We start from the raw sequence: 57,671 nt of genomic DNA, 5'->3' as shown, positions 1-57,671 counted from the left end.
GTAGCCGTGTCGAACCCGACCCAGCCGCCCGAGCCCTTGCCGGCCCGGTCCGTGCCGGTCAGATATCCCTCGCCGCCGGAGGCCGTCGTCGCCCCCGGATTTCGGCTCGAGTCCCGCCAGGTGCCCGTCGTGGCGAAGTCCCGGTCGAAGACGGCGCTGAAATAGAGCTTGTAATAGGAGCGGCGGTTGGGGTTCGTCGCGCCCCCGCCGTTGCCCCGGCGACCGCAGAATCCGCCCGTCAAGACCCAGCCTTCCACCGTACGGGTGGCGGGGTTGATGTCGATGCCCGCGTCCTCGCTGCCATTGAGCGAGTTCGACGTGCGGAACAGCAGGCTGGCGGCCGAGCCGGCGGGGAAGCTGAAGTCGCCGACGCCGGCCCGGGTGTTGACGGCGAGGTCCGCGCGGGCCCCCGAGTCCAGGGTCACTGCATACCGCCCGGGGGTAGCGGTCTCATTCGCGTGGCTGAATGTCGCGGCGTACTTCGCGTCCTTGGTGTCGGCAGTCGGGGAGGAGTCGACCGGGCCCACGTGGGGCAGGATCGGGACGTCCCCGGCGGCCCCCGGCGAGCAGCCGGCGCCATTGACGTGCGTCAGGCTGAAACCGCGCAGCCTGGTGACGTTGTAGTCGTAGCCGTTGGAGGCCGGCGCCGACGTCTGGTCCCCGGTCGTGGCGGTCGGGCTCCAGGCCATCATGCCGAACGGGCGGGTCGCTCCCGGCCACGTGTTGCCCCCGCGGGTGGTCCCGATGAACGGGTCCACGTAAGCCGCCGGATCCGCCACGAGGCTTACCGGCGCGGCCTCGGCGGGGGCCGCGACGGCCACCGTGGCCGCGACCAGCAGGGCCGTGGCGGCGGTTAATGTCCGACGAATTTCCGGTATCGACATGCGTCATCCTCTCTAGAGCCGCCGAAAACGTACTCCAGAAGGCCGTTTTTCGCGTGTCCGGAGGGGTGAACTGCGCATGGACACTGTGCATCGTTAGTGATCGATCGATTACGGGCCGGAACCGGAAACCGTTGCGGCGTAAGGCGTGGAGGCGTTTTTCGCGATGTCCGCGGTGTGCCCGCGCGAACTGCGCGGCCTGGTCGCGCGTTCCACTGAGGACGCGGCGGCCCGATCGGCCGGCGGGCCCTTCCGGCCGTCACGGAAGTGGTTTCTGATAATGGTGTGAAAGGTGGGGCGAACATTTCCGCCGAGAATGCATCGGACGAATTGCGAAGACGTCGAGGAAACGGGGGACATTTGCACCGGGGCGCGATGAAAATCGACTCGTGATCTGCCTTCGGTCTATTCCGGTCAAGCGTTTCGCCGCGGTGATCGTGCTCGCGCTGGTGCTGACCATGCTCTGGAATCCCTCCTCCGCGCGGGCGGCGGCGGGGCCGATCAACACCTCGGCGCAGGGCGCCCGGGTGAACATCGGGCTCCTCTCCCTGGCCTCGATCAACCTCGGGCTACCGACCCAGCAGAGCTGGACCACCGGAGGCAGCACCGCCACCAAGCAGGATGTCGGCGCCAACGTGCCCGGCGTCATCAACGTCGGCGCGATCACCGCCACGGCCCAGCCTGCTACCGGCGGCGGGCGGGCCCAGGCCGACGTGGCCGGCCTGGGCGTGCTGGGCTCGAACACCCTCAGCGCCGGAGCGATCTCCACTTTCTGCCAGATGACCTCGAGCGGGATCACCGGACGGACCGACATCGCCAACCTCAAGATCCTCGGGGCCACGGTCAACCCGGACGTCAACGTCGACCTGGGCAACCTGCTCCCGGGCATCGCCACCGGCTATATCGACCACCGCACCGCGGACTGGAACACCACCACCGGCCGGCTCGACTACACCCTGCGGGCGATCGATCTCAGTCTGCTCAAGGGCACCGTGGTGGCCAATGGGACCGTGGTCGTCGCCGAGTCGGTCTGCTCCGGCATCGTCAAACTGGGCTCGGTCGCGACCAGCCCGGTCAACCTTGTTCCGGGCAACACCGCGACGCCGTCGGTGTCCGTCCAGAACACCGGCGACATCGCCGCCCCGAACACCACGATCACCGTTCCGGCCCCGCCGGCCGGCTACACCGTGGGAACGCCCACCGTCACGGGCAGTAATGGAACCGGAACCTGCGCGGTCGCCTCGTCGGGTGCCGTGACATGCACGGGCGTGACTGTTCCCGGCGGTGGCTCGGTGACGGTCAACCTGCCCGTCACCCTCAGCGCGACAGCGACGAACGCCGCTGACTGGTCGCCCGCCGCCCGCACCATCACCGCGGTCAGCACGCCGGTCACCGGATCGTCGACCGTCATTCCCGCCTCCGGCTCGGGCTCCCTGGTCGCCGCTCAGCCCGCGGCCAGCACCGGTGGCTCGATCACCGTCGGCACCCCGTCCGTGCTGACGGCGGGCAAGACCGCCACGACCGCGATCACCGTGGCCAACCAGGGCCCGTCCAACGCCACCACGACGGTGACCGTCCCGATCGGCAACGCGCCCGCCGGTGTCACGGTCACCTCGGCCAAGGTCGGCTCGACCCCCTGCAGCGTCACCACCGCGGCGATCACCTGTTCCGGGGTCAGCGTCCCGGCCGGCAACTCGGCGACGATCACCGTCGCCACCGCCGCCACGCTGGCCGCGGTGCCGGGCACGGTCTGGACCCTGCAGGGCATGACGGCCAACCTCAACGGCACCCCGATCGGCGGCCAGGGCAAATTCCTCACGGTCGGCGACCCGGACGTCAACCTGACCGGCGGCGTCAGCATCACCCCGGCCAACGGCACCCCCGGCGGCGGCCCGGCCACGGCGACCGTACGGGTCGTCAACAGCGGCGGCACCGCGGCCAACCCGACCACCGTCACCCTCCCCGCCCCGCCCGCCGGCTACACGGTCGGCACCGTGACCACCAGCAACGGCACCGGCACCTGCACGACGACCAACGGCATCCGGTGCACCGGCGTGACCATCCCGTCCGGCAGCGCCAACGCGGTGACCCTCTCGATCCCCGTCACCCTGGCCGCCAACGTGACCGCCAACTGGGCCGCCGCGGCCGGCTCCGAGGTCAGCGCGGCCTTCACCGACGCGTCCGGCACGTCGACCGGCCTCGCGACCGGCACGATCATCAACGCCGTGCCCCGGTCGACCCTGGGCATCACGGCCACCGGCCCGGCCGACAACACGGTCAACCCCGGCCAGACCACCTCGATGGCGGTCAACGTCTACAACCAGGGCCCGTCCGACGCGCGGAACAAGGACTTCGTCGTGGTCGCCCCGGCGAACACCACGTTCGGCGCGCTGACCGCCCCGACCTCGAACCTGTGCACCAACCTGACCTCGACCACGCTGCAGTGCCGGATCAGCATGGGCGCCGGCGACCCGGCCGTGAGCCTCAGCCTGCCGCTGGTCGTCTCGGCCGCGGCCGCCCCGGCCACCCCGATCACCGGCGGCTGCGTCAGCCTCGACAACGACAGCGCCTGCGACGGCCCGACCGACAAGGCCCTGCCGGTGATCAACCTGCGGACGCCGCTGTCGTCCCGGCTGACGACCAGCACCGACGCCGCCACCATCACGCCCGGCACCAGCGGCACCGGCAAGCTGACCCTGACCTCGACCCAGGCCGAGACCGGGGTGACCGTCACCATCCCGACCACCGGCCTGCCCACCGGCTTCACCGTCGGCACGGCCACCGTCGCGGGTGGCACCGGCACCTGCGCCACCGCGAACGGAGCCATCACCTGCACCGGCGTCACCCTGACGGCCGGCCAGGCCAAGGACATCTCGATGCCGATCACCGTGGCCTCGAGCGTGACCCCGCCGCAGGCCTGGACCCCGTCCGGCATCGTCATCGCCACCGCCGACGAGCAGGTCACCCGCTCCGGCTCGCTGGCCGGCACCGGCACCGGCAACTACACCCTGACCGCGCCGACGCTGACCGTGCCCACCGACGGCTCGGTCGAGCCCGGCGGCGCCACCTCGATGCAGGTGGCGGTCAAGAACAACGGCCCGTCCGACGCCACCAACGCGACCTTCAGCGTGCGGGCCCCGGCCGGCACCACGTTCGGCGCCCTGAGCGCCCCGGCCACCCCCATGTGCACCCTGACCAGCAGCACCGTCGTCACCTGTACGACCACGCTGGCCGCGAGCGCCGTCACGCCCACGCTGACCCTGCCGCTGCAGGTGGGGGCCAACACCGACCCGGACAAGCCGGTCACCGGCGGCTGCGTCGACCTCGACGGCACTCCCGGGTGCGGGACGTCCGACACCGCGATCCCGTCGTTCCAGCTCAAGGTGCCGTTCTCGGTGCAGGCCACCGTCACGGCCGACCGCGCCGACGTCACCCCCGGCGCCACCGCGACCGCCACCGTGCACGTCGCCGCCCCGCACAACGACCTCTCCGGGGTCAAGGTCACGATCCCGCTGGCCGCGCTGCCGGCCGGCCTCACCGTGACCGGCCAGACGCCCGCCGGGTGCACCCGCAACGCCACCGCGGTGACCTGCGCCGGTCTCGCCATCACCAAGGGCACCACGGCGGACATCGGGCTCACCGTGGCCGCGACGTCGTCGTCGACGGCCGGCACCGGCTGGACCGCGAGCGGCATCAAGGTCGAGTCGGGCCCGGACTCGATCACCTCGAACCAGGAGCTGGCCCGGGTCGGCGCGGCCCGGCCGGTGCTCGACGCGGCGATCACGCTGCCGTCCGGCACCCTGCTGCCCGGCGGCACCGGCAACCTGGACGTCGCGGTGACCAACACCGGCCCCTCGGACGCCAAGGGGGCCCCGGTCGTGGTGACCGCCCCGCTCGGCGCCACGTTCAGCCCGCTCAACGGGGCCACCGCCGCGGCCTGCACCCTGAGCCCGGACTCGCGCACCGCCACCTGCTCGGTCGACCTGGCCGCGGGCGCCCCGGCGGTGGGTCTCAGCTTCCCGCTGCGCGTCGACGCCACGGCCGCCCCGGGCTCGTCGCTGACCGGCGGCTGCGTCGACCTCGACGGCCAGCCCGGCTGCTCGGCCACCGCCGACAAGGCGATCGCGAGCATCACCGTCGGCACGCCGCTGCAGCGCCGCCTCACCGTCACCACCACCCCGGCCGCCCTGACGCCCGGCCTGAACGACACCGCGCTGCTCACCATCAAGTCGACGGCGACGGAGAACGGGCTGACCGTCACCATCCCGACCACCAACCTGCCCGCCGGCGTCACCGCGAGCTCGGCGACTGTGCCCGGCGGCACGTGCACGGTCAACACCTCCGCGATCGTCTGCTCGCCGGTGAACCTGCCGACCGCGGGGCAGACCGTGAGCGTCACCCTGAACACCGCGTCGCTGCCCTCGACGGTGCCCGCCACCTGGACCGCGGCCGGCATCACGGTGGCCAAGGGCTCGGACACGGCGACCGCCAGCGGCGACCTGGCCGTGGTCAGCCAGCCACAGACGAACGTCACCGCCGCCGTCACCGTCCCGCCCGACGGCACGGTCAGCGCCGGCGGCAACGCCGACATCACGGTCAAGGTGTCCAACGGCGGCCCGTCGAATGCCACGCCCGCCACGTTCACCGTCAAGGCGCCCACCGGCACGACGTTCGCCGCGCTGCCGCCGAACACGGCCAGCCTCTGCACCGTCGGCCCGGCCACCGTGGCCACCTGCACGGTCAACCTGGCCGCCAACGCCGACACCGGCAACCTGATCTTCCCGGTCGCCGTGCCGGCCACCGCCGACCCGTTCGCCACGCTGAGCGGCGGCTGCGTCGACCTCGACGGCGCGGCGGCGTGCAGCCCGAGCGACCAGGTGATCCCGGCGATCACGCTGAAGGTGCCGTTCGACCGCCGGGCCGCCCTCAGCGCCACGCCGGCCACCGTCACCCCGGGCGACAACGGGACCGTGAAGGTGCGGGCGGCCGCGCTCAACACGGGCGACGATCTGACCAACGTGACCCTGACCGTGCCGCTGGCCGGTCTGCCCGCCGGCATGACCGTGGGCACGCCGTCCCCGGGCAGCTGCGCCAAGAGCGGCGCCAACCCCGACACCGTGGTGTGCTCCAACGTGACCATCACCGGCGGGAGCACCTTCGAGGTCAGCCTGCCCGTCAGCGCGGCCGCCTCGATGCCCGCGGCGACGACCTGGACCGCCACCGGCATCCGGCTGGCCTCGGGCGCCGACAGCATCACCGCGAACCGGGCGCTCGCCACCACCGGCGCCGGCTCGTTCGCCCTGAACCCGACCGTGACGATGCCGAGCGGGTCGATCGAGCCCGGCGGCACGGCGTCGATCGGCATCTCGCTGGCCAACCCCGGCCCGTCCAACGCGACCGGCGCCAAGATCGCCTACATCGCGCCCGACGGCACCACCTTCGGCACGCCGACCGGCCCCCTCGCCGCGGGCTGCACCCTGGTCAGCCCGACCCGGATCAGCTGTGACACCAGCCTGGCCGGCGGTGCCACCGACACCCTGACGCTGCCGATCGTCGTCGACCCCGGCGCCGACCCGACGAAGCCGATCAGCGGCGGGTGCGTGGACGGCAACGCCGACGGCTACTGCACCTCCGACCCGGCGGACAAGGCGTTCGGCACGTTCGCGCTGACCGTCCCGTTCACCCAGCGGGTCACGGTGACGACGACGCCGGCCACCGTCTCGCCCGGCGCGGCCAGCGGCACCGCCAACGTCGTGGTCGGCAACCTGGGCAACACCGCGCTGAACGGTCTCACCGTGACCGTGCCGCTGCCCGCGGCCGGCACCGGCGTGACCCTGACCCCGACCGGCGGTTGCGCGGTCGTCAGCACGAACATCGTCTGCTCGAACGTGTCGGTGGGGGCCAACGGCACCACCACGCTGCCGATCACCGTCGACGTGGCGCCCGGCACGCCGGCGACCACGACCTACGCGGCCACCCTGTCGGTCACCGACGGCACCGCCCCCAACACCGTCTCCGCACGCCGCGTGCTGGCCAGCGCCGGCACCCCGGCCTACAACCTGTCGGCCCAGCTGACCGGCCCGGCCGCCGACACGGTGCTGCCCGGAACCACGGCGCAGTTCACCGCGGTGATCAGCAACAGTGGCAGCCCCGCGTCGCTGACCGCGCCGGTGACGATCACCGCGCCGACCGGCACCACGTTCGGCCCGCTGACCGGCGCGGCCGCCACCGCCTGCACAGTCGTCAACCCGACGACCCTCTCGTGCGGCGTCGACGTCTCGGTCACCCCGGCCTCGTCGCTGGCCGTCGCCTGGACGCTGCCGGTCAACGTCCCGGCCGGCACGACGGCCGCGAGCATCACGGGCGGGTGCATCGACCTCAACGACGACGGCACCTGCGCCACCGCGGAGCGGCTGCCCGCGATCGCGATGCGCAAGGCGCTGTCGGCGGTGCTGACCCTGGGCGGCACCCCGCCGACGATCACGCCCGGCGCCACCGGCACCGCGACGATGACGCTGGCCGCGGCCGAGACCCGTACGGGCCTGGTGGTGGGTCTTGACCCGGTCGGCCTGCCCGCCGGCACCACCGTGACCAGCGCCGTCCTCGGCACCACCGACTGCCAGGTCACCGCGAGCGCGGTCACCTGCCCGGCCACCACGCTCGCCGCGGGCGCGACGACCCAGCTCAAGGTCGGCCTGTCGACCGGACCGTCGTCGCCCAGCTCGACGGGTGCCGGCTGGTCGCAGGCGCTCACCGTGACGCAGGGCGCCGAGACCCTGACGCTGCACCCGGTCGTCGCCAAGATCGGCGCCGCGGTCAGCTCGCTCACCGTCGCCCTGGTCGTGCCCGACGCGGGCACCCTCAAGCCCGGCACCACCGGCGAGCTCGACGTGACCTTGACCAACCCGGGCCCGTCGGCCAACCCGAGCGCCCGGGCCGACTTCACGGCGCCGACCGGCACCACGTTCGCCCCGTTGACCGGCGTGGCGGCCACACTGTGCACGGTGGACTCGCCGACAGTAGTCTCCTGCGGCGCCAGCCTGGGCGTGGAGTCCAAGAGCTTCACTCTCGGCATCAATGTGCCGGCCAACGCGGACACCGACAACCCGCTGACCGGCGGCTGCGTCGACGTCAACCGGGACGGCAACTGCACGAGCCCCGGCGATCGCACCATCCCGGACATCACGCTGGCCAAGCCGTTCGCCAAGCAGGCGCAGCTCGGCATCGACCCGCTGACCGTCGTGCCGGGCACCCCGGGCACGGCCCACCTGACCGTCGCCCCCGACCGGTCGCTGACCGGGATGAGCGCGACCGTTCCGCTCACCACCCTGCCGCAGGGCCTCTCGATCGTCTCGGTGACCGGGCCGGCCGGGTCGGCGGCCACCTGCACCTGGGTCGGCGCGATCACCTGCACCGGCGTCGACGCGACGACCGGCACGACCAACCTGATCAACATCACGGTCCGGGCCGCCGCCTCGATGGCCGCCGGCACGGTCTGGTCGCCCAACCCGGTCACGCTGACCAGCGCGGGCGGGGAGACCGCCCAGGTGACCGGCACCCTCGTCCGGACGGGGGCGCCGGCCACCGGCCTGACGTTCGGCCTGACCGCGCCGACCGAGCCGGTCGCCCCGGGCTCCACGGCCACCATCACCGCCACCGCCGCCAACAGCGGCCCGTCCGACGCCACCGGCCTGGTCGCGCGGCTCCTGGCGCCGACCGGCACCATCTTCGGGCCGCTGACCGGCCGGGCCGCGACCGACTGCACGCCGGTCGGCACCACCCAGCTCGACTGCCGCACCGACCTGCCAGTGGGCGCGGCCGCGGCACAGTGGACGGTGCCGGTGCGCATCCCGGCCAACGCCAGCCCGAACGTCACGATCAGCGGCGGCTGCATCGACCTCAACCGGGACGGCGCCTGCGCCGCCGCGCCGGCCGACTACCCGCTGCCCGCCATCGCGGTGCGGGCGACCCTGGCCCAGGCGGTCAGCGTCGCGGCGACCAGCCCGGCGATCGTGCCCGGCCGGCACGGCACGGTGGGCATCACCCTGACCGCGACCCGCGCCGCGTCCGACGTGACAGTGACGATCCCGACCAGCGGGCTGCCGGCCGGCGTGACGGTCGCGCAGGCGCAGTCGACCAGCGGCACGTGCTCGGGCGTGGTCGCGGGCGCGATCACCTGCACCGGTGTCGCCGTGACGTCCGGCGGCAGCACCACGATCACGCTCGGGGCCGACGTCGCGGCGGCCGCCACGCCCAGCCAGCCGGCCTGGACGCCCACGCTGACCCTGGTCGAGGCGGGCGTGACCGCGACCAAGGCGGTCAGCTCGGCGCTGGTCGGGGCGGCCGACGCCAAGCCGGTCGTGTCGTTCACCGTGCCGGCCGCGCAGTCGCTCAAGCCCGGTGACTCCGGCGCGATCCAGGTGACCGTGGCCAACCAGGGCACCTCGGTGGCCAAGGACGTGCACTACATGTTCCGCGCGCCGACCGGCACGACCTTCCAGCCGCCGACCGGCACCACCGCGAGCCTGTGCTCGCGCAACGTGGCCGGCACGGTCGTCGACTGCACGGTCACCGTCGGTGGCAGCGCGAAGGTGCTGTTCCCGCTGGCGGTGCAGGTGTCGGCGACCGCGGACCCGGCCAGCCCGGTCTCGGGTGGCTGCGCCGACGTCAACCTCGACAACAGCTGCGGCGGGTCGGACGTCGTGATCCCGGCGATCCAGCTCGGCCAGCCGGCCGGTCAGCTCGTCATCTCCGGCACGCCGGGCACGGTCACGCCGGGCAGCACGGCGACGGGCCAGGTGCGGGTCACCTCGGCCGGCGCCATCACCGGGGCCACGGTCGTGGTGCCGCTGAGCACCCTGCCGACCGGCTTCACGGTCACCGGGGCGACCGGGCCGGGCAACGCGTTCTGCACGGTCGGCACGACCGAGATCCGGTGCACGGGCGTCGCCCTCGGCGCGGGCACCACGACCGCCGTCACGATCACCACCCGCGTCGCGGCGACCGTCGCGCCGGGCGTGGCCTGGCAGGCGACCGGCATCACGGTGACGGCCGGGTCGGACACGGCCACCGGGGCCGCCGCCATCGCCACCAGCGGCGCCCGCGTCGCGGCGGTGACCTTCAAGACGACCAACGGCAGCGCCACGGTCAAGCCGGGCGACTCGACCTCGATGACGGTCGTGGCCACCAACGCCGGGCCGTCGAACGCGGTCCGCAAGACGGTCACCGTGACGGCGCCCGCCAACACTACGTTCGGCCCGCTCACCGGCACCGCGGCCCAGGACTGCGTGATCTCCGGCACCACCGCGACCTGCACGTACGACCTGGACGCCAACCAGTCCAAAACGTACACGGTGCCGCTGGTCGTCTCGAGCTCGGTCAAGAACGGCGACACGCTCACCGGCGCCTGCACGACCGCCGACGGCGCCAAGGCCTGCGGGCCCGACCTGACCGTCTCGGTCGACAACACGCCGGCCAACCCGTCGATCAGCAAGACGGGCACGCTCTCGCTCGACAGCTCGGTCGTCGCGGCCGGCGCCTCCGGCAACGCGATCGTCCGGTTCTCGGCGACCTCCGCGCACACCGGCCTGACGCTCACCGTGCCGCTGGGCGGGTTGCCCGACGGGTTCAGCGTCAAGTCGGCCGCGGTCGACGGGGCCACCTGTACGGTCGGCGAGTCCGCGATCACCTGCACCGGGGTCGACCTGGCAGCCGGGCAGCCCAAGACGCTGGCGATCGGCGTCGACGTGGCGGCGAACGCGGCGGCCACCGCGGCCTGGACGGCCACCGGCATCACGCTGGCCGACCCCAAGGACGCCGACGACAAGCTGACCGCGAGCGGGTTGCTGGTCAGCGCCTCCCGCAAGTCGTATTCGGTCTCGGTGACGTTCGGCAGCCCGTCCAACACCGCGCCGCTGCCGGGCCAGACCACCACCCTGCCGATCACGTTCACCAACGCCGGGCCGGACGATGCGGCCGAATACTCGACGACGATCGTGCTGCCCCCCAACGCCACCGCGGGCACCCTGCCGGCGGGCTGTGTGGCCGGGCCGGCCGCCCGGACGATCGTCTGCACGGTCACGCTGAAGGCCGGCGAGTCCCGGCTGATCCAGGTGCCGGTGGTCATCGGCAGCGACCTCAAGGGCGGCGAGACGCTCACCGGTGGCTGCATCGACGGGGTGCTCGGCACCGACCCGACGCCCGACGGCCAGTGCGGCGGCGACGCCGACGTGGCGATCCCCGAAGTCACCCTGGGCCGCTATAAGGTCAACCTGGCCGTCACGTACAACGAGCCGGCCGTGACCGTGGGCCCGAACGCCACCGGCGTCGTGGTGAAGATCCCGTACACCAACGAGGGCACCGACACCGCCGACAACGTCTCGTTCACGGTGGTGCCGCCGGCCGGGGTCGTCGTGCGCGCGGCGTCGATCCTGCTCGACAACTCCGTGGTCAGCGAGGGCGTCGTGCTGGCGGCGGCGGCCGAGGCCCAGACGGTCGCGGCCACCTGTGAGCCGGTCGGCGGCTCGGCGGCGTCGAACGCGGTGACCTGCAGCGCCCCGGACGCGGCGGGCCTCTACGGCAGCCAGCTGTGGCTGACCATCGACGGGTCGAACACCAAGAAGTCCGGCACCCAGGCGATGAAGGTGACGATCAGCACCACCAGCGCCGACGGCAACTCCACCGACAACACCGTCTCGGTCATGCTCAAGCTGACCGCCAAGGCGGCGAGCGGCGGCACCGGCGACGACAACGGCACCGACGACGACAACGGCACCGGCGACGGCAACGGCGGCAAGAAGCCGGGCGGGAAGCTGCCCACCACGGGCGCCCAGATCGCCGGGACGGCCCTGGTCTCGCTCATGCTGATCGTCGCCGGCGCCACCCTGATGCTCGCGATGCGGGAGAACCGGCCCGCGGGCGCCGGGACGGTCCGGATCCCCGTACGGGTCCCGGCGCACACGCCGCGGCACGAGCGGCCCAGCCTGATCCGCCGGTGGCGGCGCCGCGACCCGCTCGAATAGCGAGGGCCAGGCGAATGGCCGTACCCGTCAGCTCGGGTACGGCCATTCGTGCGCGGGCAGGTTCTCGTGCATCAGGGGCAGGTAGCGCCGCAGCATCTCGTGCAGGGAAGCCTGCCGGTCCAGCCCCTCGGCCTCCAGCGCGTGCAGGGTCTGCACCTGCCAGGCGGCGCCGTTGCGGTGGGTCAGGCAACGCTGCTCGATGATGCCGAGCAGCCGGTCGCGCTCACCCTGCGAGACACCCCACCGCTCGAGCCCCTGATGAGCCATCGGCAGCAGCCGCCGCAGCACGAGCTCGGTGACCTGGATGAAGCCCAGGCCGGGCCAGAACACCGTGGCGTCGATGCCGTGCCGGGCGCCGGCGTGGAAATTCTCCTCGGCCGCGCTGAAGCTCATCTGCGTCCACAGCGGACGTTCCGCCTCGGCCAGCGTACGGATCAGGCCGTAGTAGAACGCCGCGTTGGCCATGGTGTCCACAACGGTCGGCCCGGCCGGCAGCACCCTGTTCTCGACGCGCAGATGCGGGCGGCCTTTGACGACGTCGTAGATGGGCCGGTTCCAGCGATACACCGTGCCGTTGTGCAGGCGCAGCTCGCTCAGCTGGGGGATCTCGCCCCGCTCGAGCATCTCGGCCGGGTCGGCCTCGTCGCAGATCGGCAGCAGGGCCGGGAAATAGCGGACGTTCTCCTCGAACAGGTCGAAGACGCTCGTGATCCAGCGTTCCCCGAACCATACCCGAGGCCGTACGCCCTGGGCCCGGATCTCCTCCGAGCGGGTGTCGGTGGCCTGCTCGAACAGCGGGATCCGGGTCTCGCGCCACAGCTCCCGGCCGAACAGCAGCGGCGAGTTCGCGCCGAGGGCGACCTGGATGCCCGCGATCACCTGGGCCGCGTTCCAGTAGGCGGCGAACTGGGCCGGGCTGACCTGCAGGTGGAACTGGGTGCTGGTGCAGGCCGACTCGGGCGCGATCGTGTCGGTCGTGACGGCCAGCCGGTCCACGCCGTCGATCCGGATGTCGAGATCCTCGCCCCGGGCCGCGAAGATCTGCTCGTTGAGCAGCTTGTAGCGCGGGTTGGCCGAGAGCGCCTCGTCGGTCATGTGCTCGCGCCGCAGCGTGGGCAGGATGCCGATCATGACCGTGTGCGCGCCGACCGTACGGGAATGCTTCTCGGCGTTGTTGAGACTGGCTCGCAGGGAGCGCTCGAGGTCGGCGTTCTCGTCACCGGCGAGCCGGCGCGGGGGCACGTTGATCTCGATGTTGAACTGGCCCAGCTCGGTCTGGAAGTCGGGGTCGGCGATCGCGCCCAGCACCTCCGCGTTGCGCATCGCCGGGTCGCAGTTCTCGTCGACCAGGTTGAGCTCGATCTCCATGCCGGTCAGCGGCCGCTCGAAATCGAACCGCGACTCGCGCAGCATCGCCGCGAACACGTCCAGGCTCCGGCGGATCTTGTGCCGATACCTGGCGCGGTCCTCCCGGGTGAAGTTGGCCTGCTCGACGTCCTCGCCCACGGCACACCACCTCTCAGACTTCTCTCAAACTTCCACAGCTGCGGCGTGTCGCGCCAGACGGCACCAAAGCATGAGATCGCACGTGGTGTGTCTCTCAAGTCTGTCGATATAGGCCAGGGTGATGCCGGCGAACACGCTTGCAGCGGTACCCTGCCGTACCGGATTTCATCCGGATCGGCACCCTGGGGAGGGCAAGATCTTGAAGATGCGGCGCTTGCTGATCGGCGTCGTGGTGACTTCGGTCCTGTCCACGATCCTGACCGTCACGTGGATGGCGCTCGGTCCGCTGCGCTCGTCGACGCCGTCTCCGCAGGCCTCGGCCCAGGCCGCGCCGGCCATCGCCAGCGCGGCCCCCGGCGGCACCCGGCCGGAGTGGTCGACCGCGTGGGCCGCCGCGCCCTCGGCGGCGAACTTCCAGCGCCCGCTCGGTCACACGGTCCGCAACGTCGTGCACACCACGATCGGCGGCCCCCACGTGCGCATCCGGCTGAGCAACCGCTTCGGCGTCGCGCCGGTCCGCTTCGGCCACGTCACCATCGCGCTCTCGGCCCACTCGGGTGGCCGCCGCGACGGCACCAACAACCCCAGCGACGGTACGGCGGTGCAGGGCACGCTGCGGGACGTGACCTTCGGTGGCCGGGGTGAGGCGACCGTGCCGCCCGGCGGCGACATCCTGAGCGACTCGCTGGCCCTCGACATCCCGGCCGACACCGACCTGCTGGTCTCGGTCTGGACCCCGGTCAAACCGGTCGCCTCGACCTATCACGCCGACGCCAAGCAGCTCTCCTTCGTCAGCCCCGACCCCCTCGACCGCGCCGGCGACCTGGCCGCCACGGCGTTCGCGCGGGGCGCCACGGCCTGGTTCTACGTCACCGCGGTCGAGGTGACCGGCGCGCCCGGCACGATCGTGGCCCTGGGCGACTCGATCACCGACGGCGCCAAGTCCACGGCCGGGCTCAACCATCGCTGGCCCGACCTGCTGGCCGCCCGGCTCGCCGCGAACGGTGGCCCCGGCTACGGCGTGGCCAACGCGGGTCTCGCCGGCAACCGGATCCTGCTCGACGCGCAATACCCGAAATACCGGATCAACTCGGTGGCCGGCCGGTCGGCGCAGGCCCGGTTCGCCGAGGACGTGCTCGAACGCTCCGGGGCCCGCACCCTGGTCGTCTTCGCGGGCATCAACGACATCATGCAGGCGCCCCGGCAGACCGACGCCGCCCAGCTCACCGGCGGGCTGACCCACCTGGCGACCCGGGCCCGGGCCCAGGGCCTGCGCGTGGTCGTCTGCACGATCACCCCGTGGAAGGGCTACCCGTCCTACACCCCGGCGCTCGATCAGGTGCGGCTGCGGGTCAACACGTGGATCCGCAACGGCGGCGACGGCACCTTCGACGCGGTGGCCGACTTCGACCAGGCGCTGCGCGACCAGGCCGACCCGCTGCGGCTCAACCCGCAGTTCGACGGTGGCGACCACCTGCACCCGAACGACGCCGGCATGCTGGCCCTGGCCAACGCGGTGCCGCTCGACAAGCTCTAGCGCATCGCCAATCCCGCCAGCGCCACCACGATGGCCAGGCCGAGAGTGGCCTGGAGGAGCAGCGCCGGGCCGAGGTGCGACCACATCGTCGGGATGCGCGGGGTGAGCGGCTGCATGGTCGTCAGGTTGACCAGGCTGACCAGCCGCACCGGCAGCGTCACATCCTTCTGCGCGACCGTCCTGAGCTGCACGAGGTCGCCGCGGTGCAGGGCCGACTGGGGTAACTGCCCGTGCATCTCGACCTCGTAGGTCTGGCCCAGGTCGTCGCGCACCCGCACCGGCGTCACGAGGAACTCGGGGCCCTTCTTGAGCTCCTTGAAGCTGCGGCGGCCCGGCTTCATCCGCAGCATCGCGGCAATCAGCTGAAGCACGCCGGCGGCCAGGAAAACGGCCATGACCAGCGGTTGCCCGATGCGGACCTCGCGCGTGTACGAGGTCTGGAAGCCGGCGAACCGCCCGGTGATGACGGGTCCGACGTGCCGGAGGATCTGCTCGCGGTGCAGGTCGACGTCATCCATGCGAATCACCTCCATGAGGGGTTCTCACATCGTACGGAGAGTCATCGCCTACGCACCGTGAGTGAATATGTGAGAACGGTAAGCGGGCGGCCGGCCTGCGGAGACACGATTGCCGTTTCTTCGCCCCCTGCACACGCTCCCCGGTCCGAGGGCCTCTGTTAACCCCAGATTCACCCGTACGCACGGGGCAGGGGTCGCCGCATGGTGCTCGTCAGCCACCCCTGTCGCCGAAATGCTGAAAAGCGCGCGAATTGGTACCAATCGGCGGTGAACTTGATCCGTGGTCCGTGAGGCGCTGGTCTCGCGGCGGAATGAGGGGGCGGCTGACGTGGCACCGAGCAAGGCGTTCGTGGACCCGGACAGTGTGCTGGCGCGAACCGCCCGGGAGATGCTCTTGGCGCACGCGGGGGGCCGGGGGCCCAAGGAGGGCATGACCACGTGCCCGGCGTGCGGGGAACCCCTGCCCTGTGCCGCCGGCATCGCCGCCGCCGAGGTCGTCGAGGCGGCCGGGCTGGCCGAGGAGTCCGGGCTGATCGCCGCGACCCGCCGGGGACTGGGGGAGCCGTACGGGGAACCGGGGTCGGGCTTCGACTTCAACGGCTCGGGGCTGGCCGCCGCCGCGGGCCTGAACCGCTCCCCGTCCGCTCCCGAGGTGCCGGTGTCGCCCACGGCCTTCGGTTCCGCCGACGCTCTTGGGCCCGCCGCCACGGCTTTTGGATCCGCCGATGCTCCCGCCACTGCTTTCGGGTCCGCCGACGCCACCGCTTTCGGGTCGGCCGACGGCGCTGCGACGGCTTTCGGGTCGGCCGACAGTGCCGCGACCGCTTTCGGGTCCGCTGATGGTGCCGGTACGGCTTTTGGGTCCGGCCTGGACGAGCCGGGCGCGACCTCTTCGCCGCGGCCGACCGAGTTCGGATCGCCCCTGGCTTTCGGGTCGCCGATGGAGATGCCGGAGCGTCGCCCCGGCCGCGAGGACGCGAGCCCGGCCGCCGGGCCCGGCTACCGGGACGCCCTGTCCGACGGTCCGGTGGGGCTGTCGTTCGGAACGCCGGGGCAGCAGCCCAGCGGCCTGGGGGAGGAGCCGGGCGGCCCGCGCCTGAACTTCAGCTTCAACGGCAGCGACCTGCCGGCCGACGAGCCCCACCTTTCCCGCGGTGCAGCCGCGCCGGGCCAGACCGCGGACGGACCGTCGGGGTTGAGCCCAGCCGGCCCTTCTGGGTTGAACCCAGCCGGACCTTCGGGGCCGAACGCAGCCGGACCTTCGGGGCTGAGCGCGTCCGGCCTGGACTCGAGCGGTGCGGACGGCTCGCGTCCCGGAATGAGCCTCGGCGGTGCTGACCTCTCCGGCTCCCGCCCCGAGCCGAACCTGGGTGCGGCCTCAGGCCAGCGCCCGGACCCGAACGGCAGCAGCTTCTCGAGCCAGCGTCCGGAGCCGAATCCGAGCGCCGCCGGGTTTCTAAGTCAGCGTCCGGAGCCGAATCCAGGCGATGCCGGGTTTTTGAGTCAGCGCCCGGATTCCGGCTCGGGCAGCACCGGGTTCTCGAGCCAACGACCGGACCCGAATTCGGGTGGTGCCGGGCTTTCGGGCCAACAACCGGATTCCGGCTCGGGCAGCACCGGGTTCTCGAGCCAGCGTCCAGACCCGAACTCGGGCGGTGCCGGGCTTTCGGAGCAACGGCCGGATCTCGGCTCGGGCAGCACCGGGTTTTCCGTCCAGCGCCCGGACCCGAACTCGGGCAGCACCGGGTTTTCGGGCCAGCGGCCGGATTCCGGCTCGGGCAGCACCGGGTTTTCCAGCCAGCGGCCGGAGCCGAACTCGGGTAGTGCCGGGGCTTCGGGCCAGCGCCCGGACCCGGCCCTGGGCGGGCCGGCCGCCGAGCCGTCGGGCCCGCGCGGAGAACTGAACGGTGCCGGGGGCCCTTCGAGCAAGCCCGTCAAGCCGCCCGCCCCGCCCCTGCCGCCGGACTGGCACCAGAACCGGCCCCTGGACGCGCCCAAGTTCACCCCCGCCCGCCCCGTGCCCCGCCCGAACGGGGCCAACGGCGTCAACGGGTTCAGCAGCGTCAACGGCGTCAACGGCCTGCCGGGAACGCCCGCCGCGACCCGCCCGTCCGACGGACCCGTGGCCGCGAGCCCCGCCCCGCAGCAGCCGACCGCGCTGAACCAGCCGCCCCAGGCTCCGGCCGCCGTCAATCAGCCCCCGCAGCCGCCGGCCGCGCTCAACCCTCTGCAGCCCCCGGCGCCGTTGGGCCAGACGCCCCCGGCCGGGTCGCAGCAGTCGGGCATCGGCCGCAATCCCGGTCTTACGCCGTCGGGCCCGTCGGGCCCCGGCGTCCAACCGCCCGGAAACCCGCCGCACACAGGGCCACAAGCCGGGGGACCGAAAGCTGGAGGACCACAGTCCGGGGGGCCGCAAGCCGGGAGACCACAGTCCGGGGGACCGCAAGCTGGGGGGCCGCAGTTCGGAGGGCCGCAAGCTGCGGGGTCGCAATCCGGGGGACCGCAGTCCGGCGGGCTGCAAGCGGGAAGTGCCGGATATGCGCCGCAGTCCGGTAACGCCGCGCAGCCGCCGCAGGCCGGAAACGCCTGGAATGCCCCGACGCCCGGAAGCATGGCGCCGTCGGCCGGGAACGAGCCGTCCGGCCTCCCCGGCCTCAAGCCCCCGGCCATGACCCCGCCCACGATGCCGCCCGCGAATGAGGGCCCGGCCACCGGCGAGGAGCCGTCCGGCCTCGGCCAGGCCCCCAGCTATTCGGGTCGCCCGCCCGCCGGCCCTGCGACCCCCGCCGTCCCGACCGGTCAGGAACCGTCCGGCCTCCCGGGCCGCCCCGCCCCGAGCCAGCCCGGCGCCGCAGCGAACCCGCAAGCCCAGGGCCTGGGCAACAGTTCGCCCCGCTTCGGCGCGTCCGGCCCCGAGCAGAACGGCGCCCCGCGGGCCGCCATGAACCGTTCGCCCCTCGAGGCGCCGAACATGGGCCAGGTCAACCGGCCGCCCTCATCGGGCATGCCGCCCGGCCCCACCCCGGCCGGACCTTCCGCTCCGGCGCCCGAGGCCGGCCCGCGTCCGGCGCGGCCCAAGCTCGAGTCGCCGAACATGGGTCAGCTCAACAAGCCCCTGGCCGATCGGGATCAGCCGGAGCGGTGAATACCGGCGCGTTTGTTTGAGCGCGGGTCGGCTCGGGCAGTACGGTCGTGATGGGCGACGCGGGCTACCGTCCGGTCGTCCCCCATGACCTTGACGTCGGCGACTTCGGCCCAGGGTTGCCGAGGGGAGCACCGATGTCCGACGAGAGTTCGGCTCTGTCCCCAGTGGAGGAGCTCGACCGGGCGGCCACCCCGGTCACGGACGGCGGTCTCGAGGATCTCGACGCCGCCGCCGTCGCGTTCGCCGAGCGCGGCCTGTCCGCCTCGGCCGCCGAGCGTGCCGCCCTGCGTGAGGCGTTGACCCGGTTGTGCCTGCCGTTCGCGGGCCGGCTGGCCCGGCGCTATCGCGGCCGCGGCGAGTCCTTCGAGGATATCGAGCAGGTCGCGCGGCTCGGCCTGGTCAAGGCGATCGACCGCTACGACCCCGTCCGCGGCTCCTTCACGGCGTACGCGGTCATCACCATCTCGGGCGAGATCAAGCGCCATTTCCGCGACAAGACGTGGGGTGTGCACGTGCCCCGCCGGGTGCAGGATCTCAGCCTCGAGGTCGGGCACGCGACCATGGTCCTGACCAGCATGCTTTCCCGTACGCCGACCGCCGCCGAGATCGCCGAGCGGCTCGGCCTGTCGCTGGAGGCCGTGCGGGAGGCGCAGGAGTCGGCGGCGGGCTATTCGCCGTCCTCGCTGAACGCCCCGATCGGTGGGCCCGGCGACGAGGGTGCGGAGTTCGGCGACATGCTGGGCGCCGTCGACGCCGACCTCGACCTGGTCGACGACCGGGTCACCGTGGCCGACCTGCTGATGCGGCTGCCGGCCCGGGAGCGGCGGATGCTGGCCCTGCGGTTCTACGGCAACCGCACCCAGGCCGACATCGCCACCGAGCTGGGCATCTCCCAGATGCACGTGTCGCGGCTGCTCACCCGCGCGCTGTCCTGGCTGCGGGAGGCGATGCTGAGCGACGTCCCGCCGCGCTGGGAGGGCGCCGAGACCCGGCCCGAGCATCACCCGGTGCAGGTCGAGGCGGTGCGCGAGGGCGGCATGGTCGTCGCCCGGGTGCGCGGCGAGGTCGACCGGGACAGCGCCGAGCGGCTGCGGATCGCTCTGCGGCACGCGATCGCCCTGGGCGGCAAGGACCGGGTCGTGATCGACCTCGCCGGGGTGCCGCTGCTCGACGCGGCCGGCATCGCCGTGCTGGTCGACGCGGCGTCGGCGGCCGCGGTGGCCGAGGTTCCGCTAGCCCTCACCGGCGCCCAGCCCTACGTGGCGAGCATCCTCAAGGTGACGGGCCTGTCCCGGCTGATGGCTTAGGGACGCCCAGACCACTTTGCCGTCGGCCGAGGGCACGCAGCCCCAGGAGTGTGCCGTCGCGTCGACCATGATCAGTCCCCGGCCGCGGCCGGTCTCGGGCGCCGGCCCGACCGGCGGCCCCACCTGGTCGGGCGAGCCGTCCCGGACGGCGATGTGCAGGTAACGCGGCCGCAGCGACAGCCGCAGCGTCATCATCGTGTGCGCGTGGTCGATGACGTTGCTGACCAGTTCGGTGGCGATCAGCCCGGCCGGGCCGACCAGGTGCGGCAGGTCCCAGCGCAGGCACGCGTCGGTGGCCAGGTCGCGCGCGTGCCGGGCGGCGCCGCTGATCGGCAGCAGCTCGTCGCTGAGGACGGGCACCGCCGCCGCGGGGTCGCCGGCCAGCCGGGCGCGGGCCGCGTCGAGGCTGTCGACGACGTCGAGCCGCCGGAAGGCGTGCCCGTCGAGAAGTTCGCGGGTGGCCGGCGGGGGACCGCACAGCAGGATCGGGACGCCGGGCCAGCGGCCGGCCTGCCGGTTGGCCGCGGTGAAGACGGCCAGCGCGAGCGGCTCGGTCACGGTCAGCCCGGAGAGGTCGAGCAGCAAGGCGTCGGGCTGCTCGGCGAGCGACTTCAGCAAGTGCGTGTGCAGGGCGGACACCTCGGCCAGGCGGAGCGCGCCGGACACGGTGGCGATCAGGTGCAGGCCGTCGAAGCCGCTCTCGTACTCGATCGCCATCCTGCGCCCTCCCAGCGGCCCGTTGATGTGGCCTACCCACCGCGACCGGCCGTAAACCGGTCGTTCAGCTGGGTTCGACCGCCCCCGTCTCCATCACGATGATCGCGCCCTCGGGCTGAATGCCGCCCTCGCGCCGCCGCAGCGGGGTGCAGGCCACCCGTACGGAGATGGCCCGCCCGCGCCGGTTGACCGCGTCGACCTGCAGTTCGGCGCCGGTCGCCTCGGCCCCCAGGGCGGAGCGCAGGATCGGCCGCAGATGCTCGATGGGCAGCCCGATGTCGAGGTTGAGGAAGTGCTGCCCGATCACCTCGCCGGAGCGCAGGCCCCACAGATCCTCGGCGCGGCGGTTCCACATGCGGATCCGCAGGTCGGGGTCGACCACCGCGACGCCGGCCTCCATGCTGGTCAGCACGGTCTCGAGGAAGTCGTTGGCCTCGTCGAGCTGGGTGCTCGAGATGCGCAGCTGGTCGTTGATGCTCTGCAGCTCGTCGTTGGTGGACTGGAGCTCCTCGTTCATCGTCTCCAGCTCCTCGTTGGTCGACTGGAGCTCCTCGTTGGTGGTCTCCAGCTCCTCGACCGTGGACTGCAGCTCCTCGTTGGTGGTCTCGAGCTCCTCGTTCGTCGACTGCAGTTCCTCGTACGCCGCCTCGAGCTGCTGGTTGGCGTGCTCCAGCTCGTCCTTGAGGCGCCGGGAGGCCGTCACGTCGTGGAAGATCAGGTTGACGCCGAGCAGGCTGCCGTCCACCCCGGCCAGCGGGCTGATCTGCACCTCGAGGTTGACCTGCTCGCCGCCGCGCTGGTAGTCGACGTCGGGGATGCGCAGCGTGCGCCGTTCGAGCTGGGCCTGCTCGATGTAGCGCCGCAGCTCGACCGGGCGGTAGGACAGGTCGAGGTCGCGGAAGGGCCGGCCGATGTCGCGCGACGACACCCCGAACAGGTTTTCCAGCTGCCGGTTGGAGAGCGCGACGTGCCCGTCGGCGGTCAGCGTGAGCTGGGCCAGCGGGCTCGCCGAGAAGGCCTCGTTGCGCAGTTCGTCGAGCCCGGTGACGGGGGTGCCGGCGCCGGCCGGCGGGTCGGCGAAGGCGACGCCGGGCCGGGCGTAGAGCCGCGGCACTCGGCGGAACACCCGGCGCTTGAGGTCGATCGGGGTGAACAGGCTGGCGTGGCTGAGCAGCATCTCGGCCTTGCCGAGGAAGAGCACGCCCTCGTCGCGCAGCGCGAAGTGGAACCGGCCGAGGATCTTGGCCTGCGTCTCGGCGTTGAAGTACATCAGCGTGTTGCGGCAGGTCAGCAGGTCTATGCGGGAGATCGGGGCGTCCTGCACGAGGTCGTTGCGGCCGAAGATCACCGAGCGCCGCATGTCTTTGCGGAACGCGTGCCGGCCGTTGACCGCCTCGAAGTAGCGCTCGGTCAGCTCCGGCGGCACGGCCTCCATCTCGCGTTCCCCGTACGTCGCCTGACGCGCGTCGTTGAGCTGCTCCTCGTCGACGTCGGTGGCGTAGATCTTGACCCGGTCCTTGAAGGCCTCGAGCCCGATCAGCTCGGCCAGCACCATCGCCAGCGTGTACGCCTCCTCACCCGAGGCGCAGCCGGCGCACCAGATCCGGATCGGCGACTCGGCCGGCTTGGCCGCGATGATCGGGCCGAGCACGTCCTTGGCCAGGTAGTCCCAGGCGTCGGCGTCGCGGAAGAAGCCGGTGACATTGATCAGGATCGTGTTGAAGAGCGCGGTGAACTCGTCCGGATGGACCTGCAGATGGTCCACGTACTCCTGGTAGTCGGTCGCGCCGACCTGGCTCATCCGCCGGTTCACGCGCCGGACCAGGCTGGATCTCTTGTAGCCGGTGAAGTCGAAGCCGCGGGACTCTTTCAGATAGACCAGCAGGGCTTCGAAATGAGGGTCGGCGGGCTGCACACGAAGACGCTACCGCACGTCATCACGCGCGCACGCGCCCAGGCGCGCGTCGTCAGAGGGTGCCCGCGCGCATCCGGGTCCAGACGACCTTCCCGTCGGTCACCGGCAGCACACCCCAGGCATCGGTCAGATCCCGTACGAGCCGCAGGCCGCGCCCGCCCGGGTCGGAGAGCCCGGCGTCGGTCGGCTTGGGCATCCGGCGGCTGCGGTCGCGCACGGTCATGCCGAGCCGGCCCCCGCTCAGCGGCCGCAGGGTGAACTCCATGCTGGTGCGCGCGTGCCGCACGACGTTGGCCACGAGCTCGGTCGCGATCAGGGTGGCGGCCGGAATCACCTCGGCCCGCTGCCACGTCGCGCAAGCGTGGGCGACCAGGTGGCGTACCTGCCGGCAGGCGTCGGGCACGGGCCGCAGGCGCACCCGGATCCGGGGCGGCACGGTCTGGGCGCGGGCGTGGGCCAGCGCGCCCTTGAAGTCGCCGGCGAACCCGAGGCCGGAGCACTCCGGCGCGTCCGCGATCATCGCCATCGTCCGGGGCCCGGCGCCGCACAGCACCACCGGCACGTCGGGCCACTCGCCGGCCTCGCAGACGATCGCGCTCAGCGCCGTCAGCCCGAGGGAGTCGCCGATCCGCAGCCCGGTCACGTCGAGCAGCAGCACCGTCGGCTGATCGGCCAGCCGCAGCCGGACCGCCTGCTGGAGCGCGTCGCCGGTGACCTGATCGAGGGTGCCGCTGACGCGCAGCGCGGCGACCGGAAACCCCCGTTCCGGCCGGCACACGAGCTGACTCGGCACCCTGCCTCCCCATGAACGTCAGACCTACCGCGACAAGATGCCCGGCGCGGGGTGTTTACAAACGGAAGGTCGTCACCAAGCTTTCAGGGAAATGAAGTACCGTTGCCCGCCATGGGTGTGTCGCAGCGGCTCAAGGGCCGGTTTCGCAAGTTCTTGCAGCGTCCGGGCACAACGGTCGACCTCGCGCCGTTCTCGAAGCGGCTGCCGGCCATCGACGCTCGTGAAGAGGCGTTGCGCGAGCTGGACGACGAGGCACTGACCGCCGCCGCCCAGAAGGCGAGCGATTTCACCGAGATCTGCGCGATCGGGCGCGAGGCCGCGTTCCGGGCGATCGAGCAGCGGCCGTACGACGTGCAGCTGCTCGGCGTGATGGCGCTGCTCTCGGCCAAGGTCGCCGAGATGGCCACCGGTGAGGGCAAGACGCTGACGGCCACCATCGCGGCGTACGGGCATGTCCGCCTGGGCCACGGCCCGGTGCACGTGCTCACCGTCAACGATTATCTGGCCCGCCGCGACGCCGAGTGGATGGCGCCGATCTACAAGCTGCTCGGCCTGACCGTCGGCTGGGTCACCGAGGCGTCGACCCACGAGGAGCGCCGCGAGGCCTACCTGGCCGACGTGACCTACGTGTCGGTCAGCGAGGCCGGCTTCGACTACCTGCGCGACCAGCTCGTCACCGACGTGGAAGACAGGGTGCAGCGCGAGCTGGCCACGGCGATCGTCGACGAGGCCGACTCGATCCTGATCGACGAGGCCCGGGTGCCGATGGTGCTGGCCGGCAGCATCGCCACCGAGAGCGACCCGGTGCACGACGCCGCGGGCCTGGTGCGCGAGCTCAAGGCGGGCAAGGACTACGAGGTGGCCGAGGACGGCCGCAGTGTGGCCTTCACCGACGCCGGCCTCAAGAAGATCGAGGAGGAGCTCGGCGGCATCGACCTGTACGCCGACGACCAGGTCCAGCAGCTCTCCGCGGTCAACGTGGCGCTGCACGCGCACGCCCTGCTGCGCCGCGACGTCGACTACATCGTGCGCAACGGCTCGGTCGAGCTGATCGACGAGATGCGCGGCCGGGTCGCCCAGCGCCGCCGCTGGCCCGACGGGCTGCAGGCCGCGGTCGAGGCCAAGGAGGGCCTGAGCGCCACCGCCGAGGGCGAGGTGCTCGACACGATCACCGTGCAGGCCTACATCGCGCTCTACAAGACGGTCTGCGGCATGACCGCCACCGCGGTGCACGTCGGCGAGCAGCTCCGGGAGTATTTCAAGCTCGAGGTCGCGGTCATCCCGTCGAACGCCGAGAACATCCGCGACGACGAGCCCGACCGCATCTACTCCGCGCACGAGACGCGCGACGAGGCCCTGGTCGAAGAGATCAAGATCGCCCACGAGAAGGGCCGCCCGGTGCTGGTCGGCACGCTCGACGTGAAGGCCTCCGAGCTGCTGGCCAAGCAGCTGGCCGCGGTCGGCGTGCCGTCGAACGTGCTGAACGCCAAGAACGACGCCGAGGAGGCCCGGATCATCGCCGAGGCGGGCGCCAAGGGCGCGGTCACCGTCTCGACCCAGATGGCCGGTCGCGGCGTCGACATCCGCCTCGGCGGCAGCGCCGAGACCGACCGCGACGAGGTCGTCGAGCTCGGCGGCCTCTACGTCATCGGCGCCGGCCGGCACGACAGCCGCCGCGTCGACGACCAGCTGCGCGGCCGCGCCGGCCGGCAGGGCGACCCGGGCGGCTCGGTCTTCTTCGTCAGCCTCGAGGACGAGCTGGTCACCCGGCACGCGGGCGACATCCTGCCCGCCTCGCCGCGGATGGACATGGACGGCGTGGTCCACGACGACCAGGTCGATTACGCGGTCGAGCACGCCCAGCGGGTCGCCGAGGGCGTCAACCACGAGATCCACCGCAACACCTGGCGCTACAGCGTCGTCATCGAGCAGCAGCGGGTGGCCCTGGCCGAGCGCCGCGAGCGCCTGCTCACCTCCGAGGTCGCCGCGATCATGCTGCTCGAGCGCTCGCCCGAGAAGGCCAAGGAGACCGACGAGGACGTCCTGTCCGACGCCGCCCGGGCCATCGCGCTCTATCACCTCGACCGGCTCTGGGTCGACCACCTGGCCGAGCTGAGCGAGGTGCGCGAGGGCGTGCACCTGCGCGCGCTGGGCAAGCTCGACCCGCTCGACGAGTTCCACCGGGCGGCCGTCCCGGCCTTCCAGAAGCTGTTGCTCGACGTCGAGGCCCGCACCATCGAGGCGTTCGAGGAAGTCGACCTCAGCGACGGCTTCGAGCCCGACCGGGCCAAGATCGTGCGGCCGAGCGCCACCTGGACGTACCTGGTGCACGACAACCCGTTCGGCTCGGAGCTCGACCGGCTCATTGCGGCCGTGGGGCGGCGGCTCATCTCGGGCGGCAACAACTAATTACGAGAAGAAGAACCCGGGCGTTCCCCATCGTGGGAGGCCCGGGTTTCTTATTGCACTCGCCACGAAGAATGCATCGTGCGTGGTGTGTCTTCCGTCTCAGAAATGTGCCCGAACGGGCCGCCCGGGGTGGCCCTACGCGCATGCTTTGGCCAGCGCAAACGCTTGCGGTGGGGGGAGTGCGGCAAGTAACTGCAGCCAGATGCGCGTTCGGCAATGCTTAATCAGTCTGACAGAATCCGTTGGGAAATGCATTTTCCGCAGTCAAGGCGGACGTGGAACGATTTTCCCACAGTGTGGTTGGCGGGTTGACCCGACAACGACGCTGGCGGAAATATCGTCCGCGGCTTTACGGAGGGTGATCGGTCGTATTCGGTTGCCAAGACGTATTTCAGGGGGATCAACTAAATGCCGGCCAGTGCGCTTTCACCACGGCTTGCCCGACATGCCACCGGACCGGGCCGCGGTTCCACCGCCGTCCGCCGCCCGTCGGAACCCGCCCTGACCGTCACGGTCGCCATCCCGCTGACCGGTGACAGCATCTCCCCGCAGGCCCACAAGCTCATCGAGGCCGTCCGCGAGCTCGTCGAGGTCAGCCAGGGCACCGTGCAGCTCGAGCCGGCCGTGGCGCCCGTCGCGGAGCCCGAGCCCGACGTCGCCGCAGGCCCCGAGGTGCGCCTGCTCACCGGCACCCGGCAGGTCATCGTCGACGGCGAGCCGCTGCCGCTGACCCGCCTCGAGTTCGACCTGCTGCTGTTCCTGGCCGAGCGGCCGCGCCGGGTCTTCACCCGGGCCCAGCTGCTGACCGGCGTCTGGGGTTACGACCACACCGGCGAGCGCACGGTCGACGTGCACGTGCGCCGGCTGCGGCTCAAGCTCGGCGGGGCCGTCCCGCTGATCACCACGGTCTACGGGGTGGGCTACCGGCTCAGCGACGACGCCCACGTGCTGATCAAGCCGAACGAGTAGCCTTTCGCCGCGTGCGCGTCCGTCCCATCTCGGCCGAGGTTCTGGTCGAAGAACTTGCCGATCAGCTGATATGTCGGGAACCCGACAGTTACCTCCGGGTCGCCCTCGACGGCGCCCCGGCGGCCCGTCCCGAGGCGCTGGCCGACGCCCTGGTCGGCCCGTTGCGGGCCCGCGGCCGTCCCACAGTACGGATCGACACCGCCGACTTCCTGCGACCCGCGTCACTGCGCCTGGAGTTCGGCCGGGACAACCCCGACTCGTTCTATCTGGGCTGGTTCGACGAGGCCGGGCTGGCCCGCGAGGTGCTCGATCCGGCCGGCCCCGGGGGCTCCGGGCGAGTGCTCACCCGGCTCTGGGACGCGACCGCCGACCGGGCCGTCCGCGCGCCCTATCAGGACCTCCCGCCCCGCGCGATTCTGCTGGTCAGTGGCCCCCTGCTGCTCGGCGGCGGGCTCGCCTTCGACGTCACCGTGCACCTCGAGATGTCGGCCGCGGCACTGGCCCGGCGCACCCCCGCCGAGACCGCCTGGACCCTGCCCGCCTACGAGCGGTACGCGGACGAGGTGGCCCCCGCCTCCTTCGCCGACGTGGTCGTCCGCGTCGATGATCCACGGCATCCCGCAATGGTCCTCGAACGTTCATGAAGCGAGTCTGTGGCGGATCCGAACACCGACAGTTATGCTCCGGTTACTTTTTCAGCGGAGGCCTCGTTTGAGATCTTCGGCGGCGGGTATCAGCCCGGCTCCACGGTGTGATGGGGCCGAGCCTCGGGGGACCGCCGGCAGGGGCAGAGGAAGGCAGGGGGAGCACATGCTCGTCAATGGAGCGGTAATCACGGGCAAGGGCGCCGCCAAGGGCCGTACGGCGGAGGAGATCGACCAGATCCGCACGGTCCTGCGGGGCCGGTTCGACGACCTGAGCGCCGAGTACGAGGAGGCGCTCGCCGAGAACCAGAAGCTCCGGCTGGCCGAGATGGGCGACTCCGCCGGGGACGACCAGGCCGACAGCGGCTCCAAGACCGCCGAGCGCGACGCCGCGTCGTCGCTGCTGCGCACCTTGAGCGACCGGCGCACGCAGGCCGAGCACGCGATGCAGCGGCTCGAGGAGGGCACCTACGGCAACTGCGAGGGCTGCTCGAACCCGATCCCCTGGGAGCGGCTCGAGATCTTCCCTTCGGCCACCACGTGCGTGCACTGCAAGCAGAACCGCGAGCGCCGGGCCGGCTAGCCCGCGGGACGATGCGTCCGGGTCCGCCGCTCCGTGCGGCGGACCCGCTGTATCCGGGGTTAACTTGAGCGCATGGGCACGATCCAGATCGGCACCGCGTCGTGGACCGACCGGACGCTGCTGGCCTCGGGGTGGTATCCGGCGAGCGCCGACACCCCCGAGAAGCGGCTGGCCCACTACGCCGGGAAGTTTCCGGTGGTCGAGGTCGACTCGACGTATTACGGGCCGCCGGCCGAGCAGACCAGCCGGCTCTGGGCCCAGCGCACGCCGGCCGGGTTCACCTTCAACATCAAGGCGTTCAGCCTGCTGACGGGTCACCCGACCAAGGTGTCGGCGATCTACAAGGACCTGCGGCCCGAGACGGACAAGAAGAACATCTACCCCGGCGACCTGCCTTCCCGGGCGTACGAGGAGGTCTGGACCCGGTTTTTGTCGGCCCTGGACCCGCTGGCCGAGGCGGGCAAGCTCGGCGCGGTGCTCTTCCAGTTCCCGCCGTGGTTCGGCATCCGCAAGTCCAACAAGGAATACATCCTCGAGATCGCCGCCCGTTGCCGGCCGATCCGGCCGGTGTTCGAGTTCCGCAACGCGAGCTGGTTCTCCGGCGCCAACCAGAACGAGACGCTCGACTTCCTGCGCGCTCACAAGCTGGCCTTCGTCGGCGTCGACATGCCCCAGGGGCACAAGTCGTCGGTGCCGCCGGTGCTGGCCGCCACGGCCGACCTGGCCGTGGTGCGCTTCCACGGCCACAGCGACAAGTGGACCAGCAAGGACATCCACGAGAAGTTCGGCTACGAGTATTCGCGCAAGGAGCTCGCGGACTGGGCGCCGCGCCTGAAGTCGCTGGCCGCCGAGGCCGACACGACCCAGGTGTTCATGAACAACTGCTACTCGGACTACGCCCAGCGCAACGCCACCGAGCTGATCGAGCTGCTAGAGAGCGTCGAAGGGGACTGAGGCCCAGGTCTCGGCCATGATCGCGGCCAGCTTGTCGCCGGCCGGATACTTCAGGTCGTCGATCGAGGCGAGCTCCTGCCGGACCGTACGGGAATTGACCGCGACCGCCCCGGTGAAGTCGGGCAGCTCCGACGCCGGCACCGGCCGGATCGTCCACGGCACGCCCTGCATCGTCATCGCGATCTGCAGCAGCACCATCGTGACGCCCTTGAGCATCGGCGCCTGCGGCCAGACCACCTCGTCACCCTTGAGGAACGCCACGTTCCACGTCGTGCCCTCGCGCACCAGCCCGTCCGGCCCCACCGACAGCGCGTCGTCGAAGCCGGCCGCCGCCGCGAGCCGCTGCGCCCGCCACAGGCCCATCGTCGCCGCGTGCTTGTGCTCGGGCCACTCCCGCCGGAACTTCGGGTCGATGCGCACCCGTTGCGGCGCAGCCGGCTCATCGCTCGCCGGGTCGGCCACCGCCACCACCACGTCGGGCGGCCCGTCGAGGTCGGCGCCGAACACATAGGAGACCCGCACTGAGGCGTCCGCCCGGTCGCCCAGCGCGTGCAGGATGAGCTGACGCAGCCGGTGCTCGTCGTCGAGGCCGGGCCGCCAGCCGAAGAACTCCTCGTTGCCGTCGGCCAGCCGGGCGAAATGCAGAGCCAGACCCCGTACGCCCCGATCCCGCACCTGCATCGACGTGAAGTGCCCGTAGTTGATCGAGGCCAGCCGCTGGATCTCGGCGGCGTCGGGGGCCCGGCCGTTCAGTTCGAGGAAGCGCACGTCCTCACCTTAAGGCCCCGCTTGCGGGCCAGAGCGCACATCCGGTCGGCATCGGTCACCGCCGCGCCACCCTGGTCGTTGTTGAAATATACAAAGCTTTCCCGTACGCCGGTCAGCCGCTCGAGCCACGACCCCAGCGCCGTCCGTCCGTAGCTCGGCCACGGTTTCGCCCGGCCCTCGTGCAGGCGCAGATAGCCGAAGTCGGCAGTCGTCCACAGCGGAGTGATCGGGCGTCCCTTACGATCGGCCCAGCACAGCGCGGCGTTGTGCCGTTCGAGCAGTTTGCGGCAATCGTCGGTCCACCACGTGTCGTGCCGCGGCTCCACTGCCACCCTCGTCCCCTCCGGCACCAGCGTCAGGGTCTCGTCCAGCGCGTCCAGGTCGGCCTTCAGGGTCGGCGGCAACTGCAGCAGCACCGGGCCGAGCTTGCCGCCCAGCGCGCTCGCCCGCTCGAAGAACCGGGCCACGGGCTCGGCCGGGTCCCGCAGCCGCTTGATGTGCGTCAGGTAGCGGCTCATCTTCACCGCCACGCAAAACCCGTCCGGGGTGCGCTCGCGCCACTGCTCGAACGTCGACCGCTCGGGCAGCCGGTAGAACGCGTTGTTGACCTCGACGGTGGGGAAGTGGGCGGCGTAGTGCTCCAGCCAGAGCCGCTGGGGCAGCTTCTGAGGATAGAAGCGGCCCTTCCAGTCCCGGTACTGCCAGCCCGACGTCCCGATGTTCAGCACCGGGGCCGGATACCCCGCTCACAGGCAGGTTAGACCCCATGATCACGGGGTAACTCGCCGGTGCTGTCACGTCCACCGAAGAAGGAGCTTCCCATGGCACTGAACGACGACGACATCACCTCGGGTTCGAGCAGCACGGGCGAGGGCCCGGCCGACGGTGGCGCGAACCCGGGCGGCCACGACGGCGGCGCTGACGGCTCGGCGGGCGAGGGCCCGGCCGACGGTGGCGCCAACCCGGGCGGCCACGACGGCGGCGCTGACGGCTCGGCGGGCGAGGGCCCGGCCGACGGTGGCGCCAACCCGGACGGCCACGACGGCGGCGCCGACGGCTCCGCGTCCTGACAATGTCCGGAACGACTGACGACGCGCCGGGCGGGTCCCGCCCGGCGCTGTCCCGGGCCGTGGCCGTCGAGCCGGGCAAGTTCGCCGCCGCGCACTGGGGGCGGGTCCCGCTGCTCTCCCGGGCCGGCGAGCTGGCCGGGCCGGACGGCTTCGCCGACCTGCTCTCCCCGGAGGCCGTCGACGAGCTGCTCAGCCGGCGCGGCCTGCGTACCCCCTTCCTGCGCGTCGCCCAGCAGGGCAAGGTGCTGCCCACGGCCCGCTTCACCGGCAGCGGCGGGGCCGGGGCCGAGATCGGCGACCAGGTGGTCGACGACCAGGTGATGCGGCTCTACGCGGAGGGCGCCACCCTTGTCCTCCAGGGCCTGCACCGCCTGTGGCCGCCGCTGATCGACTACAGCCGCCGGCTGGGCGCCGAGCTGCGCCGCCCGCTGCAGGTCAACGCGTATCTGACGCCGCCCGGCAGCCAGGGCTTCAGCACCCACTACGACACCCACGACGTGTTCGTGCTGCAGGTCGACGGCACGAAGCGCTGGCGGCTGCACGAGCCGGTGCTGGCCGACCCGCTGGAGAAGCAGGCCTGGGGCGGGCACGCCGACGAGGTGGCCGCCACGGCCCAGGGCGAGCCCGCGATGGACATTGTGCTGTCGCCCGGCGACGCGCTCTACCTGCCGCGCGGCTGGCTGCACTCGGCCGAGGCGCTCGGTCACCGGTCGCTGCACCTGACCATCGGCGTACGGGCCCTCACCCGCTATGCCGTCGTCGAGGAGCTGCTGGCCCTGGCGGCCGGGGACGCGCGGCTGCGGGCCACCCTCCCGTACGGGGTGGACGTCTCCGACCCCGACGCGATCGAGCCCGAGCTGACCGAGACCGTCGAGGCGCTAAGGGACTGGCTCACGAGCGTCGACCCGGCCGAGGTGGCCGCGCGGCTGCAGGGCCGGGACTGGCCGTCCGCCCGCCCGGAGCCGGTCAGCCCGCTGGCCCAGCTCGACTTCGTGGCCGGGCTCGGGCCGGACGACGAGATCCGGGTGCGCGAGGGGCTGCGCTGGCGGCTCGCCGACGACGGGCCCGAGCACGTGGTGCTGCGCCTGGCCGGGCGCACGATGCGCTTCCCGGCCTACTGCGCGCCCGCCCTGCGCACGGCGTTCGGCCCCGGCCCCGTACGGGTGGGGGATCTGCCTCTCGACGACGACGCCGACAAGCTGGTGCTGGCCCGGCGCCTGCTCAACGAGGCTCTGGTCGTGCCGGCGGTCAAGTAGTTCGCAGCAGCGCGACCAGCACGCCGGCCGTGACCAGGCCGGTGATCAGCACGGTGGCCACCGTCGCGGCGTCCAGCCCGGCCCCGCGACGGTCGGCCACCCGCTTGGCCGCCACCACCGACAACACCGGGCAGGCCAGCAGCACGAGCAGCGCCACCACCGGCAGCGCGTCCTTCCACGTGCCGTCGGTCGCGCCGCCGCCGTTGGTGCGCAGCACGTGGTTGCCGATCGCGCCGGCCACCCCGCCCAGGAACCCGAACACGGCGAACATCAGCTTGACGCCGCTGTTGATCGGACGGGCCGGGGCCGTGTACTTGACCTTCGTGGCCACCTCGTCGAGATAGTCGCCGGCGTCCCGGTCGCGCTGCCGGGGGATCGCGGCCGGCGGCACCGTCCGCCCGTAGCGCTCGGCCACCGGCCCCACCTTGTGCACGTATTCCGACCACAGGCCCGCCGCCCGCGCGTCGACCTCCTCGAGCCGGCGCTGGGCGTGCGACACGGCGTGCTTGGCCTCGGCGACGGCCTCCTCGGCGCCCCGCACCGCCTCGTCGGCCGCGGTGAGCCGGCCCTCGTGCCAGTGCTCGGCCTCGGCCCGCAGCCCGGCCGCCTCCTCGTCGAGGGTGGTCAGCCGCCGCAGCACGCTGCGATAGTCCGCGGTCTCGTAATCGGCCGGCTGCAGGCCCCCGTGCGCGTGGGTCACTTGCCCACCCCGTACGGGATGATGACCTCGGCCCCGCGATGCACCGAGCGGTCGAAATGCAGGGCACGCCAGGGCCGCGGATACCACGCGGGAGCGCCGGCGCCGGGATAGAACGGCGCGAGCTCGCTGCCGTGCACGTCGAGGGCGACCCAGGCGCCGATGGCGTCGGTGCGCGAGCCGGGGCCGCCGAGCGCGTCGCGCAGCAGGCCCGCCCCGCGCCACCAGCCGGCCACGTGGATGCGCCGCTCGGGGCCCTGCCGCAGGATCGTGCGCAGCTGGTCGGCCGCGCCCTTGCCGCCGGGCAGCGCGTCGGCCGCATAGACGAACAGGAAGTGATGCCGGTCGGCGGGCCAGGACGCCGCCGCCTCGGCCGCCGCCTCCTCCAGGATCCAGTCGGCGTTGTCGTGCTCGTACCAGCCGCAGTCGGGCAGCGCCTCGCACAGCGCCTGCGCGGCCGGCCGGGCGTCCTGGTCGAGGCAGAGGATCGAGAACCGGGCGCTCTCCGGCGGGAACTGCGCGGCCAGCGACAGGGCGGCCGTGGCCAGCACCGAGCAGGCCTCCTCGAGCCGGGTGCCGAGCACGGCCAGGTTGCGTCCGGGGGCGCGGCGCAACACCGTACGGGCGGAGCGGGCCTCGACGTCGATCGTCTCGCCGAGCAGCACCACGGGCGCCGAGACCGACTCGACGGGGGCCAGCCGCTGGAAGTCGGGGCTGTCGGCGAGCCGCGGCACCACGTCACCGTCGAACAGCCGGGGCGGGCCCAGCCCGGCCGGGCGGCGCCGCCACAGCCGGTGCTGCAGCGCGTTCCACCGTTCCCGGTCGCCCGCGGCGGGCACCCGCACGACCCGGTTGGCCTCGACCGCGCCCGAGTCGGCGTTGACCACCGCGTGATAGCGGGGCAGCGACTCGGCCGCCGTGTTCTGCTCGGCCAGCACCCGCCGGGCCCGGGGCAGCGCGATCCGCAGCGAGAACTGCGCGACCAGGGCCGGCCGGCCCCACAGCGCCTCGATGCCCGACACGTCCTGGCTGGCCAGGATCAGGTGGATGCCCTGCGAGCGGCCCCGGCGGGCCAGATCCTCGAGCAGGTCGACGGCTTCCTTCTCGACCGCGTCGCGCCCCGACAGCAGCACCTGGAACTCGTCGATGACCGCGACGATCCGTGGCCACGAGCCCTGCGGATCCTCGGCCCGCAGCTCGGCCAGGTTGGTCACCTCGTGCCGCTTCGCCGCGTCGGCCCGCCGGCGCAGCTCGTCGCCGAGGAAGCGCAGCAGCGCCAGCCCGAACTCGCGGTCGGTGTTGACGTTGACCCCGACCAGGCGCACGTGCGGCAGCCAGGTCTGGTCGCGCCGGCCCGGGGCGAACCGCGCGAACGACACGCCCTCCTTGAAGTCGAGCAGATAGAAGGCCAGTTCGGCGGGGGAGTAGCGGGCGGCCAGCGCGCCCATCCAGGCGTAGATCAGGTTGGTCTTGCCCGTGCCCGACGGCCCGGCGATCAGGGCGTGCGGCGGATAGTCGGCCAGGGTCACCGGCACCGGCATGCCCTGGGGGCTGTCGCCGAGCGGCGCGGTCAGCCCGGTGGCGGCGCTCTCCTGCCACTCGACCTGCGGCAACAGGCTGTCCAGGGCCACCGGGGCGGGGCCGGCCGCGACCGCCTCGGCGATCCGGCGGCACGTCGCGGCCACCACCGCCTGCGGCGGGCCCCCATCAAGCCGTACGGGCAAAGCGCCCGCGCTGCTGATCCGCGCGTGGTCGCCCGGCTGCGCCGTGATGAACTCGACGCCGTCGGTGGCCGGCACCGGCATGCCCTGGATGACCAGGTGCACGCCGCAGGCCGCGCCCGTGCGCAACAGCCGCTGCAGCTGCGCCTGCTCGGCCCGGCTGAGCTCGCCCGCCCCCAGCAGCACGGCGATCCGCCACGGCTCCGGCCGCCGATGGGTGGCCGCGTTCAGCTCGCGCAGCGACGTGTATTCGCCGGCCAGCACCGTCTCGTTGATCCGGCGCACCTGATCGGTCAGGTCGTCGAGCAGCGAGCCCAGCCCGCCCGGCCCGACGAACGTGAGCACGTTGACCGGGGCCAGCGGCGCGAATCGGGCCAGCCCGCCCCCCAGGTGCTCCGGGTCGTAGCCGATCAGCTGCACCATCCCCGGCGGCGCCGTGCCGAGCGCGCGCAGCAGCAGCCCGGCCACCACCTCGTCGCCGATCGCCCGGTCGCCGCGCACTACGACATGCCCGCGGTCGAGCAGCGGGACGAGCGCCGGAACTTCTTCCGGGTGGGGCAGCAGCAGCCGGCCCACCCGCAGCTCGGCGGCCCGGTCGAGCGGGGTCGCCTGCCAGTCGTCCCACGGGTCGCCGGCGGCGCCGGGAGCGGCCCGATCGGCGGCCGCGGCGGCAAACCCGGCATAGGCCGCCAGGTCGGTCTTGTGCTGCTGGGCGATCTCGGCCAGCCGGGCCTCGCGGGCCCCGGCCAGCTTGTCGCGCCGGGCCTGGGCCGCCTCGGTCACCCGGCGGCGGCGCTCGACCGCCCGGCCGTATTCGTGGCGGGCGGCCTCGAGGGCGTTCGCGGCGGCGCCGAGCGCGTGCGAGAGCCCGGCCCGGATGTCCATCACCTGCTGCGCTGTGGAATCAGGCATTGTCCTGACCGGTGTTCTGCGAAGGGCGCTGCACCGGGTCGGGGGCAGACGGGTCGAGCGTGCCGGCGTCGCGGCCGAGGCGGGCCAGGAGCACGCCGGTGAGCACCCCGGCGGTGACCGCGCTGTCGGCCGGGTGGTTGGGGGCCTGGGGCCGGTCGCTGGCAGGCACGCGGCAGATGCGGTCGATCAGCGTCTCCAGCACGGCCGGGGACGTGCCGGGGAGCAGCGACTTGACCCGGCCCTCGGCGGCCGAGCGCAGCTTGGCCACGTCTTCGGGGCGGGGCTCGTGGCCGAGCAGGTCGCCGGCCAGCCTGTGCAGCACGGGGGAGCTGACCGCCGACAGGGCGAGGCCCGTGGAGGCGTTGACGCTGTGCAGGTCGCGGCCCAGCCGGGCCCGGTCGCCTGCCCTGACACCGCTCGCCACGCGGCGCAACAACTCCGCTGTATCACCTGTTTCGGATTTGTCCGATTTGTCGGGCGGGGGCTCGCCGGTCAGCTGGGCTACTCTTTCCTGCCACCAAGGGCCGAGCTGCTCGGTTTTCTCCTGCTCGGGCTGCTCGGGCCGGCGGTCGGGCTTCTCGAGGCCGGCCTTCCAATCCCGGTCGGGCGGCGCGGCGCCCTCACCCGAGAGGCCGATGCTCGCCAGATAGCGCGCGATCGAATCCTGGGCGAGCCTCAGCGCGGCCGCGGCCCGTTCGGCGTGCTCGGTCGCGTTGCCGAGCTGCGGCACGCCCAGCGGGTCCTGCGACGTCTCGCGCACCCACGTCAGCAGCTCGATGGCGCTGCGCAGCTTCTCCAGCGCGACCGTGACCTGACCGGTGGGCAGCTCGTCCGAGGTCGCGCGGAGCCGGGCGCCGAGGTCCTGGATCAGAGACATCTCGTCAGAGGGTCGCCGTGTACTGCTGTGCCTGCTCGATCGCGACCAGAGTCGCGCCCAGGCACTCCTCGAGGGACTGATCGGCCTGCGACAGCTGGGCGTGCGCCGCGCCCACCGCGTCGTTGCCACTGCCGTCGAGCGCCGCGGCCAGGCTCTGCTGCGCCTCGCCGAGCTTCTCGCGGGCCGCCTGTATCGCCTGCTGGCCCTCGGTGACCTGCTGCAATGCAGCGTCCACAGCCGCTTTGACCTCGGCGACACTGGCCACCCGTGGAGCCTCCTGCTTTACGGAACCGACTGTCGAACCCAGACTACTGCCCCGGTGCGGGCCGTCCGTGAGGGCCGCCCCTAGGAGCGTCCCTGTTGGACAGCCTGCCGGGGGCTGTGCCGGAAGCCTGAGACCCGACCCTGAATGAACAGGAATGAATCCTGAGAGTGACAGTCCGGCGGCACTTGCGGGAAGAGTACGCCCGTCTTGCGAGCCCCCACATTCACCCCCGGGCGTGGATCTCACCACCCTCAGGAGATCAACTTCCCCGCCCCCCGCCCGCGTCAAACGGCCCTGTGGACAACCCGATAATGTGGACAACGCGGCCGGACACCCCGCTCACTGCTTAGGGTGGGGGTCCCCCAAGGCGGGCGGGTTAGGGCTGGTTGCGGCGATCATGGCGACGATCGCCACAGCGGCCACCACCGGCGCCAAGGCGAACCCCCATCGCACCCCGACATCGGTCAACGGACCCGCAACCGCCGCCCCCAGCGCGCTCCCCACGCTGAACGCGGTCATGATCCAGGCGAACGCCTCCACGGCCGTGCCGGGCGGGGCCAGCCGGTCGGCGGCCAGAAACACGGCGGTCAGCACAGGCGGCAGCATCAGCCCGCTCAGGATCAGCAGCACGGTCATCGCCGCGGTGCCCGGGGCGATCAGCAGCGGCAGGTAGCCGACGGTGAAGATCGCGGTCAGCACGGGCAGCCGCCGGGGCCCGCCGGGCGTGGCCCGGGTGTAGATCAGCCCGCCGACCAGCGCGCCCCCGGCCTGCGCGGCCAGCAGCCAGCCGCTCAGCGACCGGTCGCCCGCGGCCTCGGCGTAGCCGGTGAGCACGACCGGGATGCTGCCGACGGCCGCCCCGACGAAGGCCACGCCGCCGACCATGGTGGCCAGCCGGCCCGACCGCAGCGGACCCGCCCAGTGACGACGGGCCGGAGTGCCCCGCCATTCCCGCACGGCCGGGGCGCGCACGAACGCGATCACGCCGATCAACTGGAGCGCGGCGGCGGCGTACAGGCCCGCGGAGGTCCCGCCGACGGCGACCGCGCCGAGGGTGACGAGCGGCCCGGTCACGAAGATGACCTCCTGCACGGCGATGTCCAGCGCGTACGCGGCGTGGACCGTGTTCGGCGGCACCAGCGTGGGCCAGAGGGCGCGCAGGCAGGCCTCCATCGGCGGGGTGCCCAGGCCGGCCAGCGCGGCGCCGGCGGCGATCACGAGCGGGCGGCCGGGGGCGGAGGCGGCGATCAGGTAGCCGATCGTGGAGAGGGCGGCCGAGCCGTACAGGACGGGTGGCTGGCGCCAGCGGTCGACGGCTCGGGCGAGGACGGGGGCGCCGACTGCCATGCCGGCGGTGAAGACGGCGACCAGCGCGCCGGCCACGGCCAGGCTGAGGGAGTCGCGGGCGAAGAGCAGCAGGGCCAGGGGCGAGGCGGCCAGGGGGAGGCGGCCGACCTGGCTGGCGGTGAGGACCAGGGGGACGTACGGCTGGCGCAGGACTGCGCGGGCGCCGATGCGCTCGGCGGGGGTCGTGGACATGGGCGGACTCCGTTTTCCGACTGTGCGACAAAAGGCGCGCCGGGGCCCTGTGGATAACCGGTTTCCGACCGTCCCGACGGCGTAAAGTCCCGGCCGTCCCCGTGGTGGGCGGGGGTTTGGGATGGCGATACCGGCAAGATCAACATGTCTACAAGATCAACTTGTGGTGGCAGGATCAGGGCGCGGCGGCGCGGGAGATCCGAGGCGTACGGGCCTCGCGAAGGGATGTCAGCCGTGCTGGAGGGCCCACGGGGGCCAGAGCGGCGGGGGCGTCCAGAGCGGCATCGGGCGGGCCGAGGCCGAGGGCGCGAAGTCGCGGCGCTCGTGATCGTTGCCGTAGAGGGGCAGCGAGGGCGTGATCCAGTCCGGCGCGGGGGCCCAGAACCGTGCGATCACGCTCACAGCTTAACGGCGCGGGACGCTGGAGGGACCCCTCACCTCGGCCCCGAAAACCGTCACCCGGTCGCGCAGCCCGCGGTCGGCGGTGATCACCACGATGCGCCGGGTGCCGGCTCGAGCCCGCACGAGGTCGACGATCGTGTCGTCGCCCGAGCCGTTCGCCCGCACCACCTCGACGCCCTCCTCGGCGGCCGGGATCCCGCGCGCCTGCCCCTCGACGACCAGCGTCACCGCGACCGGGCCGGGCAGGTCGGGCAGGCCCGCGGCGAGCACCGGGGCCAGGGCGTCGCGCAGCCGCACGGCCGCCCCGGCGCGATCACGCCACCACCCATCGGGTACGGAACCGACGACGTTGGCCCCGTCGACGATCACGAGAGGTACGGTCATGAAGTTGAGCCTACCCGAGTCAACTTTGTTGGAGAATCGGGAATGGCGGCGTCGGGCGTCGCGGTTGAACCCCTCGCATGACGAAAAGCAAGGGAAGAGAGAAGACGTATGAGCATCGGACCGATCGGACCGACTGGTCCCGGCCAGTGGGACGACTTCTTCGCGCGCTTCTTCGGTGCGGCGGACCCGCGCCGCTCGGCGCGCATCGATATCACCAAGTACATGAGCGGCGACGCGCGTGAGGTGCTCTCCGCCTCCGCCCGCCGCGCGGCCGAGCTCGCCGATCCGGATCGTCCGGTCGCCGACCTGGACACCGACCACCTGCTGTGGGCGGTCCTCCAGCAGGAGTCGATGAAGCAGACCGTACGCCGTGCGGGCGCCGACCCCGAGTCGCTGCTGTCCGCGCTGGGCCGTCCGGCCGGCGTCCGTGAGGAGCTTCCCGCCCAGGTCGCGCTGACCCCGGCCGCGAAGCGCGCGCTGCTCGACAGCCTGCAGATCTCGCGGGCGCTGGGCTCGTCGTACGTGGGTCCCGAGCACATCCTGATGGCGCTCGGCCTCAACCCCGACTCCGCGGCGGGCCGCCTGCTGGCCGGCAAGCTCGACCCGCAGGCGCTGCAGCAGCAGGGCAACGCCGAGCCGAAGCCGAGCCAGGGCCGAGGCGGCACCCCGAGCAACCCGAACACCCCCACGATCGAGCAGTTCGGCGTGGACCTGACCGAGATGGCCCGCCGCGGCGAGATCGACCCGGTGATCGGCCGGGCCGACGAGATCGAGCAGGCGGTCGAGATCCTCTCCCGGCGCACCAAGAACAACCCGGTGCTGATCGGCGAGGCCGGTGTCGGCAAGACCGCGATCGTCGAGGGCCTGGCCCAGCGCATCGTGGACGGCGACGTGCCGCTGACCCTGGAGAACAAGCGGGTCATCCAGCTCGACCTGGCCGGCCTGGTCGCGGGCACGCGCTACCGCGGCGACTTCGAGGAGCGCCTGCGCAAGGTCATCGACGAGATCCAGAGCGAGGGCGACAACCTGATCGTCTTCCTCGACGAGATCCACACCCTGGTCGGCGCCGGTGGCGGCGGCGACGGGGGCGGCATGGACGCGAGCAACATGCTCAAGCCGGCCCTGGCTCGCGGGCAGCTGCGGGTGGTCGGCGCGACCACGCTCGACGAATACCGCAAGCACATCGAGAAGGACGCGGCCCTGGCCCGGCGGTTCCAGCCGGTGCTGGTGGGCGAGCCGTCCGTCGAGGACACCGTGGCGATCCTGCGCGGGCTGCGCGACAACTACGAGGCGCACCACCAGGTGCGGATCACCGACGAGGCGCTCGACGCCGCGGCCGAGCTGTCCGACCGTTACATCACCGACCGGTTCCTGCCGGACAAGGCGATCGACCTGATCGACCAGGCCGGCGCGCGGGTGCGGCTGCGGGTCAAGACCCCGGACGCGGGCGTACGGGAGAAGGAGCGCCGCCTCGACGAGCTGTCCCGCGACCGTGACCAGGCCGTGGCGGCGGAGAACTACGAGAAGGCGTCCGCGCTGCGCGACGAGATCAACCAGCTCAAGGCCGAGATCGAGCGTGGCTCCTCCGCCGAGGGTGGCGTGCCGCAGGTGACCGAGGCCGACATCGCCGAGGTCGTGTCGCGGGCCACCGGCATCCCGGTCGCGCAGCTCACCGAGGAGGAGCGGGAGCGCCTGCTGCGCCTCGAGGGGCACCTGCACGAGCGGGTGGTCGGGCAGGACGACGCGGTCGTGGCGGTGGCCGAGGCCGTACGGCGGTCGCGGGCCGGACTGGGTGACCCGGACCGGCCGGTGGGCAGCTTCCTGTTCCTCGGCCCGACCGGTGTCGGCAAGACCGAGCTGGCCCGTTCGCTGGCCGACGCGCTGTTCGGCGACTCGGACCGGATGATCCGGCTCGACATGAGCGAGTTCCAGGAGCGGCACACCGTGTCGCGGCTGGTCGGGGCGCCTCCCGGCTACGTCGGCTACGACGAGGCGGGGCAGCTGACCGAGGCGGTGCGGCGCCGCCCGTACAGCGTGGTGCTGCTCGACGAGATCGAGAAGGCCCACCCGGACGTGTTCAACATCCTGCTGCAGGTGCTCGACGACGGGCGCCTGACCGACAGCCAGGGCCGCACGGTGAGCTTCAAGAACACCGTGCTGATCATGACCAGCAACCTGGGCTCGGACCTGATCAACGGCACCCGCCGCAGCGTCGGCTTCGGTGCGGCCGGCGGCGCCTCGCCCGACGAGGAGCTGCGCGACCGGCTCGACCGGCGGCTCAAGGAGCAGCTGCGGCCCGAGTTCATCAACCGGATCGATGAGATCATCATCTTCCGGCAGCTGGAGCAGGAGCAGGTCCGGCAGATCACCGAGCTGATGCTCGACGAGACCCGGCGCCGGCTGCGCAACCAGGACGTCACCCTGGAGATCACCACCGCGGCGGTCGACTGGCTGGCCGAGAAGGGCTTCCAGCCCGAGTTCGGCGCCCGCCCGCTGCGCCGGGTGATCCAGCGTGAGCTGGACAACCGGTTGTCGACGATGCTGCTGGCGGCCGACCTGGCTCCCGGCCAGACGGTCAAGGTGGACGTGGCCGACGGGGTGCTGACCCTGACGGCCGACTCGCCCGCGAAGGTCTGATCGAACGACGAGAGGGGCCCGGCATCACGCCGGGCCCTTTGTCATTTGTCGACGGCGGCGAGGCTGCCGACCACGCCCAGCTGCGGATAGTCGGCCATCCAGTCGACGAAGTCGGGGTTGCGCTCGACAACCTCCTGGTAAGCCTCCTGGGCCATCTCCATCAGCTTGGGCGAGCTGTTGGCGGCCTGCGAGTCCGGATGCCAGCCGAGCACCAGCCGCCACCGCAGCGGGGCTCCGCGCAGCGGCCGCGACGTCAACCCGGCCGGTGGGCGGAACGTGCCCTGGCAGAGCGCGAGCGCCATGCCCGACTCGACCATGTCGATGCAGCCGCGGACGTCGCTCTCGAGCATGCGCCGCGGGGTGAAGCCGGCCCGGGCGCAGGCGGCCGCGAAACAGTCGCCGAAGCAGCCGTCGCCGGTGGCCGCCACCCACGACTCCGAGGCCAGCTCGGCCAGGTCGACGTCGGTGCCCTTGCTGCCCGGATGATCCTCGGGCATCAGCGCGCAGATGCCGTCGATCGCGATCGTCTGCCAGACCAGGCCGTAATCGGCCGACGGGAAGGCGTCGCCGCACACGCCGACCTGCGCGTAGTCGAGCTTGCCGGCCAGCACCATGTTGGCCAGGTCGTCGACGTAGTAAGAGGCGTGGGTGGTGATCTGGGCGTCGGGCTGGGCCTGGGCGAGCCGGGACACCATGCCGCCGATGATCGGGCCGCCCAGGGCCCCGATCCGATAGCGGCTCATCGTGTCGACCCCGGTCGCGCCGGCGAGCCGGGCCGCCTCGTCCTGCAGGCCCTTCATGGCCGGCAGCAGGACCCGGGCGCGGGCGAGGACCAGCTCGCCGAGCGCCGTGGGCCGGGCCCCGCGACGGTCCCGCTCGAACAGCGGGCCGCCCAGAGTGCGTTCGATGCGCTGCAGCTGCGCGGTCAGAGCCGGCTGGGCCAGCCCCAGCTGCGAGGCCGCCTTGGTCACGCTGCCGGTCTCTGCGATGGCGCAGACCACCTTGAGATGACGCAGCTCCAGGTTCATAACGTGACGTTAGGACCAAGAAGACATCGAAGGCTAGACCTATAGACGGATGAAAGATCCCCCGTATGTGACAAATCGGTTAACGAATCCGGTGATTTGCCTACAAATCCCTGGCGTACGTGGTTCGGCCGGTGACGGCATCGCGGAGTTTGTCCACGACGGCGACGGCCGGGTCGACCACCTTGTTCCAGGGCGGCGTCGACGGGGTGCCCGGGTGGGGGCGGGTCGGCGCGGCCTCCTCGGCGGTCTCGAACCGGTTGCCGACCCGGATCAGATCCTCGATCGGCACCATCTGCACAAGAACGGGCAGCAGCTCCTCGGCATCGGCGTCCACGTGCCGGCGTACGGCGTCCGCCACGTTCTTGATCTTCTCGGCCGACAGCTCCCGCTGCAGTTGTTGCAGAGTGATCAACAGCTGACGGTCCTCGGCCAGCTCGCGGGCGGCCAGCTCCTCGCCGCCCGGCACGGTACGCCGTACGGCGGGGTAGAGGTATTGCTCCTCCGCGCTCAGGTGCCGGGACAGCTCGGCGATCACGACGCCGGCCAGGCGCTTGTCCTCGGGCGCGGCGGTCAGCCGGTCGCACAGCTCGAGCAGCTCGCGGTGCTCCTCGGTGACCACGTCGACGACATTACGGCCCGTGGTCTCGCCACCCAGGGGCGGCAGGGGAGGAAGATTCAAGGAAGACACGGCGCCGCTGATACCCCCCACTCGGTTCCGACGAAACCTACGTCCGCCACCCCACCCGCCACCCTTTGATCTGACTAAAGGCTCGTTACATGCTGCTGGTAAGAAGGTCAAATGGAAGCTACCCCCGCCGACGAGGTCGTGGGCATCTGCCGCGACCTGCTGCGCATCGACACCACCAACACCGGCGACCCGCGCACCACGGTCGGTGAGCGGGCCGCCGCCGAATACGTCGCCGCCAAGCTGGGCGAGGCCGGCATCGACGTCGAGCTACACGAGTCGGCGCCGAAACGGGCCAACCTGGTCGCCCGCATCCCCGGGGCCGACCGCAGCCGCGGGGCCCTGCTCGTGCACGGCCACCTCGACGTGGTGCCGGCCGACGCGAGCGAATGGTCGGTCGACCCCTTCTCGGGCGAGGAGAAGGACGGCTACCTCTGGGGCCGCGGCGCGATCGACATGAAGGACTTCGACGCGATGATGCTCGCGGTCGTCCGGGACTGGTCCCGTACGGGCTACGTGCCCCCGCGCGACATCGTGCTCGCCTACACGGCCGACGAAGAGGCCGGCATGGAGTACGGCTCGCAGTGGCTGGTCAACAACCACCGCGACCTGTTCGACGGCTGCACCGAGGCGATCGGCGAGGTCGGCGGGTATTCGTACACGGTCAACGACGACCTGCGCCTCTATCTCGTGCAGACCGCCGAGAAGGGCCTGGACTGGCTGCGCGTGCACGCCACCGGCCGCCCCGGGCACGGCTCGTTCATCCACGACGACAACGCGGTCACCACCCTGGCCGAGGCCGTCGCGCGGGTCGGCCGGCACCGCTTCCCGACCGTGGTCACCCCGACCGTACGGGCGTTTCTCGAGCAGGTCGGCGACGCGCTGGAGATCGACATCGATCCGGAGAACCCGGAGGTGGCGATCGCCAAGCTGGGCCCGATCGCCAACCTGATCGGCGCGACCATCCGCAACACGGCCAACCCGACCCGGCTCGAGGCGGGTTACAAGGACAACGTGATCCCCGGCCGGGCGTCGGCGACGATCGACTGCCGCACGCTGCCCGGCGAGGCCGACCGGTTCCTGGCCGAGCTCAAGGAGCTGATCGGGCCCGACGTCGAGATCGAGCACGTGCACCAGCAGCCGGCGGTCGAGACCGAGTTCTCAGGCGAGCTCGTCGACGCGATGGGGGCGGCGCTGCGCGCGGAGGATCCGGGGGCGCGTACTGTGCCGTACCTGATGTCCGGGGGCACCGATGCGAAGGCCTTCTCGACGCTCGGCATCCGTTGCTTCGGGTTCGCCCCGTTGCGGCTTCCCGCCGACCTGAACTTCGCCTCCCTGTTCCACGGCATCGACGAGCGCGTCCCGGTCGAGGGACTAAAGTTCGGCGTGCGTGTGCTCGACCGTCTGCTCCGCAACAGCTGACCCTGTGGAAGGAACCGAACCGATGACCGACCAGAACGCGGAACTCGATGCCGCCCTCGAGCGAGTGATCGAGGCCTCCCGGGCGCATCTCGCGGCGGTCAAGGCGGCCGAGGGCCGTGTCGACGACGACGGCGTGTGGCAGGCCTACGTCGACTTGAACAACGCTTCCTTCGCGTATGACGAGAAGCTGCTCGACGCGTACGGGGAAGTGACGCCGTGGGACGTCGAGTCGATCGACCCGAACGAGGCCGACCAGCGCTTCGGCCTGGGCGTCAACGGCTTCGAGGCGGGCGACGGCGCCGACCCGTATCCGCAGGTGCTCTCGGTGCGCCAGCGCCGCGACTACCGGGTGCCCAGCGTGTCGGCCCTGCTGCGCCGGGCCGAGGACGCCCGCCGTCAGTCCGTGCCCGAGGAGGAGGACGCGGGCCCGGTCGAGAGCGTCGGCGAGGCCGTGCTCGAATTGCTGCAGGCGGGCGACGGGTCGCTGTCGTCGCTCGACGTGCCCGAGCTGGAGCCGCTCGACGGCCTGCTCACCGTCAGCGAGATCGCGACGCCCCTCGACCTCGACGAGTTCGAGGACTCCGACGGCGACGGCCCGTTCGCGCCCAAGGAGGGCGACCTGCTGGTGGGCCGGCTCGACGAGCACCCGTTCCTGCCCGACGAGGACGAGCACGACCACGACCACGCGGGTCACCAGCACTGAGCCTCGGTTGTCACTGAGAAGGCCCGTCCACTCGGACGGGCCTTTCTCAATAGCTGAGCCCCGGCTGCGGGCTGGGCTGGATGCGCCGGCGGAGCATCACCTTGCGGCTGCCGTCGGCGAAGAGCTGAACCCGGGCCAGCTCCCACCCCGAGAACTCCGCCTGAATGGCAAGCCTCGCCGCCGCGGTCAACCGATCGACATTCGAGGGCAACCGCAGCGGCGCGTATTCGTAGTCCATGGCACCTAGACTGCACCCCCTGCCGGGCGCCCGACAAGCACTGACCAGCGCTTATCCCGGTGCCGAGCGGTTTGGCCTGGTCAACCGGGCGCGCTGCGGCGACGATCACACGCCGGCCCCGCCCAGCCGGCCTTGCGGGCAATCCGCTCGACCGCGTCATCCTGCGCGAACGCGCCCAGGAACTCGCCTGGGCGCGGGGGCTCGGCGCGCCGGTAGGCGTTCCATCGATCAGGCCCGTTGCGGTGGATCCAGCCCACGAATTCACCCTTCCAGTGGACGGCGTAGCCGCCGAGCGCGCTGGGCTTCAACGTGACACCGGCCGGCAGACCGGCGCCGGCTGTGCTCGGCATCGTGCACTCCCAGGGGGTGAGCCCGCGTCCCGCCTGATCGATCCAGGCGACCCGACGAGACGCGGGGGTCGGGAAGCGGACAGACTGAAGACTCCGCTTATCAGGGATGCTTCAGGCAGCATCTTCTCAACGCAACGGTTACGCGACAGAACGGCTCAAGTGGATACGTTCGGCCGAAGCGGGTTACGCGGCGAAGAGTGATGCGGTTACGCCACGGGCCGGAAAGGGGTTACGCGGTGAGTGCCGACAGCGGCGGATCAACAGTGCCCAGGAGGCAACTGGGCCGGAAGCTGAGAGAGCTGCGCGAGGCCGTTCCGTTGACGGTGGCTCAGGCCATCACGGCGCTGGAGTGGAGCAAACCGCGCTTGTGGCGGTACGAAACCGGGCAGGTGCCGATCCACCCGAATGACGTGGACACCATGTGCCGTGTCTACGGGGCTGACCCGAGTGTCACCGAGGCGCTGAAAGAATTGGCGCGGCAGAGCAAAGCCAAGGGGTGGTGGCACGCCTATTCCGACATTCCCGAATGGTTCCAGCTTTTCCTGGGGATGGAGTCCGCGGCGTCGCGCCTTCGTCAGTACGAGGCGGAAGTGATTCCCGGCCTGCTGCAGTCCCCGGGTTACGCGCGGGCGATGATCAGTCGCGGGCCGATCAAGGGATTGCCTCCCGAGTCCGTCGAGCGGCGCACCGAGATGCGGATGCAGCGCCAGCAGATCTTGACGCGTAAGGACCCGAAAGCGCCACAGCTGGACGTGGTCCTCAGCGAATCGGCCTTGGTCCGCGGCTTCACCCCGAAGATCATGACCGATCAGCTCGCCTGCCTCCTGGCGTTCGCGGAGCGGCCGAACGTCTCCATTCGGGTCCTGCCGTTCAGTGCGGGCCCGCATACCGCCTACCAAGGCGCGTTCGTCATTCTTGATTTTCCCCGCGAGTCCACGGCTCGTGACCCGGAGCCGACCACGATCTATCAAGAGTCACCCACGGGAAGTCTTTATCTAGACAAACCATCCGAAGTGGAAACCTACTCGTCCATCTGGGATGACCTCAGTACAGTGGCTTTCGATCAACCGGCATCCAGGGCCTTGATCGAGGAGAAAGCAAAGGAGTGGTCCCGGTGATCCACGACCTGACAAACGCCCGGTGGCGCAAGGCGACCCGCAGCGGGCAGAGCGGCAATTGCGTCGAAGTCGCCACTAATCTTTCCGATGTGGTTCCGGTTCGGGACACGAAAGACCGGGACGGCGGAACCCTGACGTTCACTCCGGATGCCTGGGCCGACTTCATCGCCGGTGTCAAAGCCGGCGAGTTCGACCTCTGAACGAAGACGCCCCGCTCCCGGGAGGGGGCGGGGCGGCCGCGCTCGTGGGCGGGCAGGTCGACGCCGAGCAGGCCGCGGGCGGCGGTGATCTCGAGCTCGCGGGTGCCGCCCAGGAACGGCGGGACGGCCGCCACGACCAGCGCGACGGCGGCGGTCACGAAGGCGCCGGCCACGTTCTCCCCACTCGCCGCGATCGCCTGCCCGAGCAGCACGGCCACCAGCACGTACGGGAGGAGGACGACCGCACCCAGCAGCAGGAAGACCCCGCGCCGATAGGTGGTGGCGCGGAACAACTCAGCCCTCGCCGTCCGGGTAGCCGACCCCTTCGCGCTCGGGATAGCCGACGTCGATGGCCGACACGTCGTCGAGCGCGTGGGCGATCTCGGCCGGCAGCGCCAGCTCCTCGCTCAGCAGCGCGCCCTGCAGCTGTCCGGCCGTGCGCGCGCCCAGGATCGGGGCGGCCACCCCGGGGCGGTCGCGGATCCAGGCCAGGGCGACCTCGACGGGGGAGACGCCCAGCCCCGACGCCGCCGTGGCGACCGCCTGCACGATGCTGGAGCTGCGCGGCTCCAGATAGGTCTGCACGAACGGGGCCAGATGCTCGGTGGCGGCGCGCGAGTCGAGCGGGCGGCCGTTGCGATATTTGCCGGTCAGCACGCCCCGGCCCAGCGGCGACCAGGCCAGCACCCCGAAGCCGAGGGCCTGCGAGGCGGGCAGCAGCTCGCGCTCGATGCCGCGTTCGAGCAGCGAATACTCCATCTGGGCGGCCACGATCGGGGCCCGGCCGGGGTAGGCCGACTGCCACGTCGCGGCGCGGGCGGTCTGCCACGCGGCGAAGTTCGAGACGCCCACATACCGTACGCGGCCGCTGTTCACGGCATGGTCGAGCGCGCCCAGGGTCTCGTCGAGCGGGGTCATCGGGTCGTTGCCGTGCACCTGCCACAGGTCGACGTAGTCGGTGCCGAGCCGGCGCAGCGACGCGTCGAGCGAGCGCAGCAGGTTGCCGCGGGAGCCGTCGCGGCGGCGATAACCGTGCGGGGTCAGGCCGGCCTTGGTGGCGATCACCACCTCGTCGCGCGGGACGAGATGGTCGAGCAGCGAGCCGATCACCGACTCGGCGTCGCCGTCGCCGTAGACGTCGGCCGTGTCGAGCAGCGTGCCGCCGGCCTCGAGGAAGAGCTTGAGCTGCGCGGCCGCGTCGTCCGGGTCGGTGTCGCGGCCCCAGGTCATGGTGCCTAGCGCGAGCCGGGAGACCGCCAGCCCGCTTCGGCCTAGCGGTCGTTGCAGCATGAGTGAACCTTATTCGCGGATTGTCAAGAGCGAAATCCTCCGGGCGCACGCCCTTCGCGTGTCGCGCGGGTCAGTAGGCTTCGGGGGACGTCGTCGTCAGTGGGAGGCAGATCGTGCGGCTCGGACTCAACCTGGGTTATCAGGCGGCGTGGACCACGCCCGCCGATCACTTGGCGATGGCGCAGGAGGCGGACCGGCTCGGCTACGCCGTCGTGTGGTCGGCCGAGGCGTACGGGTCGGACGCGGTCAGCATGCTGGCCTGGATCGCCGGCCAGACCCGGCAGATCGACCTGGGCGCGGCGGTGATGCAGATCCCCGCGCGCACCCCCGCGATGACCGCCATGACCGCGGCCACGATCGACACGCTCTCCGGCGGCCGGTTCCGGCTGGGCCTGGGCGTCTCGGGCCCCCAGGTCTCCGAGGGGTGGCACGGCGTGCGTTTCGCCAAACCCCTCTCCCGTACGAGGGAGTATGTGGAGATCGTCAAGATGGCGATCGCCCGCGAGCCCGTGTCCTATCAGGGCGAGCACCACACGCTGCCGCTGCCCGACGGCCCCGGCAAGGCGTTGCGGCTCGGCTTCCGGCCGCCGCGCGAGGCGGTCCCGATCTATCTGGCCGCCGTCGGCCCCAAGAATCTGGAGCTCGCCGGTGAGATCGCCGACGGGTGGCTGGCCATCTTCTTCGCGCCCGACGCGGCGGGGGAGTATCTGCAGCACATCGAGCGCGGCCGGGCCAAGCAGGGCCTCGGGCTGACCGGCTTCGACGTGGCGCCCAGCGTGCCGGTCGTGGTGGGCGACAACGTGGCCTGGTGCGCCGACGTCCTCCGGCCGTACGCGTCGCTCTACGTCGGCGGCATGGGCAGCCGCGAGCAGAACTTCTACAACCAGCTCGCCGTGCGGATGGGCTACGCCGACGCCGCGGCCAAGGTGCAGGAGCTCTATCTCAGCGGCAAGAAGGCGGAGGCGGCCGAGGCCGTGCCGCAGGAGTTCATCGAGCGCACCTCGATCCTGGGCAACAAGATCCAGGTCAAGGAGCGGATCAAGCAGTACGCGGCGGCCGGGGTCGGCACGCTGTCGATCAGCCCGTACGTCGGCGATCTCAAGAGCGGCCTCGACAGCCTGCGGATCGTCGCCGAGGCGTACGAAGAGTCCGGCGTGGCCGAGTAGTGGCCACCGTTCTGCTGCTCCGGCACGGGCGCACGACCGCCAACGCCACCGGCGAGCTGGCCGGTCGCCGTCCCGTGGAGCTCGACGACACCGGGCGGGCCCAGGCCGAGCGGGCGGGCGAGCGGTTGCGGCCGTTGCCGCTGGCCGCCGTGGTGACCAGCCCGCTGATCCGCTGCCGCACGACGGTCGAGCTGGCCCTGCCCGGCGCGGCCCCGGTGGTCGACGAGGGCCTGACCGAGTGCGGCTACGGCGACTGGGAGGGCCGCCCGCTCAAGGAGCTGGCCAAGGAGCCGCTCTGGCCGGTCGTGCAGCAGCACCCGAGCGCCGCGGTCTTCCCCAACGGCGAGGCGATGGCGGCGATGTCGGCCCGCGCGGTGGCCACGATCCGGCGCTGGGATGCCCGGATCACCGAGTCGCACGGGCCGGACGCGCTCTGGCTGGCGTGCAGCCACGGCGATGTGATCAAGGCCATCGTGGCCGACGCGATGGGCCTGCATCTCGACCAGTTCCAGCGGCTGGTGGCCGACCCGGCGTCGATCAGCGTCATCCGCTACACGCCGACCAGGCCTTTCCTCGTCCGGCTGAACGACACGGCCGACCTGGCGGCGCTGATCCCGCCGCCGTCGCAAGATGGTGCGCGCTCGGACGCGGCGGTCGGCGGGGGCGCCGGCGGCGGGGCCTGACTGCTCTCTGTGACGGGTGTGTCACCACTGGTGGATGCGTGTTGCGCCCTCGGCGAACCCGGGCCGATCGGGATGCGCGGGGTGGTCCGGTCGTGGATAGGGTTGTCGGCATGACCCACCAGGTGCACTCGTTCGAGCCGCCGGAGCGGTTCGTCGCCGGGACGGTGGGCGAGCCTGGCGACCGGACTTTCTTCCTCCAGGCACGTGGCGGCGGCCGGGTGGTCAGCGTCGCGCTGGAGAAGGTCCAGGTGTCGCTGCTCGCCGAGAAGCTCGAGGAGCTGCTGGCCGAGGCGACCAAGCGCTTCGGCGTCTCGCTGCCCGAGCTGCCGGTGCTGGCCACGCACGACAACGAGCCGCTCGACACCCCCGTCGACGAGGAGTTCCGGGTCGGCACGCTGGGCCTGGCCTTCGACGTCGACACGAGCACCGTGGTCATCGAGGCGATCGAGGCCGGCGAGGCCGAGGTCGAGATCGAGCTGGGCGACGACGAGCCCGCCGTCACCGACGATGACGACGACGAGGACGACGAGCCCGACGACGACCTCGACCGGCTGCGGGTGCGGCTGACCCCCGAGGCGACCCGCGCGTTCATCGACCGCGCGCGCCGGGTGGTGGCGGCCGGGCGGCCGCCGTGCCCGTTGTGCGGCCAGCCGCTCGACCCGGCCGGTCACCTCTGCCCCCGGCACAACGGCTACCACCGGTGACCACGGAGCCCGCCGCCGTGCTGGCCGAGGGCGACGCTCTCGACCTGCTGCAGCGCGGCCGGCTCGAGATCGAGGGCCGGCTGGTCGACGCGTCCAACACCACGCTGCGAGCCGAGATCACGCTCGACGGGCTGACCCGCCGCTGCGTCTACAAGCCCGTGCAGGGCGAGCGCCCGCTGTGGGACTTTCCGGACGGCACGCTGGCCGGCCGCGAGGTGTCGGCCTATCTGGTCTCGCGGGCCACGGGCTGGGATCTGGTGCCCCCGACGATCCTGCGGGACGGCCCGATGGGGTCGGGCGCCCTCCAGCTGTGGATCGACGAGCCGGCCACGGCCGAGTCGCTGATCGGCTTCGTGCCGGCGTGGGACGTGCCCGAGGGCTGGCTGCCGGTGGCCAACGCGCGCGACGAGGACGGCGAGGCCTACGCGCTGGCCCACGCCGACGACCAGCGGCTGGCCCGGCTGGCGGTCTTCGACGCGGTGATCAACAACGCCGACCGCAAGGGCGGCCACGTGCTCTACCCGGCGACCGGCGCGATCCACGGGGTCGACCACGGCGTCAGCTTCCACGTGGAGAACAAGCTGCGCACGGTGCTCTGGGGCTGGACCGGCAAGCAGCTGATCCCCGAGGCCACCGAGGTGCTGACCGCCCTGCTGGCCCGGCTCGACGGCGAGCTCGGCGAGGCCCTGGAGGAGCACCTGACGCTCACCGAGGTGCAGTGCGTGCGCAAGCGGGCCCGGCGCCTGCTGCGGGCCGGCCGCTTCCCGCAGCCGCCCGAGGACTGGCCGGCCATCCCGTGGCCCCCGGTGTAGTTGTCGTTTTAGCCACGCCCGAGGGCGTCTCCCAGCAGCGCTGGATAGGCTCCTGACCATGGATACTTGGACCGGGCACGACGTGCCGACCCTGCCGGGCGAGGCCCCCGCGCCGCGCCTCTACGACTCGGCCCGCCGCGAGATCGCCTCGACGGCGCCCGGTTCCACCGCGACGATGTACGTCTGCGGCATCACGCCGTACGACGCGACCCACCTCGGTCACGCCGCCACCATGATCACGTTCGACCTGGTCAACCGGCTCTGGCGCGACGCCGGTCACGACGTCAACTACGTGCAGAACGTGACCGACATCGACGACCCGCTGCTCGAGCGGGCCGAGCGCGACGGCGAGGACTGGATCGTCCTCGGCATGCGCGAGACGGCCCTGTTCCGCGAGGACATGGAGGCGCTGCGGATCATCCCGCCGGCGCACTACGTGGGCGCGGTCGAGTCGATCCCGGCGATCGTCGAGCACGTGCTCGAGCTGCTCGCCTCCGGCGCGGCGTACACGCTCGACGACGGCACCGGCGACGTCTACTACTCGATCGCCGCGGCCCCTCGCTTCGGCTACGAGTCCAACCTGTCGCGCGACGAGATGCGCGTGCTCTCGGCCGAGCGCGGCGGCGACCCCGACCGCGCGGGCAAGCGTGACCCGCTCGACCCGCTGCTGTGGCGTGGCGCCCGCGACGGCGAGCCCGCGTGGGAGGGCGGCGACCTCGGCCCCGGCCGCCCCGGCTGGCACATCGAGTGCACGACCATCGCCCTGGGCCGGCTGGGCGACACGATCGACGTGCAGGGCGGCGGCAGCGACCTGCTCTACCCGCATCACGAGTGCTCGGCCGCGCACGCCGAGACGCTGACCGGCCGGGCCCCGTTCGCCGCGCACTACGTGCACGCGGGCATGATCGGGCTCGAGGGCGAGAAGATGTCGAAGTCGAAGGGCAACCTGGTCTTCGTGTCCCGGCTGCGCGCCGACGGCGTCGACCCGATGGCCGTACGGCTGGGGCTGCTGGCCGGGCACTACCGCAGCGACCGGGAGTGGACCGACGACGTGCTCAAGACGGGGGAGGAGCGGCTCGCGCGCTGGCGTTCGGCCGCCGCCGCTCCGGCCGGGCCGTCGGGCGAGGGGCTGCTCTCCGCCGTACGGGAAGCTCTGCGGAACGACCTGGACGCGCCCGCGGCGCTGGCCGTGGTGGACGCGTGGGCCGAGGCCGCCCTGTCGAACGCCGGCGACGACGACCAGGCGCCGGCGCTGATGGCCCGTACGGTCGACGCATTGCTCGGCATCCGCCTCTGAGCAGACCGTGGCCACGGGCGACCCTAATCGGTCGCACCTGGTTACGGACGGGTTTTCGAGTTTACGACCGAATTGGTCGTACTTAGCAGGAAACCGGCACAATTCCCGGACGAAGGGACGAGACTTTCGGTCGTCCTACTTTCGTCCGAAAGGAACCATCATGCGTCGTCCGGTTATGTACCTCGCTGGCCTGCTGCTGGCCTCCGGCGCGAGCCTCGCCCTCGCGGGACCCGCCCAGGCTGCCGTCTCGCACGACAACGGTGCCTCGAAGTCCTCGCACTACTGGTGCGACGAGGACGACTACTACGGCTACAGCCACCACCACCGTCGTCACCACCACCGCCACGGTGGCGGCTACGACTTCTACTACGGCGACAGCTACACCATCAACAACGGCATCCTGAACGGCAACCGCATCGGCATCGACATCTTCTGAGTGTCTTAGCGGTTCAGGGCTGTCCCCAGCCTTGAAAAAACCCGAGGGAGCAGCCGGCCCCTCGGGTTTTTGCTTTCCCGCGCCGGCTTTGCCTACGCCTACGCCAGCGCCAGTCCGGGATCGGTGTCCGGGGTCTGCGGCATCGCGGCCGGGATCTTGTATTCCTCGGTCAGGGTCGTCATCGGGCCCGGCCACGTCGCCTGGGCCACCTCGATCGGCTTGCGCGTCTCGTCGAACGCCACGTGCAGCAGGTGCAGCACCGGGGTGTCGGGGCGGATCTGCAAGACCTCGGCCTCGTCGCGGCTGGGCTGCCGGGCGGTGATCGTGTCGGTGGCCGAGGCGTACCGCTTGCCGAGCACCTCCTCGGCCTCCTGATAGAGCGGCCGGCCGAACGCCTCGGCCCGCTCCAGCGAGGTGCCGCTGACGTCGGTCACCCGGAACCACGAGGCGCCGATCTCGACCGTGGCGTCGTCGGTCTTGACGAGATGCCGGCGGGCGAGCATCTCCGTGCCGTCACGGACACCGAACGCGTCGGCCACCTCGGGCGGGGCGGGCTCACGGCGTACGGAGACCAGGGTCTGGCGATAGCGGGCGGCGAGATCGGCGTGATAGCCCCGGTGCGCGCCGTAGCGGCCCCGGGACAGCCGGTTCAAACGGCGGCGGGTGCCGCGGACGTACGTGCCGGAACCGGGTTTGGTGATCAGGATGCCCTCGACGCGGAGCTGGTCGACGGTGCGCTGGACGGTCTGCTTGGCCACCCCGAACATCTCGGCCATGGCGGGGATCGAGGGCAGGCGCTCCCCGGGCTGCCAGTCGCCGCGGCGGATGCGCTCGCGCAGCTGAGTGGCGATCTGGCGGTGGGGGAACTCGGCCGCCCCGGGGTTGATCGTCATTGCCGGCCTCCTTGCCGTTGCTTGCCGATCTCAGCACACCTAGGTTCCTAGGATGCCTCAGCGGCTGGGACACGCCCAGCAACAACACGCCCACGCCCCGGCACGTCGCTGCCGGCATTCCAGCCGCTGCCTGCCGATTCAATACGCCTAGGTTCCTAGGATGCCTTGGAGACTGGGACGCGCGCCGCTGCCGGGTGACGCGAAGAAGCCCGGCCCCCTTCGACTGCCGCGGGCCGGGCTTCTTCGGACGATCGCTACCAGGAGCCGGCTGTGGGGCCCGCCGAACCGCCCCGGCGCCGCAGGTACTTCTCGAACTCGCTGGCGATCTCGTCCCCCGTCAGCGGCTGGATGCCCTCGTCGCCGACGCGCTCCTCCAGCTCCCGCACGTATTCGCCCAGCTCGGCGTCCTGCTCGGCGGCGGCCCGGACCCGCTTCTCCCACTCGTCGGCCTCCTCGGCCAGGTCGGCCAGCGGCACGGGCAGGTCGAGCACGTCCTCGAGCCGGCTGAGCAGGGCCAGCGTCGCCTTGGGGCAGGGCGGGTTGTTCGCGTAGTGCGGCACGTGCACCCAGAACGAGAGCGCGTCGAGCTCGGCCCGGCCGGCCGCCTCGTGCAGCACCCCGACGATGCCGGTCGGCCCGTCGTAGCGGGTCGGGACCACGTTGTATTTCTCGCCGGCCTCGTGGTCGGAGGCCGAGCCGCTGATCGGGAGCGGGCGCGTGTACGGCACGTCGGCGAGCAGGGCGCCCAGCAGCACGATCCGGGTGACCTCGAGGCTGTGGCACAGCTCGAGCACCTGCTCGCAGAAGGTGCGCCAGCGCATGCTCGGCTCGATGCCGCGGATCAGCACGACGTCGCGGTCGGCCCCGGGCGGGCTGGCCACGGTGAACCGCGTGGTCGGCCATTCGATCTTGCGGGTCTCACCCTCGGCCATCGTGATCGTCGGCCGGCTGACCTGGAAGTCGTAGAAGTCCTCCGGGTCGATGGTGGTGATCTCGCGCGCCTGCCACACCTGCTCGAGGTGTTCCACGGCCGCGGTCGATGCGTCCGCTGCGTCGTTCCAGCCCTCGAAGGCGGCGATGGCCACGGGGGATCGGAGCAGCGGGAGGCCGTCGAACTCAGTCATGCTGACAGCCTACGTTCACGCCGCGCACACCACCGGGCGGCCGCGCCGCGCTCGCTCAGCCCCTACCGTCCGTAGTAAAGGGCAAAAACCTCATACCGTACGAGTCGTGGCTCCAGCAAACACCCGAGGGGCCCCCGCAGCCGGTTGCCGGGCGACCTTTCAGACCTTCGTCGGCAGCCGCCGATGCAGTTCGGCCAGCAGCACGGTCGGGGCCGGGGACATGAGGCCGACATCGACCAGGTAGGTCGCCCGCCCCCCGTCGCGGCGCCGGGTTCGCGGGGCCCGCCCCGGCCCGCCTCCGGGCTCCACGAAATCGGCGTCGACGGGAGTGATGATGAGCTCGGTGAACGGCCCGCGGTAACGCAGCGCCACCTCTTCGATGCCGGCCCACGGGATGTGCACGGGCCGGCGGCCGGTGGCGGCGAAGTCGAGCCCGCGCATCGAGCTGTGCAGCCAGCCCAGCCTGTTCCACGCGGCGAGCAGGATCACGGCGGCCAGCGCGACCGGCACGATCAGCAGCAGCTCGAAGTAGAAGACGATGTCGCCGGCGGCGGGGGCGTCGCCCAGCGCCAGGCGGAGCAGAACGAACAGGACGAGGGTGGTCGTCCACACGGCCGCGATGACCCAGAGCATCGTGACGTAGACCATGGCCCGGGACTGCAGAAAGGTGACCGTGTCGTCATCCGGTCCAAGCACCTCGTCGATGTGCGCCACGATGGAATTATGCCCGCTTTATCGCAGGATAGAGGTGATTATGGGTAGGTGACCGTGACGCGGCTGAGGGACGAGGACGACCCCGCGACGTGGGAGGCCGCAGCCCGCCTCCTCGACGACTACCGCCAGCACTACGGGGCCAACCCGGCTCCGGAAGCCGCCGCGGCCTGGCTCCGCGAACAGATCGACGCCGCCCGGGCCCGTGTCTACCTGGCCGTCGGCGCCGATCCCGGAAGCGCGGACGGCATCTGCACCATCGCCGTCGTGCCGGCCGCGCTGACGCTGCGTACGGTCTGGCTCGTCCGCGACCTTTACGTCCGCCCCGCCGCCCGCCGCCGCGGACTGGCCCGCGCCCTGCTCGACGTGGTCGCCGACGAGGCCGCGGCCAGCGGCGCCCACCGCCTGTCCCTGCAGACCGAGTCGGCCAACGGCCGCGCGCTCGAGCTCTACACGAGGGGCGGCTTCACCGCGCTGCCCGAGGTGACCGTCATGGACAACGTCCTCTGACGCCTCAGACCGTGGCGGGGATCGGATCGGCGGGCGCTGTTTCGCGGGTGGGCTGGGTGCTCTGCTTGCGCTTGGCGTAGGCGTACAGGCGGTAGATCAGCAGCAGCTCGAAGGCGACCATCAAAGCGGACGACGCGGCGCCCACCACCAGGGTCTGCCGCACGACCGGGCCGACGATGAAGACGAACATCATGAACTCGATGCCGCTGAACAGGTGGGGGCGGATCCGGTGGCGTACGAGGAAGTTGCGCAGGCGCCAGACGGCCGGCTCGTTGCCGGTGGCCACGGGGGCGTCGACCGGGCCGGCCTGGGAGTCCTCGTCGGTCATGACGACCGTGTCCTGGTTGAGCTCGGCGCGGACCTTGCCCATCTGCAGCGCGTTCAGGTAGCGGAACATGTCGAGGAAGACGACGACCCCGCCCAGCCAGAGGTAGGCCATGCTGCCGGTCGCCAGATACTGCCCGCCGAACAGGCCGACGCCGCAGATGGCCACGCGCAGGCGGTCGAGCACGTAGTCGAGCCAGGAGCCGAAGGCCGAGCCGGTGCCGTTCAGCCGGGCGATCTTGCCGTCCATGCAGTCCAGGACGAAGCTGAGGTGGAAGAGCAGGGCGCCGGCGAGCAGCCAGACGTAGTCGCCCTGCCAGAAGCAGTACGCGGAGACGATGCCGACTCCGAAGGCGAGCGTGGTCAGGCGGTTCGGGGTCACGGAGCGCCAGGGCTGCACGAGCCAGACCAGGCGGGAGGCGAGCGGGTCGACCAGGCCGACTGTCCACCACGCGTCCCGCTGTTTGTACGTGCGGTCGCGGATCACTTCGAGGGGATACCGCTGCGCCATGTGACTACTCCTGGTGCTGCCGGAAACATGAACGATCGA

General features: G+C 71.9%; 48 protein-coding genes (1 of these 48 cut by a window edge). 23 read left to right on the top strand and 25 right to left on the bottom strand.

The window, feature by feature from the left end:
* Positions 1 to 884, bottom strand: the 5' end (the start) of a protein-coding gene (locus tag JKJ07_RS32810) for a GH92 family glycosyl hydrolase (protein ID WP_202995752.1). Its footprint begins 1,528 nt before the window's first position; only the first 884 of its 2,412 coding nucleotides appear in the window; the start codon lies at positions 882 to 884; its stop codon lies beyond the left edge, outside the window.
* Between the two features lie 386 nt (positions 885 to 1,270).
* Here JKJ07_RS32810 and JKJ07_RS32805 point away from each other — a divergent pair, with 386 nt between their 5' ends.
* Positions 1,271 to 11,902: a beta strand repeat-containing protein gene (locus JKJ07_RS32805; protein WP_202995751.1), complete on the top strand. Its 10,632-nt coding sequence runs from the start codon at positions 1,271 to 1,273 to the stop codon at positions 11,900 to 11,902.
* 27 nt (positions 11,903 to 11,929) lie between these two features.
* Here the strand turns inward: JKJ07_RS32805 and JKJ07_RS32800 are convergent, their stop codons facing one another.
* Complete coding sequence (locus tag JKJ07_RS32800) at positions 11,930 to 13,408, bottom strand: glutamate-cysteine ligase family protein (RefSeq protein ID WP_202995750.1); 1,479 nt, start codon at positions 13,406 to 13,408, stop codon at positions 11,930 to 11,932.
* A 205-nt stretch (positions 13,409 to 13,613) separates the two neighbouring features.
* On the opposite strand from JKJ07_RS32800, the gene JKJ07_RS32795 reads away from it, so the two are divergent.
* Entirely contained in the window at positions 13,614 to 14,945 is a 1,332-nt protein-coding gene (locus JKJ07_RS32795; RefSeq protein ID WP_202995749.1) for an SGNH/GDSL hydrolase family protein, read from the top strand.
* Here JKJ07_RS32795 and JKJ07_RS32790 read toward each other — a convergent pair.
* Both JKJ07_RS32790 and JKJ07_RS32785 read right to left on the bottom strand, forming a co-directional pair.
* Positions 14,942 to 15,463 carry a hypothetical protein gene (locus tag JKJ07_RS32790; RefSeq protein WP_202995748.1) on the bottom strand — a complete coding sequence of 174 codons (522 nt, stop codon included), beginning with the start codon at positions 15,461 to 15,463 and terminating at the stop codon, positions 14,942 to 14,944. The genes JKJ07_RS32795 and JKJ07_RS32790 overlap by 4 nt on opposite strands.
* A 1,503-nt stretch (positions 15,464 to 16,966) precedes the next feature.
* Positions 16,967 to 17,248, bottom strand: a complete 282-nt coding sequence (locus JKJ07_RS32785; RefSeq protein ID WP_202995747.1) for a hypothetical protein — start codon at positions 17,246 to 17,248, stop codon at positions 16,967 to 16,969.
* A gap of 826 nt (positions 17,249 to 18,074) precedes the next feature.
* Between JKJ07_RS32785 and JKJ07_RS32780 the strand changes: the two genes are divergently transcribed.
* Complete coding sequence (locus JKJ07_RS32780; protein ID WP_202995746.1) at positions 18,075 to 18,608, top strand: hypothetical protein; 534 nt, start codon at positions 18,075 to 18,077, stop codon at positions 18,606 to 18,608.
* A gap of 134 nt (positions 18,609 to 18,742) precedes the next feature.
* Positions 18,743 to 19,915 (top strand): SigB/SigF/SigG family RNA polymerase sigma factor, encoded by a 1,173-nt coding sequence (locus JKJ07_RS32775; RefSeq protein WP_202995745.1) that lies wholly within the window; start codon positions 18,743 to 18,745, stop codon positions 19,913 to 19,915.
* Here the strand turns inward: JKJ07_RS32775 and JKJ07_RS32770 are convergent.
* The 3 genes from JKJ07_RS32770 to JKJ07_RS32760 all read right to left on the bottom strand — a co-directional run bounded on the left by JKJ07_RS32770 (position 19,841) and on the right by JKJ07_RS32760 (position 23,340).
* Positions 19,841 to 20,632, bottom strand: coding sequence for an STAS domain-containing protein (locus JKJ07_RS32770; RefSeq protein WP_202995744.1), 792 nt, complete (start codon positions 20,630 to 20,632; stop codon positions 19,841 to 19,843). The genes JKJ07_RS32775 and JKJ07_RS32770 overlap by 75 nt on opposite strands.
* A gap of 64 nt (positions 20,633 to 20,696) precedes the next feature.
* Positions 20,697 to 22,547, bottom strand: a complete 1,851-nt coding sequence (locus tag JKJ07_RS32765) for a CheR family methyltransferase (protein WP_202995743.1) — start codon at positions 22,545 to 22,547, stop codon at positions 20,697 to 20,699.
* A gap of 52 nt (positions 22,548 to 22,599) precedes the next feature.
* Positions 22,600 to 23,340, bottom strand: a complete 741-nt coding sequence (locus tag JKJ07_RS32760; RefSeq protein ID WP_202995742.1) for an ATP-binding protein — start codon at positions 23,338 to 23,340, stop codon at positions 22,600 to 22,602.
* Positions 23,341 to 23,451: 111 nt separating this feature from the next.
* Between JKJ07_RS32760 and secA2 the strand changes: the two genes are divergently transcribed.
* The 5 genes from secA2 to JKJ07_RS32735 all read left to right on the top strand — a co-directional run bounded on the left by secA2 (position 23,452) and on the right by JKJ07_RS32735 (position 28,899).
* A complete protein-coding gene (gene secA2, locus JKJ07_RS32755) occupies positions 23,452 to 25,749 on the top strand; it encodes an accessory Sec system translocase SecA2 (protein ID WP_202995741.1) in 2,298 nt (765 codons plus the stop codon).
* Positions 25,750 to 26,157: 408 nt separating this feature from the next.
* Entirely contained in the window at positions 26,158 to 26,718 is a 561-nt protein-coding gene (locus JKJ07_RS32750; protein ID WP_202995740.1) for a winged helix-turn-helix domain-containing protein, read from the top strand.
* Between the two features lie 11 nt (positions 26,719 to 26,729).
* A complete protein-coding gene (locus JKJ07_RS32745; RefSeq protein WP_202995739.1) occupies positions 26,730 to 27,362 on the top strand; it encodes a nucleoside/nucleotide kinase family protein in 633 nt (210 codons plus the stop codon).
* 166 nt (positions 27,363 to 27,528) lie between these two features.
* The gene (locus tag JKJ07_RS32740; RefSeq protein ID WP_184949691.1) at positions 27,529 to 27,945 is read left to right on the top strand and encodes a TraR/DksA family transcriptional regulator; all 417 of its coding nucleotides are present in this window, start codon (positions 27,529 to 27,531) and stop codon (positions 27,943 to 27,945) included.
* Between the two features lie 72 nt (positions 27,946 to 28,017).
* Positions 28,018 to 28,899, top strand: a complete 882-nt coding sequence (locus JKJ07_RS32735) for a DUF72 domain-containing protein (protein ID WP_202995738.1) — start codon at positions 28,018 to 28,020, stop codon at positions 28,897 to 28,899.
* Here JKJ07_RS32735 and JKJ07_RS32730 read toward each other — a convergent pair.
* Together JKJ07_RS32730 and JKJ07_RS32725 are read right to left on the bottom strand one after the other, a co-directional pair.
* Positions 28,876 to 29,667, bottom strand: a complete 792-nt coding sequence (locus tag JKJ07_RS32730) for an aminotransferase class IV (RefSeq protein ID WP_202995737.1) — start codon at positions 29,665 to 29,667, stop codon at positions 28,876 to 28,878. The genes JKJ07_RS32735 and JKJ07_RS32730 overlap by 24 nt on opposite strands.
* Positions 29,649 to 30,395, bottom strand: a complete 747-nt coding sequence (locus tag JKJ07_RS32725; RefSeq protein WP_202995736.1) for a DUF72 domain-containing protein — start codon at positions 30,393 to 30,395, stop codon at positions 29,649 to 29,651. The genes JKJ07_RS32730 and JKJ07_RS32725 overlap by 19 nt, the downstream gene beginning before the upstream one ends.
* A 93-nt stretch (positions 30,396 to 30,488) precedes the next feature.
* Here JKJ07_RS32725 and JKJ07_RS32720 point away from each other — a divergent pair, with 93 nt between their 5' ends.
* A complete protein-coding gene (locus tag JKJ07_RS32720; protein WP_202995735.1) occupies positions 30,489 to 30,737 on the top strand; it encodes a hypothetical protein in 249 nt (82 codons plus the stop codon).
* Positions 30,738 to 30,739: 2 nt separating this feature from the next.
* On the top strand, positions 30,740 to 31,993 hold the full coding sequence (locus JKJ07_RS32715) for a cupin domain-containing protein (protein ID WP_202995734.1): 1,254 nt from the start codon (positions 30,740 to 30,742) through the stop codon (positions 31,991 to 31,993).
* On the opposite strand, the gene JKJ07_RS32710 is transcribed toward JKJ07_RS32715, so the two are convergent.
* The 7 genes from JKJ07_RS32710 to JKJ07_RS32680 form a co-directional block, all read right to left on the bottom strand.
* A complete protein-coding gene (locus JKJ07_RS32710) occupies positions 31,986 to 32,693 on the bottom strand; it encodes a hypothetical protein (RefSeq protein WP_307834521.1) in 708 nt (235 codons plus the stop codon). The two genes, JKJ07_RS32715 and JKJ07_RS32710, sit on opposite strands and share 8 nt — an antisense overlap.
* Positions 32,690 to 35,323, bottom strand: a complete 2,634-nt coding sequence (locus tag JKJ07_RS32705) for an FtsK/SpoIIIE domain-containing protein (RefSeq protein ID WP_202995733.1) — start codon at positions 35,321 to 35,323, stop codon at positions 32,690 to 32,692. The genes JKJ07_RS32710 and JKJ07_RS32705 overlap by 4 nt, the downstream gene beginning before the upstream one ends.
* Positions 35,316 to 36,200: a hypothetical protein gene (locus tag JKJ07_RS32700; protein ID WP_202995732.1), complete on the bottom strand. Its 885-nt coding sequence runs from the start codon at positions 36,198 to 36,200 to the stop codon at positions 35,316 to 35,318. Before JKJ07_RS32700 ends, JKJ07_RS32705 begins: the two co-directional genes overlap by 8 nt.
* Positions 36,201 to 36,204: 4 nt before the next feature.
* Positions 36,205 to 36,465, bottom strand: coding sequence for a hypothetical protein (locus tag JKJ07_RS32695; RefSeq protein WP_133877377.1), 261 nt, complete (start codon positions 36,463 to 36,465; stop codon positions 36,205 to 36,207).
* 339 nt (positions 36,466 to 36,804) lie between these two features.
* On the bottom strand, positions 36,805 to 38,004 hold the full coding sequence (locus JKJ07_RS32690) for an MFS transporter (protein WP_202995731.1): 1,200 nt from the start codon (positions 38,002 to 38,004) through the stop codon (positions 36,805 to 36,807).
* A 228-nt stretch (positions 38,005 to 38,232) separates the two neighbouring features.
* Positions 38,233 to 38,400 (bottom strand): hypothetical protein, encoded by a 168-nt coding sequence (locus JKJ07_RS32685; protein ID WP_202995730.1) that lies wholly within the window; start codon positions 38,398 to 38,400, stop codon positions 38,233 to 38,235.
* Between the two features lie 9 nt (positions 38,401 to 38,409).
* A complete protein-coding gene (locus JKJ07_RS32680; protein WP_202995729.1) occupies positions 38,410 to 38,790 on the bottom strand; it encodes a PIN domain-containing protein in 381 nt (126 codons plus the stop codon).
* Positions 38,791 to 38,898: 108 nt separating this feature from the next.
* Here JKJ07_RS32680 and JKJ07_RS32675 point away from each other — a divergent pair, with 108 nt between their 5' ends.
* On the top strand, positions 38,899 to 41,427 hold the full coding sequence (locus tag JKJ07_RS32675) for an ATP-dependent Clp protease ATP-binding subunit (protein ID WP_202995728.1): 2,529 nt from the start codon (positions 38,899 to 38,901) through the stop codon (positions 41,425 to 41,427).
* A gap of 41 nt (positions 41,428 to 41,468) precedes the next feature.
* Here JKJ07_RS32675 and JKJ07_RS32670 read toward each other — a convergent pair whose 3' ends face one another.
* On the bottom strand, positions 41,469 to 42,455 hold the full coding sequence (locus JKJ07_RS32670) for a LysR family transcriptional regulator (RefSeq protein WP_202995727.1): 987 nt from the start codon (positions 42,453 to 42,455) through the stop codon (positions 41,469 to 41,471).
* A gap of 100 nt (positions 42,456 to 42,555) precedes the next feature.
* Positions 42,556 to 43,143 carry a hemerythrin domain-containing protein gene (locus JKJ07_RS32665; protein WP_307834520.1) on the bottom strand — a complete coding sequence of 196 codons (588 nt, stop codon included), beginning with the start codon at positions 43,141 to 43,143 and terminating at the stop codon, positions 42,556 to 42,558.
* Between the two features lie 111 nt (positions 43,144 to 43,254).
* On the opposite strand from JKJ07_RS32665, the gene JKJ07_RS32660 reads away from it, so the two are divergent.
* On the top strand, positions 43,255 to 44,562 hold the full coding sequence (locus JKJ07_RS32660; protein ID WP_202995725.1) for a M20/M25/M40 family metallo-hydrolase: 1,308 nt from the start codon (positions 43,255 to 43,257) through the stop codon (positions 44,560 to 44,562).
* A 22-nt stretch (positions 44,563 to 44,584) separates the two neighbouring features.
* Complete coding sequence (locus tag JKJ07_RS32655) at positions 44,585 to 45,265, top strand: hypothetical protein (RefSeq protein ID WP_202995724.1); 681 nt, start codon at positions 44,585 to 44,587, stop codon at positions 45,263 to 45,265.
* Positions 45,266 to 45,311: 46 nt separating this feature from the next.
* Here the strand turns inward: JKJ07_RS32655 and JKJ07_RS32650 are convergent, their stop codons facing one another.
* Positions 45,312 to 45,503: a DUF5703 family protein gene (locus JKJ07_RS32650; RefSeq protein ID WP_184949708.1), complete on the bottom strand. Its 192-nt coding sequence runs from the start codon at positions 45,501 to 45,503 to the stop codon at positions 45,312 to 45,314.
* A gap of 80 nt (positions 45,504 to 45,583) precedes the next feature.
* Positions 45,584 to 45,853, bottom strand: coding sequence for a hypothetical protein (locus JKJ07_RS32645; RefSeq protein WP_202995723.1), 270 nt, complete (start codon positions 45,851 to 45,853; stop codon positions 45,584 to 45,586).
* Between the two features lie 236 nt (positions 45,854 to 46,089).
* On the opposite strand from JKJ07_RS32645, the gene JKJ07_RS32640 reads away from it, so the two are divergent.
* The gene (locus tag JKJ07_RS32640; RefSeq protein WP_307834519.1) at positions 46,090 to 46,971 is read left to right on the top strand and encodes a helix-turn-helix domain-containing protein; all 882 of its coding nucleotides are present in this window, start codon (positions 46,090 to 46,092) and stop codon (positions 46,969 to 46,971) included.
* Entirely contained in the window at positions 46,971 to 47,171 is a 201-nt protein-coding gene (locus JKJ07_RS32635; protein WP_202995978.1) for a DUF397 domain-containing protein, read from the top strand. The genes JKJ07_RS32640 and JKJ07_RS32635 overlap by 1 nt, the downstream gene beginning before the upstream one ends.
* A gap of 294 nt (positions 47,172 to 47,465) precedes the next feature.
* On the opposite strand, the gene JKJ07_RS32630 is transcribed toward JKJ07_RS32635, so the two are convergent.
* Complete coding sequence (locus tag JKJ07_RS32630) at positions 47,466 to 48,461, bottom strand: aldo/keto reductase (protein WP_202995721.1); 996 nt, start codon at positions 48,459 to 48,461, stop codon at positions 47,466 to 47,468.
* A gap of 113 nt (positions 48,462 to 48,574) precedes the next feature.
* Here JKJ07_RS32630 and JKJ07_RS32625 point away from each other — a divergent pair, with 113 nt between their 5' ends.
* The 6 genes from JKJ07_RS32625 (at position 48,575) to JKJ07_RS32600 (ending at position 53,559) form a co-directional block, all read left to right on the top strand.
* A complete protein-coding gene (locus JKJ07_RS32625) occupies positions 48,575 to 49,627 on the top strand; it encodes an LLM class F420-dependent oxidoreductase (RefSeq protein ID WP_202995720.1) in 1,053 nt (350 codons plus the stop codon).
* Positions 49,627 to 50,310: a histidine phosphatase family protein gene (locus JKJ07_RS32620; protein WP_202995719.1), complete on the top strand. Its 684-nt coding sequence runs from the start codon at positions 49,627 to 49,629 to the stop codon at positions 50,308 to 50,310. Before JKJ07_RS32625 ends, JKJ07_RS32620 begins: the two co-directional genes overlap by 1 nt.
* Positions 50,311 to 50,420: 110 nt before the next feature.
* A complete protein-coding gene (locus JKJ07_RS32615; protein WP_202995718.1) occupies positions 50,421 to 51,014 on the top strand; it encodes a DUF3090 domain-containing protein in 594 nt (197 codons plus the stop codon).
* Positions 51,011 to 51,826, top strand: a complete 816-nt coding sequence (locus tag JKJ07_RS32610; protein WP_202995717.1) for an SCO1664 family protein — start codon at positions 51,011 to 51,013, stop codon at positions 51,824 to 51,826. Before JKJ07_RS32615 ends, JKJ07_RS32610 begins: the two co-directional genes overlap by 4 nt.
* 58 nt (positions 51,827 to 51,884) lie before the next feature.
* Positions 51,885 to 53,123, top strand: a complete 1,239-nt coding sequence (gene mshC, locus JKJ07_RS32605) for a cysteine--1-D-myo-inosityl 2-amino-2-deoxy-alpha-D-glucopyranoside ligase (RefSeq protein ID WP_202995716.1) — start codon at positions 51,885 to 51,887, stop codon at positions 53,121 to 53,123.
* A gap of 160 nt (positions 53,124 to 53,283) precedes the next feature.
* Positions 53,284 to 53,559, top strand: a complete 276-nt coding sequence (locus JKJ07_RS32600; RefSeq protein WP_202995715.1) for a hypothetical protein — start codon at positions 53,284 to 53,286, stop codon at positions 53,557 to 53,559.
* Positions 53,560 to 53,657: 98 nt separating this feature from the next.
* Here JKJ07_RS32600 and JKJ07_RS32595 read toward each other — a convergent pair whose 3' ends face one another.
* The 3 genes from JKJ07_RS32595 to JKJ07_RS32585 all read right to left on the bottom strand — a co-directional run bounded on the left by JKJ07_RS32595 (position 53,658) and on the right by JKJ07_RS32585 (position 56,290).
* Entirely contained in the window at positions 53,658 to 54,452 is a 795-nt protein-coding gene (locus tag JKJ07_RS32595; protein ID WP_202995714.1) for a GntR family transcriptional regulator, read from the bottom strand.
* A 254-nt stretch (positions 54,453 to 54,706) separates the two neighbouring features.
* A complete protein-coding gene (locus JKJ07_RS32590; RefSeq protein WP_202995713.1) occupies positions 54,707 to 55,576 on the bottom strand; it encodes a PAC2 family protein in 870 nt (289 codons plus the stop codon).
* 159 nt (positions 55,577 to 55,735) lie between these two features.
* Entirely contained in the window at positions 55,736 to 56,290 is a 555-nt protein-coding gene (locus JKJ07_RS32585) for a hypothetical protein (RefSeq protein ID WP_202995712.1), read from the bottom strand.
* 48 nt (positions 56,291 to 56,338) lie between these two features.
* Here JKJ07_RS32585 and JKJ07_RS51935 point away from each other — a divergent pair, with 48 nt between their 5' ends.
* On the top strand, positions 56,339 to 56,797 hold the full coding sequence (locus tag JKJ07_RS51935; protein ID WP_202995711.1) for a GNAT family N-acetyltransferase: 459 nt from the start codon (positions 56,339 to 56,341) through the stop codon (positions 56,795 to 56,797).
* A 4-nt stretch (positions 56,798 to 56,801) separates the two neighbouring features.
* Here JKJ07_RS51935 and JKJ07_RS32575 read toward each other — a convergent pair whose 3' ends face one another.
* Positions 56,802 to 57,632, bottom strand: coding sequence for a CDP-alcohol phosphatidyltransferase family protein (locus tag JKJ07_RS32575; RefSeq protein WP_202995710.1), 831 nt, complete (start codon positions 57,630 to 57,632; stop codon positions 56,802 to 56,804).
* Between the last annotated feature and the right edge of the window lie 39 nt (positions 57,633 to 57,671).

It is taken from the genome of Paractinoplanes lichenicola (genome assembly GCF_016785085.1).
Classification (GTDB): domain Bacteria; phylum Actinomycetota; class Actinomycetes; order Mycobacteriales; family Micromonosporaceae; genus Actinoplanes; species Actinoplanes lichenicola.
The sequence above is the reverse complement of the archived record's forward strand: the minus strand, read 5'-3'. Positions and strand labels throughout refer to the sequence as shown.

Excerpts from the sequence above, each read along its gene's own strand:
- JKJ07_RS32795 (WP_202995749.1), top strand. The coding sequence starts at position 13,614 with ATGCGGCGCTTGCTGATCGGCGTCGTGGTGACTTCGGTCCTGTCCACG.
- JKJ07_RS32790 (WP_202995748.1), bottom strand. The coding sequence starts at position 15,463 with ATGGATGACGTCGACCTGCACCGCGAGCAGATCCTCCGGCACGTCGGA.
- JKJ07_RS32780 (WP_202995746.1), top strand. The coding sequence starts at position 18,075 with ATGGCGCCGTCGGCCGGGAACGAGCCGTCCGGCCTCCCCGGCCTCAAG.
- JKJ07_RS32775 (WP_202995745.1), top strand. The coding sequence starts at position 18,743 with ATGTCCGACGAGAGTTCGGCTCTGTCCCCAGTGGAGGAGCTCGACCGG.
- JKJ07_RS32770 (WP_202995744.1), bottom strand. The coding sequence starts at position 20,632 with ATGGCGATCGAGTACGAGAGCGGCTTCGACGGCCTGCACCTGATCGCC.
- secA2 (WP_202995741.1), top strand. The coding sequence starts at position 23,452 with ATGGGTGTGTCGCAGCGGCTCAAGGGCCGGTTTCGCAAGTTCTTGCAG.
- JKJ07_RS32750 (WP_202995740.1), top strand. The coding sequence starts at position 26,158 with ATGCCGGCCAGTGCGCTTTCACCACGGCTTGCCCGACATGCCACCGGA.
- JKJ07_RS32740 (WP_184949691.1), top strand. The coding sequence starts at position 27,529 with ATGCTCGTCAATGGAGCGGTAATCACGGGCAAGGGCGCCGCCAAGGGC.
- JKJ07_RS32735 (WP_202995738.1), top strand. The coding sequence starts at position 28,018 with ATGGGCACGATCCAGATCGGCACCGCGTCGTGGACCGACCGGACGCTG.
- JKJ07_RS32720 (WP_202995735.1), top strand. The coding sequence starts at position 30,489 with ATGGCACTGAACGACGACGACATCACCTCGGGTTCGAGCAGCACGGGC.
- JKJ07_RS32715 (WP_202995734.1), top strand. The coding sequence starts at position 30,740 with ATGTCCGGAACGACTGACGACGCGCCGGGCGGGTCCCGCCCGGCGCTG.
- JKJ07_RS32705 (WP_202995733.1), bottom strand. The coding sequence starts at position 35,323 with ATGCCTGATTCCACAGCGCAGCAGGTGATGGACATCCGGGCCGGGCTC.
- JKJ07_RS32700 (WP_202995732.1), bottom strand. The coding sequence starts at position 36,200 with ATGTCTCTGATCCAGGACCTCGGCGCCCGGCTCCGCGCGACCTCGGAC.
- JKJ07_RS32690 (WP_202995731.1), bottom strand. The coding sequence starts at position 38,004 with ATGTCCACGACCCCCGCCGAGCGCATCGGCGCCCGCGCAGTCCTGCGC.
- JKJ07_RS32680 (WP_202995729.1), bottom strand. The coding sequence starts at position 38,790 with ATGACCGTACCTCTCGTGATCGTCGACGGGGCCAACGTCGTCGGTTCC.
- JKJ07_RS32675 (WP_202995728.1), top strand. The coding sequence starts at position 38,899 with ATGAGCATCGGACCGATCGGACCGACTGGTCCCGGCCAGTGGGACGAC.
- JKJ07_RS32670 (WP_202995727.1), bottom strand. The coding sequence starts at position 42,455 with ATGAACCTGGAGCTGCGTCATCTCAAGGTGGTCTGCGCCATCGCAGAG.
- JKJ07_RS32660 (WP_202995725.1), top strand. The coding sequence starts at position 43,255 with ATGGAAGCTACCCCCGCCGACGAGGTCGTGGGCATCTGCCGCGACCTG.
- JKJ07_RS32655 (WP_202995724.1), top strand. The coding sequence starts at position 44,585 with ATGACCGACCAGAACGCGGAACTCGATGCCGCCCTCGAGCGAGTGATC.
- JKJ07_RS32650 (WP_184949708.1), bottom strand. The coding sequence starts at position 45,503 with ATGGACTACGAATACGCGCCGCTGCGGTTGCCCTCGAATGTCGATCGG.
- JKJ07_RS32645 (WP_202995723.1), bottom strand. The coding sequence starts at position 45,853 with ATGCCGAGCACAGCCGGCGCCGGTCTGCCGGCCGGTGTCACGTTGAAG.
- JKJ07_RS32630 (WP_202995721.1), bottom strand. The coding sequence starts at position 48,461 with ATGCTGCAACGACCGCTAGGCCGAAGCGGGCTGGCGGTCTCCCGGCTC.
- JKJ07_RS32615 (WP_202995718.1), top strand. The coding sequence starts at position 50,421 with ATGACCCACCAGGTGCACTCGTTCGAGCCGCCGGAGCGGTTCGTCGCC.
- mshC (WP_202995716.1), top strand. The coding sequence starts at position 51,885 with ATGGATACTTGGACCGGGCACGACGTGCCGACCCTGCCGGGCGAGGCC.
- JKJ07_RS32600 (WP_202995715.1), top strand. The coding sequence starts at position 53,284 with ATGCGTCGTCCGGTTATGTACCTCGCTGGCCTGCTGCTGGCCTCCGGC.
- JKJ07_RS32595 (WP_202995714.1), bottom strand. The coding sequence starts at position 54,452 with ATGACGATCAACCCCGGGGCGGCCGAGTTCCCCCACCGCCAGATCGCC.
- JKJ07_RS32590 (WP_202995713.1), bottom strand. The coding sequence starts at position 55,576 with ATGACTGAGTTCGACGGCCTCCCGCTGCTCCGATCCCCCGTGGCCATC.
- JKJ07_RS32575 (WP_202995710.1), bottom strand. The coding sequence starts at position 57,632 with ATGGCGCAGCGGTATCCCCTCGAAGTGATCCGCGACCGCACGTACAAA.